Origin of the sequence: Vibrio sp. Hal054 (genome assembly GCF_037162405.1) — a bacterium.
In the GTDB taxonomy this organism is placed as follows: domain Bacteria; phylum Pseudomonadota; class Gammaproteobacteria; order Enterobacterales; family Vibrionaceae; genus Vibrio; species Vibrio diazotrophicus.
On the sequence record NZ_JARLUT010000002.1, the window covers coordinates 57,672 to 115,342 of the forward strand.

Here is a 57,671-nt window from a genome sequence, read left to right on the forward strand (position 1 = left end):
CACATTAACAGACATTGTGTATGACCGAGAAGAACGCACTCGACTCGCCATTGAACAGGGTAAGTTTGCTGAAGAAGTCTTTATCAAACCTTATCAGTCGGTTCTTGAGCAATGGTCTGCTCAATACGCTTAATCCTTAACGAGACAGAAGAACAGCCAACATTATGACAAAATTATTCCCAACATCGACGGCAGGCAGCCTGCCGAAACCTATTTGGCTAGCTCAACCAGAAGTACTTTGGTCTCCTTGGAAACTAGAAGGACAAGAGCTGATTGACGGTAAACACGATGCACTGCGTGTCGCACTCCAAGAACAATTGCTCGCTGGTACAGACATTGTGAGTGACGGCGAGCAGACTCGTCAGCACTTTGTGACTACCTTTATTGAACACTTAAATGGCGTTGATTTCGAAAACCGCCAGACAGTGAAAATTCGCGACCGTTACGAAGCTAGCGTACCAAGCGTTGTTGGTCCTGTTTCACGACAAAAAGCCGTGTTTGTTGAAGATGCAAAATTCCTGCGTTCACAGACAGACAAGCCAATTAAATGGGCACTTCCAGGGCCTATGACCATGGTTGATACGTTGTACGACGCGCATTATAAATCTCGTAAAGAGTTAGCGCTTGAATTCGCTAAAATTCTTAATGAAGAAGCAAAAGAACTGGAAGCGGCTGGTGTGGACATCATCCAGTTTGATGAACCTGCGTTCAACGTTTTCTTCGATGAAGTTAATGACTGGGGTATCGAGGCACTGGAACGCGCAATCGAAGGTCTGAAATGCGAAACCGCAGTACATATTTGCTATGGCTATGGAATCAAAGCCAATACCGATTGGAAAAAGACTTTAGGCAGTGAATGGCGTCAATACGAAGAGGTGTTCCCTAAACTGCAGAAATCGAATATCGACATCATTTCTTTAGAGTGCCATAACTCACATGTACCAATGGAGCTGCTTGAACTGGTGCGCGGTAAAAAAGTGATGGTCGGTGCCATTGATGTGGCAACCAACAACATTGAAACACCTGAATCAGTAGCAGCGACAATTCGTGAAGCACTGAAATATGTTGATGCCGATAAGCTTTACCCATGCACAAACTGCGGTATGGCTCCGCTACCTCGTGAGGTAGCACGTGAAAAACTCAGTGCACTCAGCGCCGGTGCTGAGATTGTGAGAAACGAGCTTTTAGCCAAATAACAACGCTTATTCACATCGAATTAAGTCAACTCGAAAGGTTATCGGTTAATCAATCGGTAACCTTTTTTGTTGCATCTAACTCGTCGCCTTTCTTTTTCCATTGCTTTCGAAGATACTCTGGTACAAATTTTTAGCCGGATAATCTCATGCCTCAAGCCAATTCTGTGGTGGTACTCGATTTTGAAACCACTGGCCTTTCTCCCAATCTCGGTGACCGCGCCATTGAAATAGGTGCGGTTAAATTAGTGGATGGTGAGATAGTTGATAGTTTTCAGCAACTCATGAACCCCGGCTTCAGAGTCAGCTCATTTATTGAAAGTTACACTGGCATCACTAACAACATGTTGCGTACAGCTCCAAGCTGCGATGAAGTAATGGCAGCATTTAGTGAGTTTATTGCTGATGAGAACCTGATAGCGCATAACGCTTCGTTCGATAAACGTTTTCTAGACGCAGAACTTGAGAGAATCAATTGCGGTTATTCGGGTGAGTTTGCTTGCTCTTTACTGGTGGCAAGACGACTGATTCCAGATGCACCGTCACACAAACTTGGCGAACTTGTTCGCTATAAAAACATCGAAAATAACGGCGTTTTTCACCGAGCCTTAGCCGATGCGCAAATGACAGCCCACCTCTGGCTTAGAATGGTTGAAGACTTAGAGCAAGCCGGAATCGTAAAGCCAAGCTTTGAGTTTATGCAAACTGTTAGTAAAACAGCGAAAGGGAAATTGAACCTATTACTTGCTAGAAGCCGTGTTTAATTAAAACCCGCAGAAAGCAAAAAGGCGTTAGCAAATTCGCATCTGCTAACGCCTTTATTACGTCTTTAAGCGTAAAAATTACGCTGACTTTGATTATTCAACGTCGCAATCGGTACAACTTTGTAGTGCGATTTCGTGTTCAAAGACGACTGTATTTTCTTCCGATAGCTCTGCGATTTCATCCGCTACTTCTTGCTCGTCTTCCGCTTCAACTTGATTCTCAAGCTCTTCTTCAGAGTAGCCGTAAAAGTTCAGCAATAAGTAATCACGAGCTTCGTCTTTAGTACATGTCACGTTTACAGAGAGGTCTGGTTCAACGTCACCTTGCTCGATGATTGCAGCCACTTGCGCTAAAACATCTTCTTTCATCGCAGCTGTTAACCAACCAAGATCAGTACTTACTGTGGTTTTTTTACAGTTAAAACAAGGCAGTTGATGAAAGTAATATTGAAAGTCAGTCATAAGTAGTTTCTTCTTTAAGTGTTGTATTGCGAGATTATGCGCGTTTTCTGGCAAATTACTATCTCAATAGACCTTGAGGTGTGAATTGTCTTAGCTAGTTTAGGGCAGGGTACAGAGAGAGGTAATGCGAACCACCTGCTATCAAACCAATTAGCGGTGGGTTAAAAGATGAATGGACAAAAGTAAGTCAGTGACTTTGCTAATTTAGCAAAAAACTGATTAGCTTATGTATGTTGAACCTCCAATCCGAATTACAGACTCACCCATGTGGTGAGCGAGATAAATGAAAACTCTGGAGTAGACATGATGAAATTAGGATTACATGAAGCCAATACGGTTTAATTCTAACTGGAGGCATATATGGCTAAAGAAAAAAGCAAGCCCTGACCCCATTTATTCTCTGTGAACAAATATATCTCCAACTTGAGCGAGGCTATCTATAATATTTCTTTAATTTTAGTCAATATAAACAAACTGCCTAGTTAAAAAAATCGAGTATAAAAAGCATTTAACTCCTATAGGGAAAATAACATAAAATATGCTAAGGTCTTTATACCACCATAAGAAAATGACTATAAACGATAATATCAACACTAATGCAGTTACATATCGAAACGTACTGGAACTAAGTAACAAGTACCTTACTTTTCTATCTAGCGTATAAAAGAAAGTTAACGGAATGGATAACGCGAGTAAATAATAATTAGATTCAATCATAGAAAAGATCAACATTAATATAGAGAAAAACCCTAGGCCGCATGCCTTTCCTCTAAAGTACATTTCATTGGAGAAACTATTTTTCTCTATCATACTGATTTACCTCTTTTGCTCTATCATTTAATAGTTTACTAATTTGCACTGTGGAAACCTGCCGACTATCCAAACGGAACTGCCGGAAACTTATGATCAGTAAACTCACTCAATGTATATGAGCCAACTTTATTAAAGTGGAACACTAACACTTTTGATGGATATCTATGAATCGGTCACAGAATTTTAATGGTGGTGAAACAGTTTCATGCTTAGATATTCTGTTAAAGTGCTATTTTTCTTAATCAGTAACTGTACAGCGCGAATATTTTTAATTTTAGCCTAAATTAATGTGGCTTTGATTCGACGTAACGAGTGCGTACCATCCTTTGAGCTAACTAAATTTACTTGCCTGAATAGACATATATATAGAGCCTTATACGTTTTTTAAATTACTTGCTTTCAAAGGTATCAACTGATGTTCATACTTTAGTATGAAAACTTCATGACTCAGCGCATATTTAACTTCGAATCCAATGGCCTTTAGTGTTACTTATTAATTTTTCTCTGTTTCTCTTGTTCCAATATATGGACAGCTTCTTTAAATGAGACAGGTCTGCTAAATAAATATCCCTGATAAAAATCTATACCACTTTGCCCAATTAATGCTAATTGCTCATCAGTCTCTATACCCTCTGCAATAACATTTGTTCCAATTGTGTGAGCCATTTTAGTGACAGCAGAAACAATGCTTTTGTCTTTGTCACAAGAGCAAATGTTATCAATATAGGACTTATCAATTTTAATATAATCAATCTGCAGATTTCTAAGTACAGCAATGGATGAAAAGCCCGTACCAAAGTCATCGACAGAAATCATTACTCCGGCTTCTTTGGCCTGAATAATACGGTTAGTGAGCTTGGTAATATTTGAAATCATTGCAGTTTCAGTTATTTCTAAATGAACATTCGCTGGATTAACCGAATATTTATTCATAATGAACTGCAAGTAGCTAATAAAATCATCATCTTCCAACTGAATTACAGACACATTAATCGAGATAGAAATCGACGGATGTGTTTTATTCATATCCGCTAATGCCTCAATAGACATTTTCAAGATTAACTGTCCTAGTTCAACAATCAATCCATGCTCTTCTGCTACTGATATAAACTCGGCTGGCGAGATGTTTTTATTCTCAAGCTTCCAACGAACGAGAGCTTCAAATGAATGAACTTCTTGATTGCTACAACGTACTATAGGTTGGAAGTTCATGAAAAAGTTTTCAGCGCCAATGGCTGCTTTTAAGTGATAACGCAAGTATTGATTTCGTTGCTGATCTTCTTGAATTTTTGTGTCGTAACAGCAAACTCTTGTGTTGCTTTTCTTTCCCTGTGTAACGGCTAGATAAGCATTTCTCATGGCTTGATTGATCGAAATGCTGTCATCTCCAATGTAGTAACCAAAATAATAATCAGGTTTAACTCGGATGTTATCTAGTTGAAAGTAAACGCTTAATTGCTTTTTTATTGTGGCAATAAATTTTAAGATCTCTTCTTCGGTATTTACTTTTATGTGGATGGTAAACTCATCATTGCCGTATCGGGCTGAGCAAGTGTCATAAAATTTATCGATGTTTTTTAGAACCTCACCGACCTTGGTGATAATGTGGTCACCGTATTGGTGACCATAGTTCTGATTAACATTATGAAGTTTTTCTATATCTATATGTACAAATCCATTGAGCGAGCGGTGCTGATTGTTTTTGGCTTTTATTAGAGTTATAGCAGATATGAAACTCTTTCGGTTAAGCAACCCCGTCAACATGTCACGCTGCTCAAGCATAGATATTTTTTGATCTTTGTTGTGAGAATCAATTTCTAAATCTGATGCGATTGCTTCTACTTTTGCCTGACTGTCTATAAGAGAGAATATAATCCGAGAACTTTTTACGGCTGTTATACATAGAGCTACACCATAGAGTAGTCCCATAAGTCCAAGGCTTTCTAGGCTTGGGTCTCCGGACATAATTAGCACGACACTGTATGGGAAAATGGTCAGTGAAACATAAGCTATCGCAGAGCGAAGGTCACAGGACAGCAAGGTAACGCTACCGCCAGACATGCCGCAAAAAATAATTAATGACAGCATAGTCTCTTTAGTCGACATACTCTGGTGAAATAGATATGGGTAAAAAGCCCAGGTAAGGCCTGCAATCACGACACCAACAAAGTGCAAATCGAGCTTATGTTTATTGTCATTTGAAAAATAAGAATGAACAAAATATCTAAAAGCGGTAACTGAAATTAATAAGATTAACCAACATAATTTCTCTTGTCCTATAACGGTTCCATACATATCAGTCATTACTAAAGTAAAAGCAATCACTATGTTTATTGCCAGTAAGACAGGAAGATTTGCAGATAAAATCAACAAACGTTGGTACTTGTACATCGAAGTTATTCTCTGAAGCATCGTTATAAGAACTCGTGAAACATCATCCATGAAGTTTGGGCTTCACAAGCAAAGGCTAATATAGTTTATGTATGGGTAAGATTACTCATACATAAACTATATCTAATGTAACACTCTATTAAGTAATAACAATATCTTATGCGTTATATTTGTATTGCGTAAGTTGATAGCTAGATATTTTTTGGTTAATGTTTAACCGTATTTGTTCTGTGAAGACGAATAGGACAGTAATTAATACTAGAGTCAGGCTTTTAATATTTTCGTTTGTGAAATGTTTAAAGCTGATAGTTTGTAGAAGTGTATAGGTGATGAGTGATTGGATTAAGTTGGGCGGCAAATAGAATAGGCGCAAACCACTTATACTAAGCTGGTTACGCCTTGAGGAAGCGATATAAACCAATTTGGCTATGCACTCATTTTAGTAAGCATTAACCCAATTGGTCGATCTTCAATTCGATGGAGTGCTAAGCGTGCAAATATAAAGGGGCGTTAGTCAACCATCTATCTTGCGACAAAAATGCGTAACGTTCGGATACTAAGATAACCAATAAACAGATTCGCACCGATAAACACAGGTATCGCAATTAACTCTGCTGTGCTTACTCCTGCCAGCGCTAGCTTTAACCCACTCACCGTTGCTGAGGCAATGCCAAATGTGTAAGCCCAATAAGATGGAGCGAACGATTCGGCGCCGAGCCATTTGCCTAGCCGAATCCCCAGAAGAAGCTGATAGAGTCCATAGCCCCACAGCATTAATACCCAGTGGTCATGGCTTGATGGTTCGATGGCAAGCCAAGCCATTGCGCATACAACGGGTGGCGCAAACTGAATGCCAAGTAATGGTCGCTGAGCTGAAGGTAGCTCATTTTCTTGCCAAAGACGTTGAATAATCAATGACTCCAATGCCAGCCATGAAAATATACCGGCTCCCAAAAATAGCCATCCCCAATCTGGATAACCAAGTGAACCGAGTGCAGCAGCACTAGTAAAGTTTCCAGCAACGGTGGGTAAATACAGCGTAGGCACAGAGTCTATTTTTTGCCGATATCCCTTCCACAGAGCCCCATTGTGCCAAAGCGAAAAGAACAGGTGCCACATTATTCCTGCAGCGGTTAAAGCCCACGCTAAATGACGTGAATAAGGTTGAACTGCAAGGACTATTAGTAATGTAGATATACCTATGAGTGCAGGAGTGCTTCCCTGTACTGGGTGACGAAACTCTTCGTAGACCGCAGAAGGAGTGCGAATTGCTTGTGCTATATAGGTGAATAAAAGCAGTAGCCATACCAATATGGCTACTGCAAGCAGAGTTTCGCCGATGATTGAGGGCAATTCCCAAAGGGAATGAGCAACACGCCAAGATTGCCCCAGACCGGAAAGCCCAAGCACCATACCAAAATAAGAAGCAGGAATCGTCGTACGAGGGCGGGGTTTATTGGGCATGCTTATACTCTTAGGTAGCAGAAAATAGATAGCAAAAAAACGCCGATCAAATCATAAACAAGGGCTAATTGCAAAAGGCTTTGTTCTATTAAGGTTTTTGCCGAATCTCAAAGACAATCGCATACGGATTCATCAAGAACGGGTGTCTGTAAAAATCAAATGTTGAGGCAAATACAACGAAGCGCAACCTGTCATTTCATATTCAATCTTGAATTAAAAATGGCAAGTTGCGCTTAGAGGAAATGAGATTTGATAGTTAAGCTATCCAATCATTTAAAGCGGTTTGAGTGAGCATTAAACCCGCTCGTAGACCCGGACGAACGCCGCTGTTCGGGAAAATCAGCCACTCTTGATCTTGTTCAACGCGGTACTGTTTATCGCCGTCGGTAGCAAGCAAACTGCCTTTTTCGAATGCGGTGAAGTTCTGCACGCTCTCGGCAAAGTTTAATTCAAAAGCTTCGGTCAGCTTGGTTAGCTCTTGGCTGACTTTATAAACCGGCATTTCTGGTGCACTGTTGTCAGGGCAAGAGGTGCCTGTGGTGAGGGCGATTAAGCCTTCTTTGATACCAACAAACTGAGAAAGATCGTTTTCGCCAAATGGCAGTGCTTTACCCAGCTCTAAAGTGCAGCTTTGGGCACCGCAAGTCTGGCTGCTGAAGTAGCTGAACGTTGCTGCTGGAGCATGGTTGATCACCAGCGCTTCTAAGCCGACATTACGTAGCCATTCGATCATTTCAGGTTGATACTTACCAGACTCTACATAAGGAAGCAGACCAAATCGCACATGGAAAGACGGCTTTCTTGCGGTATGTAGGTCAAAGTGAACGCGCTGAGTATTAGGTTGTTGTTCAAAGAACGAGATCACTTGCTGTTCAATGACTTGTGCGCGACGAGTTTCTTCACACGCTTCATAGTTGGCATGCTTACCGCTGAATAAGCGGTTCATGTCCAATTCTAGGTAGCGGTCACCTGTGCGCATCGCTTCGAGGTTACCAAGTATGACTAGCAAGCGAACATTCAAAGAACGTCTCTCTGCCAGAAAATCCTGAACCAACTCGGAAACGATCTCGATAGGCGCAGTTTCGTTACCGTGAATGCCTGCGGAGATAACCACACTTTTCGATTGTGGGCTATCTGAGAACTCTAGAGGTTCGAAAGCGATAATACCTTGCGCCGGACAACTCCAACGCAAAGTGGCGGTTTCATCTGATGCAGGGGAAAAGGCTTCCCCTGAAAGTGTCTGTTTTAAAAAATCCATTTCCAATAAATCCTTGCTTAGCGTTGGAATGGGTAGATTGAACCAAGGTTCATTATTTGAGTCAGCTCATCCAGTGCAGTGCGGTTTTCAATCAGTAGCTGCGGGTCTGCCAAATCTGCTTCAGTCAGGCGATCACGGTAGTGTTTATTCACCCACTGAGTCAGCGAACCATAAAGCGCATCATTCATTAGTGCATGCGGGTTCGCGGCTTTAAGCTCTTGATCGTTAAGAACAACACGCAAACGCAGACAAGCTGGGCCACCACCATTACACATACTTTCGCGTAGGTCGAATACTTTCACTTCGTTGATTGGACCACCGCTTTGGGTTAGCTCCGTCAGGTATGTCCAAACGCGCTCGTTCTTACGTGATTCTTCTGGAACCACAATCACCATACTGCCGTCAGCTTTGGTTAGAAGCTGGCTGTTGAACAGGTAAGTGCCCACTGCGTCTTGCACTGATACTTTGTTGGTTGGTACTTCGATTGGGGTAAATTCACAGTCAAATTGGCCTAGCTTGCGGCGAATTTCATCAAACACAGGCGCTTGATTGAGGAACGCTTCTTGGTGATGGAACAGAACTGGGCCGTTACTTACTGCAATCACGTCGTTGTGGAATACGCCTTGGTCAATCACATCTGGGTTTTGCTGTAGGAATACGGTTTGTGATTCGTCTAACTGATGCAGACGAGCCACTGCTTCGCTTGCTTCACGCGTTTGGCGAGCAGGGAAGATTTTAGGTTCAACCTGACCACCAAAGGCTTGGCGACCATACACGAACACTTCAACGCCTTTGTCACCATAGCTGCGACATAAGCGGTTGTGGTTCGCTGCACCTTCGTCACCAAATAGCATTTGCTGTGGAAGCGCGGCATGGTGAGCAAAGTGTTGATTATCAGCAAAAATCGCTTTTAGTGCATTGCTGGTGGTTTGATCTTCAATGGAGCGGTGGAACTTGTTGTTGAGGTTCGCCACAGTGAAGTGAACTTTACCATCCGCAGTATCCGCAGAAGGTGAAACGGTTGCCGCGTTGGCTACCCACATTGATGATGCTGAACTGACATTCGCAAGCAGTTGCGGTGCTTTTTTCGCGGCTTGAGCAATCACTTCTGCATCGGTACCTGAAAAACCTAAAGTACGCAGAGTGTGAACACATGGGCGCTCCTGCGGAGGAAGCACACCTTGCTTGAATCCTGAATCCGCAAGGTTTTTCATCTTCGCTAAGCCTTGCAGCGCTGCGAGTTTCGGGTTTGCTACTGCGTTTTTGTTCGATGTAGACGCAACGTTACCAAACGAAAGACCCGCGTAGTTGTGCGTTAAACCGACAAGACCATCAAAGTTAACTTCATAAGCTGACATAATTTTAGACTCCTATCGGCCTACTCAATGGGAAGAGTAGGCGAGGTAAACTGTTTGGGCAGGGTACGTTGTTATTGTTTGTCTACCCCAGCGACTTAACCGATAAATTTCTAATAAGTGTACCGATTAAGGCGCGAGGGCATTTTCTGCCATGAATATTCAATTACTCGGATTGAGCGAGCTCTTCGCGACACTCTTCTTTTGCAAACAGTGGCGCAACTCGAATCAAGTCGCCATTGGCAACATTTAAAATTTCTGCTTGTGCCGGAGACAGGGTAATTTCTGTTTCTGTGCAAGGCTGACAACCAATGATGGCTCGATAATTACGGTAATCAAGGTTGCCAACAAGCAGTGTTGATTCTGTTTCGTGATAAGTATCTGAAATCAATACTTTACGAGTTTCACTCTCACGAACAATACGAAGATCTTTGGTGTACGCTTCAAGCGTAGGGCCTGCATCAAAGATGTCGATGTAGCCTTCATAACGCATACCTTCACTTTCAAGGATCTTACGTGCAGGAAGGGTGCTTTCGTGCACTTCTGCAATTACCGCTTTTGCTTCGTCTGTTAAGAAATCAACATACATAGGGTGCTTAGGCATAAGCTCGGCGATAAACGCTTTTTGACCTATGCCTGTCAGGTAATCTGCTTCGCTAAAGTCGATAGAGAAGAAGTGACGCCCCAAACTTTCCCAGAATGGCGAGTTACCGTTCTCGTCAGACACGCCGCGCATCTCAGCGATCAACTTGTCTGCAAATTTGTCTTCAAAGGTAGACATAAATAGCATGCGACTTTTCGACAGCAAGTGACCGTTCTTATCTTTGCGGTAATCAGGGTCTAAGAACAGTGTACAAAGTTCACTGTAACCTGTGTGGTCGTTGCTGAGGAAAAGCGTTGGCATTTGGGTATACACATTAAGCTCCTTTGACGCATGTACCAAAGTGCCAACACGGAAATCATACCAAGGTTCTGTTAGACCAATTGCGACTTCCACGCCACTGATACCAACCACTTGTTTACTTTCCGTATCTTCCAATACAAATAGATAGCCTTGATCGTGAATAGGTGCTTTCCCTTCCCATGTCTCGATCATACGCTCAATACGTGCTGCCAATCTCGCTTCATTGTTTGGTAGCGACGTAAAACCTACACCGGTTTTGGTCGCCAGTTTTAATAAAGCTTGCTTGTCATCCCTAGTGACTGGGCGAATTACCATCATAGTTTAAATTCCTTGTTATTTTTCCTGAAAAGAGAGAAGAGACTACAGGGCTAAGAACCACACCTTCTGGTGTTGAGTCAGGCCCACTTCTTCCATCAATTCTTTAGTAATGATCAGTCGATCCTCTGTTTGGTTCCCCTCGGCGATAAACGCACAGAAGCCTTTGGCTCCTTGGTAACCAACCAAGTATTGCTTTGTGTCAGCGTGAAGAGGTTCACCGACCAGTGACCCGGTTTTCATATTTAGACAAATAGGCAACGCATTGTGCGGAGCCGTCAAAATAGGGCCAGCATCGAAGATTTCCACATACTTGTCTGGCTCAAAACCTTGGTCATTTAAGAGCTGATATTGAAGTTCAGCATCTTGATGAACTTGTCCCATTACCGCTTGCGCCTCTTCATTAATCAGAGGTACATAAAGCGGATAATGTGGCATCAGTTCTGCAACAAACGCTTTGTCGCGTGTGCCGTTGTAATATTCGACTTGGTTGTAGTCCATGCCGAAAAATTTGCGACCAACGTGTTCCCAAAAAGGAGCGCGGCCTTGGGTGTCTGCAATACCCGGCAGCACCGCCATCCATTCATTCGCGAATCGGTTAGAGTTCGCATTCATGAACATCAAACGTCCTAGCGTGATTAACGCCGGAGAAAGCGAGTGGCGCTGCGATGGATCAATATAAAAAGAGCACAGTTGAGAGTGGTCACTTAAGTCATGATTCAGCGTCAATGCGTGAATACGGCTGTGAACATTTAACTCTCGCGAGGAGTGGATAATGATGTCGTTGCGAAACGAGTAGAACGCCTGACGATATCCCGCTAATGCGTTGATGGCTCCTGTGCCCAACAAATGCCCGGTGTCGGTCTCTTCCAATACAAAGAAGTAAGATTCTTCGCCCGGACAAAAAACGTCTTGTTCGAATGAGTAAATGGACTGCTCAATTTTCTGCAATAGGTGTTCGCGCTTCGCCGGCAGTGTGCACACCATTGGGCCACTATCTACCGCAAGCTTTTCTATGTTGCTTAAATCAGTCAGTTTGACAGGACGTAATACATTCATGGGTTTAACCTTATTTTGTATCTAACAACGCTTCTATTACTTACTCAAATGAGCAAGGCCAGTATCCGATTCTTACTCAGTTCTCTTCGGCTCTGATAAAGGGAAACGTCATTGTGTTTACCTCTGTGAACAGTTCCATCATTTTCAGAATACGCGACGAGTTACGACATTACGTTCGTAAAAACGACCAGTTTTTATAGATTTTCACCTTTTATTAACAAATGTGAGGTCGCTTTTGTACATTAATTCTTGGTTGCATATAAACGTTTTGACCTCTCTTCTCTGGGTGTGATTTCAAAATACGATTTATAAGCAGACGAAAAATGCGGGCCACTTGAGAACCCACAGGTCAGGCCGATTTGTACCACTGACAAATTGGTGGTCTGTAACAGATCCCGCGCTTTCTTTAGTCTCAGTTGCAGGTAGTAACGAGCCGGCATGGTGTCGAGATAACGTTTGAAAAGCCGCTCTAGCTGGCGTCTCGATACATGCACTAAATCGGCGATCATATCTGCTGACAATGGTTCTTCCAGATTGCTTTCCATCAGTGATATGGCTTTTGCGAGCCTTGGAGGCAGCTCGATGTTTTCCAGTCCGCCATTAGCCAGTTCATCTTCTGAAGTGGCATTTCGTTGTTGTGACGACTGTTTGTCTCTGTCTAGGTACAACTCATCAGCGACGGAACGTGCGGCCACTTGGCTTTCATGTTTGGCGAGATACGCCATTAATAAATCGAGGCAGTCGGAATAACTCGCGCAGCTTGCCAACTTGGCGGACTGACGAAAGTGTTCGTATTGAACAGTAAGGTCTGGGTATTTTGTTTTTATTTCATCTTCCCAGCGCCAGTGAATCGCCCATGATTCATCGAGCCCAATACCATTTTCCAACAGCCAAAAACAGCCAGCCTGAACACTGATAATGAATGTGTTTTTTTGTTGATAGTAGTGTTGCAGCGCGAGTTGAGCGGTTTTCGACAAAGGGGCTTTTGGTTGTTGTTCGCTGGCAATGATAAGCGCATCGTATTGGGAAATGTCTGCGAGGCCTGCGTGCGTGACCAAGGTGATAGGGGGCTTGCCATCGAATGTGGAAAACCACTGATTTCGATATTTGCTCCTGCCTTTTCTCCCACATAGAGAAGCTGGAATTTCTCTTCACCCAGAATTTTGTTCACTTGCGCAAAAGGCTCGGTGATCGCTCCCAACGTAAGCAAAGAGCATTCATTTGGGATGAAAATTCCAATTCTGTGCTGTGAAGAAGTTTTAGGCATACTTATGTCAGCGCATCCTGCTAATAGTAAGCACTCCATCAGTCCTTAGACTCGACCGCTTACATTCGAAATTCAGGTCAACAATTGCCAATAATAAAAATGAATATTTGGGTTACTAACGAATAAATAGTCACAAAGAAGTCTCAAAGGTGAAAATATATTCAATAGATATGGAAAATATTAATAAATAATGTTGTTGACCATTCTGTTTGTTGAATGATTTTACCGCATAAAATTATTAAAAGCATAATTAAAAAATAACAAATAAAACAAATTGGAAACAATTTTAAAGTGTCATTCGTGTTTAAGGTGTTGAAATATAAGTAATATCTTGTGGTTCGTTTTTTTCTGGCAAGTGCCGAGTTTGGGGTGTATTAGTCTGATAATGTTTAATTGACTATAAATATAATAAATGTGAATTAATATTTTTAATTGTGTTGGTGCATTTAATAGATGATTCATACAATTATATTTTGAAGTTTGAACTCTAAAAATAAACGCCCACCAGTCGGTGAGCGTTAGGATATTACAGCAGAGTATGCTTCAGGCGCACATAGTTCAGGTGAGTGAAGAACTATCCCCAAACCGCTTCGTTAGGCTCAACTTGGCTTTGATGATAATGGAGAGACGGAGACCGATCTTTCGACAGCAGTAACGGCCCGTCGATATCGACCCAGCGAGCTTGTTGAGCCAAAAGCAGGGCAGGAGCCATCGCCAGTGATGTTCCAATCATACAACCGACCATGATTTCAAAACCCATCTCTTGTGCGTCTTTAATCAAGTCTAACGCTTCTGTCATACCGCCCGTTTTATCCAGCTTGATGTTGACTGCTTGATAACGTCCTTTCAAATTCGCCAGTGACGAGCGGTCGATACACGACTCATCTGCAGTAATTGGCAGCTCTGGTGTAATGGTCTCCAATAAATGTTCTTCCTGAGCATTTAACGGTTGTTCCACCATTTCTACGCCAAGTTTGGCGAGCTCCGGCAAGTAAGTTTTTAGCTGTTCAAAGCTCCAGCCTGTGTTGGCATCAATAACCAAACGTACATTTGGCGCGGCTTCACGAACGGCTTTGACGCGTTCTAAATCACCTTCGCGGCCAAGTTTCAGTTTCAAAATTGGTCGGTCTTTTTGCGCCGCCGCCGCTTTAGCCATTTTCTCCGGTGTATCTAAAGAAAGCGTAAATACAGTCGTGACTTGCTTGGGTGCCTCTTTAAAGCCCGCCATTTGCCATGCCGACTGTTTGTTCAGTTTGGCTTCTAGTTCAAACAGTGCGCAGTCAATAGCGTTGCGAGCTGCGCCTGCGGGCATAATGTCGCGAAGTTTATCGCGGCTAATACCCGATTCCACTTCAGATTTGGACGCTTCAACCATAGCAAGAACGTCTGGATATTCAGGCTCGAATACATCCATACGTTCACATTCACCGCGACCGACACAACCAGACTCTTCGACTTCCACAACAACAACTTCACCTTGCAGCATCGGAGCCATGCGAGAGATGACAAAAGGTTCGTGCAGTGGCCACTGTTCAACCTTGATCGACATCTTACGCATAACAAACCTCTTCAAGCTGATCGACAATTGATGCGACACCTGTGCGAACTGGATCGACAACAGGCACTCCGAACTGTTTTTCTACTCGTGCAATCTCTGCCAGCGCTTGTTCTTGGCTGAGATTTACAGTGTTAAGAGCAATGCCGCCTAAACGGATATTTGGATTGGTGACGCGACCCATAGTGAGGTTGATGTCGATAACGGTTTGCAGATCTGGAACAGTAAAGCCAGGCATTTCGTCCATTTGAACGCGGCCAGCTTCGTGACACACGATGATGACATCAGCCTGAGCGCCATGAAGCAGCCCCAAACTTACGCCAGCATAAGCAGGGTGTAGCAGCGAACCTTGACCTTCGATGATGTCCCAATGTTCTGGCGCGTTGTCTGGCGCTAGTATCTCTACCATGCCAGAGATAAAATCAGACACAACCGCATCAACGGGTACACCATTTCCTTCAATCAGAATACCAGTTTGACCTGTTGCACGGAAAGTTGCTGGAATGCCGCGTTTTTCCATTTCACGATGGATAGCGAGCGTAGTAAACATTTTACCTACGCAGCAGTCTGTACCTACGCTGAGTAATCTTTTGCCCGAACGAGGAAGGCCAGTACCACACACCATTTTGCCCTGAGGTACTCGCACATCAAGCAGCTTTTGACCTGTACGTTCTGCCGCTTCAACTAAACGTGGAATATCGTTCAGTCTCATGTGCAAACCGCTTGCGATATCTAAACCAGCTTCCATTGCTTCAATCAGCAGATCCAGCCACTCTTCTGGCAGTGTTCCACCCACAGGTGCTAAGCCAAGAATAAAGGTTTTTGCGCCGCAAGCCGCCGCTTCGCGAGGATTCATCTCAGGCAGACCTAGGTCGGCTTTTGCTCCAGCAAGACGATATTGAGCAAGGCACTTTTCAGGACGCCAGTGTGCGACGCCTTTCGCGACTTTCGCCATAAGAAGATCATTAGCGTCACCAAGAAATACTAAATAAGGTGTTTTTAGTTCAATTGTATTCATCGTATAAATCCTTGTTCAGATAATGCGAATCCCCAAGAGCGGTGCCCCTGTAGACGGTTGTTTGTTGATATCAAAGTTAATTTGTTGCTGTTTGAAGTACGGGTTTATTCGGTGATCGTTGGATCTGATGTCGATACAGATAACGTTCAGCGTAGCGCCAAGCGATGACAAAGCTGGTGGTGATCACCAGATACATCACAGCCGCGAGAAAATAGGTTGATATATCGAATGTCTGGGAGAACGCTCGACGCGTCTGACCCATTAAGTCCATTACCGTAATGACACTCGCGACAGCGCCACCTTTGAGCATCAAAATGCATTCATTACCTAATGCCGGAAAGGCAATTCGGTAGGCGAGGGGTAACACTATGTGTCGATACAGCAGGCTGTTGTTCATTCCCATCGATTTGGCGGCTTCAATTTCACCCGCATCTACTGATTGAATGGCGCCGCGCATAATTTCAGTTTGATACGCCAGAGAGTTGAGCGTGAATGTGAGTAACGCACAGTTCATCGGATCTCTAAAGAATTGCCACAATCCCATTTCCATTAGAAATGGTCGGAACTGACCGGAGCCGTAGTAAACCAAAAACAGCTGAGCAATCAGCGGCGTGCCGCGAAAGAAGGAAATAAACACCTGCGCAGGAACACGGCAAACAGCGGCCTTTTGAATTCGCAAAATAGACATAGGTAAGGCAAGGATTGCAGCGATAACCACAGACACAACGGTAATCTTAATGGTCATCCATGCGCCACTAAGGAGCATAGGGGAGATTTTTTCAATAAACTCTAGCATCGTCCTTTCCTCAACGGCTTACGCGGATACCACGTTTAGAGTGGGTTTCCATGGTTGATAACAAACGCTCGCAACAAGCGCATATGGCCCAATAAACCAAACAGATAGTCAGGTAAAACAAAAACGGTTTCTTGGTCGCACCAACGGCTATGTTGGCGGCTCGCATTAAGTCGTTCAAAGCAATCACTGAAACGAGTGCAGTGTCTTTGAGTAAGTTAATCCACAGATTGCCTAATCCCGGTAAAGCAAGGCGTAATAACTGTGGTCGTTCAATGTGCCAGAAAATCTGCCACGGACTCATCGACAATGAATAGCCCGCTTCTCGTTGTCCTTTGTCCATGGCTTTCCAGGCTCCGCGCAATACCTCGGCTGCATAACTGCTGAAAACCAGCCCCAGAGCAATCACACCAGCACCAAAAGGGTTTAACTCAAAAAAGCCGTTACTTGGGTCTATCCATTTCAGTGTTTTGTTAATCAGCAGCCCAACACCGTGGTAGATAATGAACAGCGTAAGCAGCTCAGGAAGACCTCTCAACACAGTGGTATAGGTGGTTGCAAACCAACGATGAGCAGGTCTAATGCTGACGGACAAAGCCGCAACGCCAGTTCCAATCACCATACCAACGGGCAGAGCACAGAGTGCAAGTCCCAGCGTTATGGCTAAGCCTTTCAGTAATTCATCTCCCCAACCTTGGTCACCAAAACTGAGATACATCAGATATTCCATTACACGTGTCTCTTTGAGTTATTGTTTCGCAATGGTTTGGGTGGCGTACTACCACCCATGACGTTGTTACTAAATAGCGATTTTGCCTATTGATATTTTGGGTCTTACTGAAGCGTTAAAAGGTTGATTGAGAAGAACTCATCGTTAATTTTCTTATACGTGCCGTCTGCGATGATGTTTTCCAGAGCCTGATTCAAGCGTTTTAGTAACTCTTCATCTTCTTTGCGCAGCGCCATTCCCACGCCGTCACCCACATAAGTGCGGTCAGTAATTAAGTTGCCCGCTTTTTGACAGCAAGAGCCGTCTTCAGAGTTTATCCAGTCCGTCATTGGCATGATGTCACCAGCTTGTGCATCAATACGGCCGCTTGCCAAATCAAGGTTTACTGCATCTTGCGTTGGGTAAAGGCGGATTTCAGAATCTGGGTATTGAGCAAGAAGGTATTCCGCCTGAGTAGTAGAGCTTTGTGCTCCGATGATCATGCCTTTCATTGCAGCAGGAGAGACATCTTTGATTCCGGAGTTCTTATCAACAACGAAAGTCATTGCGGAAGCTTGGTATGGCGCGCTGAAAGAGACCTGTTTTTTACGCTCATCAGTAATAAACATTGAAGCCAGAATTACATCGTATTTCCCCGCAAGTAGCGCTGGAATAATGCCGTCCCAATCTTGTGCGACAAACTCACACTCAATCTTCATGTTGGCGCACAACGCTTTACCTATCTCGATATCAAAACCCGCAAGCTGACCGTCTGCGGTGTAATAGTTAAATGGAGGGTAAGCGCCTTCTGTACCAATTTTTAACGTTTCGGCTGCCGCACCAGTAGAAGCAAGCAGGGCGATACCTGAAGCCAGTAAAGTGCTAAGTAATTTTGCTTTTGCCATTGTGATGTCCTTTTCGTAATGGTTGCAGATTGGAATTGTTGTTTATTGAGTATGTGCAAAGTTAGCTAATGTCCATAATGATAAATAAATATGATATACATAGCCTCTCGCTATGGATAAGACACGAAAAGGACAATGAGATGCTGAATGCTAAAGACCGACTACTTCGTAATCTGGATTGGAATTTGCTCTATACCTTTTTAACGATTGTGAATGAAGGGGGAATTAGCGCCGCTGCTCGCAGGTTATCGTTAAGCCAGCCAAGTGTGAGTAACGCTCTTAAGCGATTAGAGGATCATTTGGATAAGCGTCTTATCTTGCGTAAGAAAGGCGTTTTCACCCTCACTTTGCATGGAATGCGCGTGTATGAATACGCCTCTTCCGTTGGCCGTATTGTCGGAACCATGGCCGATCAGTTTGTTGACCAGACCGATAACATTCAAGGTGAGTTAACTATCGAAATCGCAAGCCATCTTCAATGTCCGGCTTATGATGTGACGTTGGCTCAGTACCACGGATTGTTTCCTAACGTGATTTTCAACGTTAATACGTTCCCCAGCGCAGATATTGTCAACCATGTGGCGGAAGGTGTTCTGCATATTGGCCTTAGCAACAAGAAAATAGCTAAGACAGGTGTTAGGTGTGATTTTCTCGGCTATGAGCAGATGGGCTTCTACTGTGGGCGAGCACACCCGTGTTTCGGCAGAGAAGATCTTACATTGGAAGACATTCGTGGTTTGCCATACATTTCTTTTGAAAGTGACCAACCCGGTGAGGGCTTAGATGCGATTGCACAGTTCCGTGACCAGCAACAGTTCTGGGGTAAGCTGGTGGCGGTGTCTTCAAACCTTGAAGAAGTCAGACGCATGATTATGGCGGGAATTGGCTTCGGTGCATTAACGGTTGAAAGCGCGAAGCCGTTTGTTGCTCAGGAGCTTTTATGGTCTCTGCCGCCGTATGAGTCACTGCCAGTGACCGATATGTATTTGGTTACCCCAGATACAGTGAGTTTGAATGAAATTGAGTCCAAATTTATTCAGATGTTAAAGCAGAACACACAGTCGCTTGTGAGACGAAATTTAAGCTAGTTCTTTAAAGACTTCTACTCGGTTACGCCCGTGATGTTTGGCGCTGTAAAGCGCTTTATCGGCACGTTCGAGTATCTTATCAATGTCTGTATCCAGAGCATTAATGGTAGTAATGCCCATACTGGCGGTACAGTGAATGACGCTGTGATCTAATACCACCGGAGACTCTTCTATCCGCTTGCGTATGCGGTTAGTAAAGTGTACCGACATTTCGGCGGTGGTTCCGGTTAGTATCAGGCCAAACTCTTCACCGCCTAAACGACCCACCGAGTCAACTTTACGGATTTCGTCACTGAGAATATTAGCAACCGAGATCAGAACCTTATCGCCTGCACCGTGACCGTAAGTGTCATTAATCGCCTTAAAGTTGTCTAAATCGATGAAAATAACCGTGACAGCGTCACATTGTTTGCGGTGGTATCTTTCCATCTCAGTCGCGAGCCGTTCCATAAATACTCTGCGTGTTGGCAATTGGGTTAGCGCGTCTGTAGTGGCGAGTTTGTGGAGTTCCTTTTCCAAACGTATGCGGTCAGTAATATCTCGTGAAGATGCATAGAAATAGCGACCGTCAGCGGTCCTAATCCACTTGGCATTAATTTCTACATCAATAATGCTTCCATCTTTTCTACGATGTTGGGTTTCGAATTTTTTGGCTTCAGTTCCAAAGGTTGCCATAGTCTCGGCAATTTCGTCTGGTTTTAATCTTGCTTCCCAGTCGCGCATATTCAGCTTTGACATCTCTTCTTCGCTGTAGCCAAGCAATTCTGCAAAAGAATGACTAAAAGCAACGATGTTGCCGCTTTTATCGAGGACGTGTATGCCATCGCTCGCCATTTCCATATAGAGTTTGTTTTTCTGATTGAGGTTATTGATTCGTAAATTCAGATCCATCAACTTCTCAATATAGTTGCCACGATTGGTGTAATCAGTGAAAAACTTATTTAATACACTGGCGAAAATGAAACCAAAGACAACGGTAATAAACAAGGTGATTCCCGAGCTATATAGAAAACTCTTGTGAGACATTGATGTCTGCAAATGTGAGTAAGTGCTATTGAGAGAAAGAATTAAAATTAATTCCTGAGCGATTGGCAGGTTGAGTTTTCTCGAGTAAAAAATCGAATTTTGATAAGTACCGTTGTTCACTAACTCCTTAAAATCAGGGATATCTTTATAAATATTATCGTTGCCAGTGTATCGGCTCCATTCTCTGCTGTTGTCATAGTGAAGCAGGATTTCACCGTCGCTATCCACCAGTATTGAATTATATAAAGGCGTATTGGCGAAGGTTACAAATAGTGGCTGGAGAAAATAATTCACGATTAAAATGCCGGAGAAGGTGTCCGTATAAGAAAGGGGCATTACTGCGCGCAGTGTGGGCTTGTAAGGTATTTCAACTCGGCCATTGTCTTCATTCAAATCAAGGTTTGAAAACCAAATTTTATCGGGCTGTTTATCGATAGAGTCATAGAAAAAGTAACGATGAGACTTATTTTGTAGCTTATTGGCTTCAACAATTTTTGCTTGGTCGCCAAGCTGGTCTCTGTCGATTCTGACCACTTCCATTCCGCGGTTGTCGATATAACGGATTTTCATAATATCTTGCTGACTTTCCGCGATGGAGAGTGCCAATTGTTCAAAATCCTGTTTGCCCGTTTTCGGGTTGAGTTGAAACTGATTGAATGACGGACTCATTCTTATCGCTTTAATGGTGTTTTCAGAGTCGATAAAGAAGTTGGCGAGTAAATTCTCTCTTTCTTTGGTTTTTTGATTGGCGTTGGTTAAAGCTATGGTCTCTGTTTGACCGGAGAATAGCAGTTCTCTTGTTAAAAATTCGGTTACGACAATGATCGCCCCAAAAGATATTAGGATAAAAATGAGTTTTGGAAGGCTTTTATGTAAGCGCATTTATCATTTCCGTTTCCCCTAGTTCTTTAAAGATAGACAGAAATGAAGTGGTTGTTTGTTTGAAATGCGTTTTTTATCTCATACCAAATATTCAATCTCTGTCGAATAACACATCTTTACCGAGAAAATAGGTTAGTTGAGACATATAACTATGTCGTAGATTCCACTTTTGTTCAGTGCGATTCCGATATTAGCTGTAATGGGCAATTAACGGATGATTTTCTTCTCTTATATCTGATATTGTTTTATTAGAGTTGGCTAAAGTTATAGATATGACGATTCAAACTTCACTGGAGAAGGAAATGAAGTTAAAGCCTCAGTTTATGCTAGTTACTGCTTTGGTGTTTATCGTCACGGCTGGCGCAGTATCTTGGTTAGTTCGAACGCTTGCTGAAGGAATCATAGAGCAGTGGGCTCCGCGTTATATTACGAAGCAAACCCTTTACGATAAAAGCCGAACGCTGCAGCCAATCTTGCGTGAGCTGGCGCTTTCTCGTCAGCTTGCTACTTCTAATACCATTAAACAGTGGGCACATTCTCCTCAAAATGAATCTCTGCAAGCTATTGCGCTCGACGAGTTGGAAAATTATCGCCAGAATTTTCAGGACAAAAGCTATTTTGTCGCTTTGCTGAGTAATGGACACTATTACCACAACAACGCGTTAGACGAGTTTCGCGGTAAAGAATTTCGCTACATATTGAACCCGAGCAAGCAAGAAGACAGCTGGTTTTACAACCTAATCGAACAGAAACGCGACATTCATATCAACGTAAACCCTGACGTTGAGCTCGGCATTACTAAGTTGTGGATTGATGTACTAATTAAAGATGGTGAAGATATCTTCGGTATGGTTGGGACGGGGTTGGATCTCACCACCTTTTTAAACAGTGTGGTGGATGAGGTGGAACCGGGTATACACAGCTTCTTTATTGACCACTCAGGAGCGATTCAGCTTCATCGTGATAAAGCGATGATTGATTATGGGTCAGTGATGAAGGCGCATACAGATCACAAGACGATTGATCTGATTTTTGATAATAAAAATGACTTGGATACCATTTACCAGTTGATGCACCAGTTAGAGTCTGGTGACACGCAAGTCGTTACCACTTTTGTTGATATGCAAGGTTCTCGTCAATTGGTGGGCTTGGTTTATCTGCCTGAAATCGACTGGTACAAAATAACCTTGATAGATCTGAGCATTTTCCTTCCTGTCTCTCACTTCACCAAGATCGTTGTCGTGTTTATAGGCACGCTATTGATTGCTCTGATGCTAATGAACTTGGTGCTAAATCGTTTGGTGTTAAACCCAATCAGCGAACTGGATAAAGCGTTGGTATTGTTTGAGAAAGGGCAGAATCCGAAGTCTGAAATTACCAACCGCAGAAGAGGTGAGTTGGGGCGAGTGATTAACCACTTTATTCAGATGGCTGAAACCGTTTTGCAATCGAAGCGAGATCTTGAACTTAAAGTACAAGAAAGAACCGTAGAGCTAGAACGGCTCACACAAATAGACCCGTTAACAGAACTCTATAATCGACGCGGTATGGCTGAGCAGATTGAAGCGAGTCTGAATCGCGCTGAACGTGAAAGCCTTCCATTGGGTTTGTTGTGGATTGATATTGATTGGTTTAAAGATATCAATGATACCTACGGCCATGCGGCTGGAGATGAATCATTAAAAGCGATAGCGGAAGTCATTCGGGAAACCATACGGTCTTATGATATGGCTGCTCGCTGGGGAGGCGATGAGTTTCTCGTGCTGTTGGTCAATGTTGATGAGAATGAGCTGGCTCAGTTGGCGGAACGTTTATGTTTGCAAATCTCTCGTCATGAGTTCTCAGACAGCTTCTCAATCAGTGTGAGTATTGGCGGTTCTATGCACGTGCAAGGGCAAGATATCGACACTCTATTACAAAATGCCGACCAAGCGTTGTATAAAGCCAAAGATAACGGGAGAAACTGCTTTTATATCAATCAAATAAAAGCACTGAGTGTTAATGAAAGTAACGTTTAAAGCGAATTCGCAATATAGGGAACTCGTATAGTCTTCATGTCATCAGGTTTGAAGACTAAGGCCATGCCCGTTTTTTCGCACCACCATTGGCTTTAATCATATCCATGGTTTTCTTCGATTGCTCTTCAATCGATTTCAAGCTTTTCGTTACAGAGTTTTGGAACTCTGCTTTGCCAGAATCGAACTGCTCAGCAGGCGGTGCTGAAGGGGATTTCAACTGATGTACAAGTTGTACTAATTGCTTATTTTGTCCTTCGAGCGCTTTGACCTGAGCGGTGAGTTCTTTGAGCATTCCGCTTTGCTCTCGGATTTTGGATTCAATGCTGTTAAAAGCTTGAAGGATTTGCCCTATGTTTTGTTCTGCCATCAAGATATCCATATTCGATGTACCAACATAGCTAAAGTATAGGCAAAGCTTTTGGTTTTATGAGCGGATTATTGGTCGATGTTAACAAATTTGTTAATTAGCCTTGGCAACAGACGTTAGGCATTCTACCGACTTTCTATAGGCCTCTTGTTGAAACAAGAGGCGTTCACAGGTCGGTAGAGTAGGTGGAAAAAAACTTGTTTCGATGAATTAGGGGCGTGCTAGTAGTGTTCGCTTTTACTCTTTGATAAGAGATACTCTTCGACAGCTTTGACGATATCGGGGCGATTAATGTACTTGCCAATGAAGTAGGGAGGTACAAAGAAAAACAAGAGGTAAAAAGATTCATCGATGAACTGATTTGCAATTACCACTTCATGATTAAAATAAGCGAATATCGCTAGTGCATCTAGCAAGAAGTAGAGTCCACATAACACCACGGACATAATAAGTAACAACCCGAGCAGGTTTCTTAAAATTACTTTAGACGTCGTCATTTTTAATCCCTCAAAAATTGAACAAGATCTAACGTACTCCTATTTGCTTGGTTGGTTTCTTGATATGAATCAAGTTTCTTTTTCTGTTCCCGAAAATTAAGTTTTCCTATCTGGTAGTACAATTTAAATGAGCGTGATTGGGGAGTTTACTTGGTATCTGCAGAGCCTGTAATCATCACCATTATTGCCGAAACTCGCCTATTGAGCAGACCAAGTTAGCGTATTAAAACTAACTTGGTTAAAGGTAAGAAAAGCATTTAGACGCTTAGAACATTTGTTAAGCTCTGTACACATTGCAATTGAAGCAACCAGGGTTTGCATTATGAATTTGCAGGTATGTGACTTCATTATTTAAAAACTGGCCATGGATAACATTTCCCAGTTCTGCGCCTTGTACGGTTTCTGCGCAAATCATCAAGTTTTTACTATTATATGCCCTCACTGATAACAGCCTTTCTAATAATATTTCTGGTATCTCGTTAATTTCCAATTCGGCGGTTTCAGCATTTTCACGAATGAAAATAGGGCCTGAAGCTTGATATGGTGATTGGACATCATGATGTTTAAAAGCGATGAGCAGAACTCTCTCTCCAACTTCAGCCTCTTTTAAAGATACCCGACAAGGGTAGCCTGGTTTTGAATCTGCAATCAGCCTCCTAGCATTAACTTCTGCGAGTTGTTCCTCACTCCAATTTAGTAGTTCAACAAAAATGTTTTTCTCAATTGGTTTAATTATAAAGTTCGTAGTCTTCATGGTTATTGCCTATCTAAAAATTTTAGGATAGCTATGGCATCAATAAGTTTCTCGCCACAAACGGAACTGTAACTTAAGACAATGGGCAATACGTTCGACTAAAACTAAATGATACAGGGTCGTTCTTATCCGATTGTTTCCTGACATGAATGGCTGACTGCCTGACATCAGTGCATGTATATCAAACTCTTTATCACGAAGTGCTAGGTACAAGTACGTTGACTTGCACTTGGGTATTTTTGGGGTACAGACTTCACTAGCTCTGTTCAATTTCTTTACTAGGACACAATAGCAATTCACGAACTCTTTTCTATAGTTACTTTGTACAAGTTGAAATTGCACAAGATAATTTAGAGGGAGGATAGAAATGATTTTTGATAGAATTTTGATCCCTATAGCCCCAGAACAAGAACTAAACGGATCCCTCCATCAGGCACTTCATTTGTCTAACAAATGTTCGTCGCAGGTAACTTTATTATCCGTCATTAAAGCATTAGATGAGTTTAAAGAGATACATCATATCTCGGGATCCGCATTAGACATACTGGACGAAGCGACTCAGCATTACCACAACGTTTTAAAAGCACACATTCATGAACTGGGAAAGCAATACCCCAACATAAAGTTTGCTACGCAAATTCGCATAGGCATCCCTTTTATTGAAATTATTAAAGAAGCAAAAGAGACTAACTCCTCGCTGATCATGATTGATTCTTATCGCAATACTAAGAAGCAAGCGTGTCAAAGAGGCAGTAATACATTGAATTTAATGCGTAAATCTGAAATTCCTATTTGGTCTGTGAGCAAAAAGCCAAAGGTAATAAGCAACGTAGTGGCGGCGGTTGATTTGACGAACCAAGACTATCAAGATTTCAATTCAAAGCTTATATCTCTAGCCGTAGAGTTTTGTAAAGCCGTTGGTGCTAGTCTTACCTGTTGTCATGTTTGGAAGCTTGAATGTGAAGATTTTCTTAAAAACTGGAGCGGCTATTCCGATATTGATATCGCTCTACTTTCGCAGAAATTGCGTAATGAAAGAATGGAAAGACTAAATTCGTTGTTACTTCCGTATGTTAACAACGCCGTACCAATACAGGTTAAATTACTTGAAGGGGAGCCGAGGGATGTATTGCCGAAGTATGTAAGTAGTAATGAGATAGATTTAGTTATTCTAGGTTCAATGTCTAGAGCTGGGATATCTGGCTTTGTTATGGGAAACACGGCTGAGTCTATGATTAACCAACTTGGATGCTCGGTTATAACTCTAAAACCAGATTCATTTAAATCACCTGTATCACAATGAATGAATAGAAATATAGCTAGATTATTACCAACTCAAGGTTGGGGATAACACATACAATGGTAGGGCTTTCTACTCAAAAACGTTATTCGGTTCTTCTCCGAAGACATTATCCCCAATATTTTTAAGAATCCTTTAGGGTCTGGTTGAGTAAGTGCCAGTGCCCCAAGTTCTTCTATGCTGTAAATACCACCATTAGCGTTCTTAAATTCAGATTTAAGCCTGTTTTCCAACCTGTGGTATCAGGAAAACCAAACCACTCTCGTTCTCGGCTAAAGTCATTTTCCCGCTTTGGTCCTCATCCTGTAGAATTTCGATTTAGTTCAGTATGAATAACATAACATCACCATCTTCGGCGTATAATCGATAACAAGTGAATGAACTAATACTGGCGAAGAAGATTTAACGGATGTGTTGAGAGATATTTTTTACTCACATTTCCGAATCTGGCTTCATCACGAATTCGCACTACAGAAAAACAACTCATATCAAGTTCACAAGAACAATGTTTATCGAAGAATTTTAAGAAAGCCAAAAGGTCCAAGACCTCTGCCAGTTCATAACCTTTTCCATCGTTTATCGAGGTTAAAGGAAGGTGGTCTTTGGAACAAGTTACGCCATAGTTTGGTTTAGATGGCAAGCGAGAGAGGGTTTATTATGTTAGTAACATTTAGCTGTAAAAATCATGCAAATGTCACCATGTTTGGTGAAATTGCACAGGAAATGATAAAAATGATGGGGCATAGTGGGACTGTACCTGGTGCAATTTTGGCACCAAATGTTCCAGAGGCGTTAGCTCATCTAAAGAGCGCGCTTGAACAAGAAAAGCTACGAGATCTTAATATCGCTGAAACGGATGACGAAGATGAAAATGAAAACTCAGAGTACACCGTTTCGATTATTCACAGAGCTTATCCATTGCTTGAGTTACTAAATACAGCCATTGAGGGAAAATGTAACGTTATGTGGGAATCGCAATAACTTACAGGTGCGAGAGACAACTCACACAGCGAGCGGTATGTTGACCAAATTTTAGAAATAACACAATACCGAGTATTTCTCGGTAGTTGAGCGGTTGCCAAACTTGCAATCGTTTCCTGAGATGAGAAAAGCTCAGTTGTTGCAAAATCTGTCCCTTTTTAAGCCGTAATGGTGCCCAGATTATGGTAAGTGATGTAGGGGCAGAATACTAACCAAGCGCATGTCGGAGTACCTCTCTAGCTGTACCCAGATGATACCAATTGGAATGTTCTTCGCCCTAACATTAATCTAGTTAAGTTAGGACGATGGTCGAGATTGACTATTCCCAGAATGCTTTATCTGTTTCTTTTTTTGCAAGCTGCTTGTCTATTCCTAGGTCATCTAAAAGGTAATCGGGTAAATCTTTTAGGTGTCTTCTTGTTACTGAGTTTTGGTGCCAGCGCTTAATGGTAAGTAAGATATTCTTACCTAAGGATAGTGGTGGTTGATCTTGAACTTCAATCCAGTATTTACTGTGCTTTTCTAAGTTATTCATGCGATCACCTATAATTATTGAGTTCGTTATGCTAAATAATCATTGAGGAATAGATGTTTTACAAACGATAGATATTGATGTTTGGATAAGGAAATCTTAAGTGAAAGAGAAGTTACCGCCATTACGCTGGTTATATTATTTTTATGTAGCAGCTGAGAATGGAAGCTTTAAGGTGGCATCAGAGCAGCTATTTGTTACGGCTGCAGCGATAAGTCAACAAATCCGATTGCTTGAAGAATGGCTAGAATGTGAACTTTTTGTCCGTCAGCACCGAAATGTGGAGTTGACTTCGGAAGGGCATATTTTGTTTGAATCTGTCAAACAAGGCTTTTCTCATATGTATGAGGGTATCCGAAAAATTAATCAGGATCCTACTCCGAATCAGCTTTCCATTTCTGTTCAGCCGACCTTTGCTCAGTACTGGTTAATTCCCAAAATTAAGCAGTTTCGCGCGCAATATCCTCAATTATCTTTAATGATTGACCCAACCAATAGGTTAGTGAATTTTCAGAATGATTTAGTGGATATCAGTATTCGTCATGGAACTGGAAATTATGCTGATTGTGAGTCAGTTTGGCTGATGGATGAGGTTATTTATCCGGTATGTCATAAAAATTATCAGAAAGAAAAACAACTATATGACCTTAGTGATCTCATAAAGGCAGATTTAATTGAAGAGATTTCACCAGATAAGGATTGGCCTAGCTGGTTAGAAACCATGAACTTACCCGTTGTTAATGCCTCTCTCCAATATGAGGGATCTCAATTCGTTATGGATGCAGCTCTAGCTGCTCAGGGAGTGGCATTGGTAAAACATAGTTTTGCTCAACGATACATTCAGGATGGACAATTAGTTCGAATTGGCAATAAAGCAGTAAAATCCAGATACAGCTACTATCTGTGCTCACTTCGTAATCATGCCAATCGTGAGAAAAATAAGATATTTATGCAATGGATAAAGTCTGAGGTAGATGCGGTACATAAAAACGACACATCTGGGATAGATTTACGTGAGTTAAAACCAAATGCCAATGGTGTGATTGAGTTCTAAACCGCTGAAGTAATATTGAACCCCGAAGAAATGGATTAAACAAAAGAATCATAAGCTGCATCTCGCGAAGTCACTTTGATGGTTTGGAGTATTTGCTTGAGAACGCTACGAAGTACTGCTGCATTCGCCACTCCTGACCGTGTTAACTCTACAGCAATAATTTCATGAGTATCAGCTTCAACGTCTACAAGGTGAGTCGCTCCTCTCGAATCCTACAACAAAGCCTGAACCGATATAACACATCTTTGCCTAAATTGACCTAATGTTTTTGGTATGAATAAAAGAGGATATCAAGTTGGTATCTATTCCGTTTCCTAAAAGTTGTTTTTTCTTATAAAAGGAATAGTATTACGATTATTATTCAACTTGTTGATTATGAAGAGGGTGTTGTGTATACATGTCGTTATTTAGTACTTTTATTTTTAAGCGTTTATTTTTCTTTTAGTTCAAGCGTGAGTGCAAGTCAGGACACATCCACATTAGCAGAGAAAATATATGTAAAAAATGATCGGTTGTTTTTTCGAGGAGAGATTACCCATGACTCAATAAATTATGCCTTTTCAGAAATAGAAAAATATAAAGGTAACATTCGATATATGACAGTTAAGAGTCAAGGCGGAGATATTATTCCTGCAATGCAGTTGGGACGATGGATTTATGATCACGATATCGCATTAACTGTGGATCAATGTTTTTCCTCCTGTGCTAATTATTTTTTTACTGCAGCAGCCTCTGTTCACATTAACAAGGGAGCAGTTGTAGGATGGCATGGGGGAGCGTTACAAAAGAATTTCAAGCCTGATGCTGATGCAGATTCATATGATTGGAAACATTGGCACACTATAACCACATTAGAACGCAATTTTTTTGAGCATATAGGAGTAAATGAAGATATTACTATCTACGGTCAGTTAAATGATTTTGCTCTAATGAAAGCAGAACCATCTTGTATCGAGGCTGATAAGAAAGGACATCTAGATGGTTGGACTTTTTCAATTGAGGATCTAAAACATTTTGGAGTTAACCATGTAAGCAGTGACAATAAGGTTCCATCCACCGATTACCCTAATGGTTGGACAGCAGTGTGTATCATTCCTGTTTCATGATTCCTTCCGTAGCCCGACATTCGAAAGTTGCATAGGCACAAAGCCAGCTAGTCCTTCTACTCGTTTGAGCCAAGTTTCCAGAACAGGGTAGTCAGCTAAACTTATTCCGCCTTCTGGTGCTAACTTGATATAACTATAGAGGGCTAAATCCGCAATAGTAGGGTTTGTTCCAACCAACCATTGGCGGCCGTTTTGGTAGTTTTGAAGTTGTTTGAGTAGCTTATGTGCTTCTTGAGTGAGTGGTTCACGGTCTATGCTGCGATTGAACAGGTTCGCTGCGCGTAGTTTGGCTATTGAGCCTGCTAGTCGATGAGCCGCTAGAGAAAGAAACTGTTCGATATTTGCACGTGCTAGAGGCGTATTCGGAAGCCATTGCTGTTCTCTATCATAGACGGTAGCGAGATAAACCAAGATTGCGTTTGAGTCAGAAATAACGATTTCACCATCTACTAATACGGGTATTTGACCAAACGGATTAAGTGCCAAAAACTCTGGTCGTTGATGTTCCCCTGCTGGTAAATCGACGGGAATGAGCTCAAAATTCAATTCGAGGATACTTAAAAGCATGTGTACGCGGTGTGCGTGCCCTGAAAAGGGGTGCCAGTATAGTTTTATCATTGTTTTCTCCTAACTCGTTGTCTGTTAGATATTTAAGAACAACTTGCGAAGAAGAAAAACCCCGCTAACATGGAATGATAATTTCCAGCATGTTGACAATTTATGGACACTATAGATGGAATGAGAACAGTTGTGGCAGTAATAGAAACTGGCTCATTTACCGCTGCTTCAGAGCGTTTAGGTATTTCTAAATCTTTGACTTCCAAATACGTTAATCGCGTAGAAGAGCAGCTCGGAGTCACACTGTTTCATCGCACCACCCGCAAGCTTTCCGTTAATCAGTCGGGCCAAGAATACTACCTTCAAGCACAACAGGTTTTAGCTAAGGTTGACCAGCTTTATCACCAACTCCACTCAAATAATAACGAGGCTTCAGGTCCTTTACGTATAACGGCATCACAGGGTTTTGCAGAAGAGTTATTAAGTCCACTTATTCCTGAGTTCCTGGCTCGTTATCCAGATATACAGATTGATATCATCGTGACCAACCAAAAACTTGATTTAGTGGAACAAGCCATAGACATCGCTTTTCGTGCCAGTGAATTAGATGACTCCAGCTTAAGATACCGTAAGGTCATGTCACTTCAAAGTTCAGTTTACGCCGCGCCTGATTTAGCAAGACAGTACTGCCATGATCGGGAAATAACACAATTGCCTTGCCTTATCGATAACAATCTTCACTCCACAGCTCGTTGGCCTGTAGCTAACGCTTTGAACCAGAGCAATAGCTGTAATAGTCTCGCCGTACGTGCCGTTTTCAAAAGCAATAGCCCAAGGCTTATTCGTCAGTTGACGCTCTCAGCAGTCGGAGCAAGTTATCAACCCGATATTATCGTTGCACCTTATGTGGAAAAAGGACTACTGCAAAAGCTTGATATTGGTTTTAAACCACTTAAGTATCCATTGAACGCTCTCTACCGTGGAGGTGCTTATCAACCTGAACGAGTGAAAGTCTTTTTAGATTTTGTTATTGGTAAGCTTGGTACAATTGATTGAACACAGCAGATATGTGCTTGCACGTCTATGTCGAGTAGACGACACCTGTTACCAAGTGTCGTCCCTCTAAGAACCCAGCGTGCAACTTTCACCGCACTAGGCTCAAGCCTTCACGAAGGCACCGATTGGCACCCAGCAACTTACAAAGCAGCGAGAGCAGGCTCATACCAAGAGTTACGGCATTGCCTCTTTGACTTTCTCTTTGCCAAGTATTCTTGGTATTGAGGGTCAAAAGGCGTTGCGGCACTCCTAATTTTTACATGTCTCTCTATTGGCACCTTGGCGATTTGAAACAGATTGAACTGACAATCCATATTCATGAGCTTCTGCCAACCGTGAAATTGCCATTGACCTTGACGGTTGATGAAGTATTTAAGGGCGATCCAAGTTCTAGACTTAGTCGGATGACGCCTTTTAGCCCAGTGCCATAACGCGTGAAATAGCTTGTGACCTACATATCCGAATATCTGTTTAGCAACACAGTGTCGATAGTAATTCGACCAGCCCCTGAGTTTCGGATTTATCAACTTGATTAAATCGTTAACGGGGATGGTTGCGTGCTTTTTGATTAGTTCACGCAAGTTACTCAAGAGCATCAGAGTGTTGGATTTGCTCGGTTTAATGAGCAGTTTTCCTTTGAACTTCCTATGATTGAAACCTAGGAAGTCAAAACCACGGCTGATGTGGGTAATGTGCGTTTTCTCTTCGGAGAGTGTTAAGCCTCTTTCCGCTAAGAACTCAGCAATCAACGGTTTGATATCGTTCTCCAGCACCTCCTTTGAAGCACAGGTGACGACGAAATCATCGGCGTATCCAATAAAGTTGGCTCTCACCCCCTTTTTGAGGGCGGTAGATTTTATGCGTTGTTCCAGACCAGCAAGAGTCATCAACATCAGAGTTGGAGATATAATTCCGCCCTGCGGTGTGCCCTCGACGGTATGGTAGAACAATCCTTTATCTATATAGCCAGATTTCAGCCATTGTCCCAGCATCCGTTTGTCTGCTGGTATGTTTTCGATTAGCCATTGATGTCCAATTTTATCGAAACAGGCTTTAATATCTCCCTCGAGTATCCATTGCGCGGATTTCTTTTGACTTAAACAGATGAAACACTGTTGAATCGCATCAGCAGTGCTTCGATTAGGTCGGAAGCCATAGCTATTGGGATCGGCAACGGTCTCCGATATTGGCTCTAGTGCAAGAAGATGAAGCGCTTGCTGCGCTCTGTCTATCATACAGGGGATACCAAGTGGTCTGAGCTTGCCGTTTTTCTTGGGGATGTAGATACGCTTGAGCGGTTTGGCTTGATAAGCTTTTCTGCTCAATTGATTGACAGCTTTCATGCGGCGCGTATCTGTATTCCAGATAACGCCGTCAATTCCTGGCGTTTTACTGCCTTTGTTTTGTGATACCCGCTTAACAGCAAGAAGCTTTGCTGAACGCGAGTGAGTCAGTATCCATTGCAATGCTTTAGCTTTGCCTTGTTTACCTTCTCGTGTTGCCTTTGCAATACGCATCTGAAGCTTTAATACATGGGATTCTACGACTTTCCAATTTATGGATTGCCATTGAGCACTGTCAGGAGATGCACTAATCTCTTTTGAAATCATCATTTGCTTATCTCCTTGAATAAAGTTCTTCAAATTCTCTTGCAACGGAAGACCAGTCGGAAGTCAGCTCACTTTCGTGATCAGATAGGAATCTGTATCTGCATCGTTACAATGCAGCTTTCGCTTTTTCCAACATCCTCTACCTGCATCACTATCGGCCACAGAGGCTTTCCCAAAGGGAGCGATACAGGCTTACCGTGTTCCGTATGTCGCGCAATGTCAGGGTAGATGCCTGCTATGGAGCGGAGAGCTTAACGATCACGAAAGAGCATGGGGCAATCTCTTTCCAACTCTCGCGCCTTTTGGCTACAGCGTGTTAACCACTTCCGCTGCTTGCAAGGATAACGCCCCTTACGCAGATTCACATATGTTCATCATACTGACTACCTAGCACTCACCCGATTCGTGGTTATCAGGAGAGCCGTCCCCTCACGGTTTCGACCCCGAACGGGATCACCCCATTCTTCGTTACATTGTCAGAGCCGCTACTTTATTCAGGCTCCTAGGTTCATCTGGTGATACAGATGGTTCACTCGTTAAGCGGTGAACAGCGCTTCATACGACTTCACGTCGCACGCCCCTTTTCTTGTTAGAGCTATCACTTCCCATAAACGCGCAAGTCATATTTTGGCTTAATCAATCTAATACCACTAGTATGAAATGAAGTGTCTATCTATCTGGTAGCTCTTCATTTGTCTAACTATATGGAGTCAATATGGGTGATTGGGATTTTCTACATGATATGCATAATGAAGGTTATAGTGCGGATCAAATTGCAGATGCTGCTGCTTGTGGCTATAACCCGTATGAAGTTGATCTGTCAGATTTTGGCTTTTCTCCTGACGAGTGGGAAGCGATTGAAAACAATTATTCAAATGCTGAACATATCGAGGCCAATCCCGAACTTGAAGTGATTTTTGAGAGTTTGGTTACTAGTGCACAATCTTTCTATAAATTGACAAATCGCTACTTACAGATTTGGGGGGAGTTGGGTGAGCTATTTGCCGAAATAGAATACGGAATAAAGCGGCATAAACCACATACTCAAGGCTCTGACGGCAGGCTTGGCAATGATTTTATCGAGATAAAAACTATCTCTCCTGAGAAGAGTAAAGAACAAGTAAAAGTGAAACGTGCTGGGAATTTTAACAAGCTTTTAATTGTAAAAATATCCGATGACTTTACTTTTGAGGGGAAATTGATTGCCCGAAAAGATCTACCGAAAGGCGAAGGAAAGCATGCAAAAGCATCATGGTAAAGTGACGGTAATTATCAAGGGTTAAATTATTTAACAAACGTACATAATTCCGCAGCTTGCATGGTTTTGTCTCGAACTTGTACAGTAGACGCTTCTAACTCAGAAGTGCTCCATTATGTTATTATACCCACTGGCCAACTGTAGTATTTAGTCGTGACTAACCAGCAGATGTCTAAGATCGAGTATGAGTCACTACATCTAAAGTGATAAGTAAATTGCAGCTAATCTTTGATACCGAGAAATACTGACTCGATAAATTTTTTAAAGAAAGATGCTACCCTTGATAACGCTCCAATATTTATAGAGTGACTATCCTTCTCGTAAATATATCGATAATCCAAAAACGCATCCTTAATCTGTTCAAGATCATCGAGCAGTTCAATATTGCTCCCAAGTAAATACTGGCGTTTTAAGCCATCTTGGGTTTTTTCTGGAAGATTATTAAATAAGTTAATTAATGAGTGGCGGCGATCTTTTGTGTGGACAATCATTTCATATGACTCTGCCCAAGGGTTGTCTTCTTTAAATGATGCTTTATGAGTCACATTGAGACTTTTTATAAAAAGTTCTATAGCAAACGACATATTTACGATATATGCATAAGGGTATGGAGCGTTGCCTATTTTTTCTGCCGTTTCATAAAATTGCTCTCCAACCTTATAGACTGACATACCAAAGCCATTGCTTTCAAATTCACGAGTATCCAAATCAACCACCATTATCAATTAAGGTATATGTGCATAATTATCACACTAGCACATAAAAATTAGCATATTGCTCTAACACATTATGTCCAATTCCTTACTAGTTCGAGCAGAGATGACATCGAGCAGAGATAGCACGTTTGTGCCCCAAAGTCAGCCAGCCTCAGATTTAGGACGCACTTCTTTTGTCATTATTTGCCCCATTTTTACTAATAACTTAATATGTAGTCAGTTGTGTATAGTATATTATACCGACACTGTCTTCATTTTAAATTTTGTATTTATTTTAAATCTAATAAAACAATGAGATAAGTGATTTTATTCGGGATTTTTCTCTACACTTATATGGAAGGTGTTTAGTTAAAAGATACTATTAGCTGTGTGAAAGAGCGCAGTTTCGCTGCCACTCTAGAATAAATCAAATAGGAATAACGTTGTTATGTATCTACTTGTCGCGTGGTTAGCCATTTTTTTGATATCGATAAAATCATTGGTAAAGATGTCTCGTCGATCTTATAGAACTAGAACACAAGATAATTCCAGAATATTCTCGACTATAGTATTTTCAATCTTAGCTCACATGAGTTTTATTCACTTTTTGTATATTGAAGCAGAGGGTTGGATATCATGGTTATTTCCATTGATGAACATAATGTTTGTAGTTCAAGTACTTCTAATATCTGATTTGGTCCTAGACAACTATCAGGTGTTTGCCAAGGCGCAGGTTATAAATGACAAGGTTTTACCAATTCTGTTCTCCTTCTCTGGTGTGTTAGCACTTCTCTATTTGTCTGTATATGTCGATGATGCAGTGTTTACCGGGTTATGTGTAATCACCGCGTCTATAGGTATGACGGGGCAGTTAATTACCTATAAAAATGTAAAATGATCACACAGCTAACAAACGACTAAGGTTTCAAGATACTTTCTATTATCTGAACGGATGCCACTAAGTCATTTTAGCTAAGAAGCTTTGTCTAGGGGGCTCTCAGCACGATCCTAGCTAACAAACTCCAGCCCCAATTAAACAATTCTCCGCAAATGCTTTTGCCTACCCTCGTTACTAGTACTTTCACCCATCAAAAGTTATCCAATGGAGTTGTGAGTTCGCGTTTTGGAAAAGGTAAGGCATTATGGAATCTAATATCCGTCAACATTCTTTAACCTATTGATTATATAGCCAATCAATATTATAAATGTTGCATAGTTAAAGATAAGGTGCGGCTTTTAGCCGACTAATAAGCGTTATGTGCAGGAGGCAAATTTGATAAGGTTATTGGCGGTTTTTATTGTAGCTTTTTGCCTTGGAGGATATGCAAGTTTATATATCCTTTCCGAATACGTTATAGATATAAAGGAAAATAATGAGGCCGCTATCAATAGAAAAGTTAGCGTTTCTACGTTTATCAATACACAGAACGCAGAGCCGTTGATCAAGGTTTCGAACATGCTTGCTCGCTATAGCGTTTGTGAACTAGGAACTGAGGAAGGTGATGCTATTGCATTAGCGCTTTCGATGAACTCATTTTATATGGGCTTATCAACTTCACAATCATCAGAAGTTAACTTAGACACTGTTTTTACAGGCTCATTGCTAACTCGAGAGCTAAATGTGAGTTCTCAAAAAATAGAAAAGCTTAATGAACTTATCGGTAAGTATTGTGAGGAGAAGTTTATTAAGTGCGATAAATTTGAAAATTTAAACGAAGAGAAGCTCATAGAGCTGCGTCTGAAATGCACATAACAAGAGATCAAGGAAACGACATACTTTTTCTAATATAACAAGACCGATTTAGCACAATATGTGTAACTCACTTTTGTCCAGAACCTTCACAGTTGTCACCTCGTACCTCAGAACTGCCCCATAGTTTGTTGGCGGGAGGGTGAAGGGTCGGACGCTATCCATTCCCTTGCCACACTTATACTCATGTTGCTCTTAACTCTTGTTTTTCAGGATTCAAGACATAAAGTGCTGATGAAACAATGAGTAGCACTCCAGTAATCGTCCGACTCATTGATATACCGTAATACTCTGCTAAATATCCAAACATCAGAGAAGCGAAAACTCCGCCACAAGTGATCATCACTGAGCTTATTGAGAGCATCGTTGAACGAATTTTTTCCTCTGTATTTTCGTGTAACAGTACAACTTTCAGAGTTGTTGCCCACGGTAAAGAGAAAGAAAAATGCGAGATAACACAGAGTAAAACTCCATAGGTGTGTTGTATATGCTAAGCCAATACACAAGATGTCTGCTAAAGCTCGAGTAGTGAACATAAGAGCTTTATGTGAAGAGTTAAATAAGACTAGAAGTGGAACGGATAGTCACGAAGATACCGCAGACATCAAAAAGTAAAGAGCAGAAATAACCCCGAAGATGACTACACCAAAATGGGTTCCGTGAATAACGTCTGCTAAATAAGGCTGCCAGTAATTTTCGATACTGCTTAAAACTATCCCAAACGCCAAAGTAGCCTGCATCAACCGACTTAAGACACTATGTTTTAATGACTTCTTAAGTGCTTCTAGGCTAGATTTAACAAAATTTGCTTTGGCATCGGTAGGTGTAGCCTTTGCCCGTTTAGGGTTTTCATTCACTAACACACAAGTAACAAAAAGCAGCACGATATTCGCTATACAGGCGGCCAGAACATTAAGGTCATAAATACTGGTCAGGTGAAAGGTGAGTTTTTGGCAATGTTTGGTAGACACCCTCCAATCAGTGAGCCGGTTGCTAAACCTAGGGTGACAATCATATTGATTTTAGCCAGAGCGGAATGATAAGAGTGTTTTCCCTTTGTGCATTGAAAGCGTTCGTAAAACCACGCATCAAGAGTGCCGGAATATACGGCTCTGGACACACCAAACAGCATTATTGCGGCCGAAATGATGAGTGTGAGGTGATGAGCCAAATAAAGCACGATACAACCTAAGCTACTGAAGAAAAGAGATAACAAGTAAGTGTTTCTGCGTCCATAATTATCCGCTACACCTCCCAGAGGTATTTCAAATACAGCGGTACTCCCTAATCCACACCGCCATTACAAGCCCAATATCGCGTAGATTTAGCCCTTTGGACTGAAATATAAGTGTAATGACTGGAATCAATATTCCTGTAATCAGCCAATGTAAGCTTTGCTGAACTCCGAAGCGTCTAATGAGCTCTTTTGGGTTCATGGTCGCAATCTCGACTATTGTTAATGTAAAAAGAATATCTATGCCATTCCGGTGTTTACGAAAGAGCAAGACCAAGCATTTTTTGTGCACCCGCCACTGTTTACCTTTTGGACAGAACTGACTGAGCATCGGACGGCAAATGAAATCGCAGAGTGGTATGAGCTTAATGCCACCTCACTGCATTTATACCTTAGACAACTTGAAAAACTTAAGCTCATTGAGTTACTGGGGCACAACGCTTGTAAATTGTTGGTGCCGACACATACGTCATTTGAAAAAGGTTCTAAGTTTCCACAATTCTTTACCAGCCAAGTGTTGAACCAGCTTCAAGATAGAGTTATTGATTTACAGAGGATAACCAAGCATTCCTTATTTCTTTAAAAGCAGAACTCACACATGAGGAGTTTATCGAGATGACTCACAAGTTAGATGAGTGGATGTTTAATAAACTGCGCGAAAGCCAAGATCTTAGGGCCCGTGAGGGGTTAACTGTAGCACCTTATACATTTGGTTTTATGGCAGGTGATTAAAGAGAATACGGATTAAATTCCCCTTTTCCTCTAACTAAATTATTGATTATAAATGGAACTTCAATTGAAAAGACGGTATAACAAGGTCGTAAGCGCGGACAAAAAACTTGTTGGCTGTTACGCCTCGCTACACATTTTAGCCAACAATTTTTTGCCGGTTACAGCGGCGTTAGGTATGTGTCAGAGATGTTCCCACTAAAATGGAGAGTAATGCAATGCGGTTTATCTATGTCATGGATCCTATGTGTGCTTGGTGCTTTGCTTTTCAACCTGAGTTGGAACAATTCTTGGAAAAGCACCCTACTGCAAAGGTTGACTGGATAATGGGGGGCCTAGCTCCTGATAATGATGTGCCTATGGATGATAATCTGAAGGAAACCATTTCTTCTTATTGGTATCAAATAGAGAAGGTGTCTCACGTAACTTTTAATCATAGTTACTGGGAGTTGAACATACCTTATCGTTCAACATATCAAGCTTGTAGGGCCGTAATATCCGCTGAAAACATGGTAGAAAGTAGCTCTGAGAAAATGGTAAAGGCTATTCAATCAGCTTATTACTTTGAAGCTAAAAATCCGTCGTTGAATCAAACATTGATTGACTGCGCTAAGTCGCTCAATTTGAGTGAAAGCCAGTTTGCACTCAAGTTGAAATCGAAAGAAATAGAGCAGCAGTTTCAGGAGCATTTATATATAGCAGCTCGTTTAAAAGTAAGTGGTTTCCCGGCTCTTTTCTATGTCTCAGAAAGTAATCAGGCTTATCCTTTAGCACTTGGATATTGCAAGTCAAAGGAGCTTTCAAAGCGATTTACCCAAGTAAACACATAACAAAGGTTCAAGAGAAGGTGCAACGCGTGGTTTTTACTTTGCCGTGGTCTATGTGATGACGGTGTTATGTTCTCTGTTCAAATTTGAAGCTTATTTATTTTCTGAAATCTTGCTTTGAAGGTCCATATTCTTAATAGGTTTTGTTGGTGTCGAAAGGACATTTTATTTGTTGTGATAAATACAGCGTTTCTTTACCTAACTTGGTGGACAAATTCGCTCTGAATTAAACTTTTCCGATCTTTAAACTCGTTTTTTGTGTATTGGGTTTTCTTTTTGGTGTGAATTTATATATACAATCAAATGCATATTTTTGAAATGTTAAGACGGACTGTGAACGCTTGGCGTTTTTAGTATGAGTTGAGTTTACGTAATAGCGTTTCCAGTCTCTTGGCTTAGCATTATGTCTGCATTTTGAGTCATGCTTTTGCTCGTTCGAAGTGATGATACTTGAAAGGTTTTGAGGCTATCTTGTTACTATCGTAAGGAATTAGGTGTGAAGGCTTTTAAAGAAACTTGTTTTGTGATTGGTTTTTTATTCTTGTTAGGCTGTACGAGTAACGACAATGGTGATTTGGTTAGAAGCTTTAGTGATTTGAACGAGACAACGCCAGGATGTGCAGTTGGGATCATAAAAAATAACCGTTTTCTCTACGAGGGATATTTTGGCCAATCTAACTTGAAGTACAATATTCCGATAGATAAAAAGACAGTCTTCAACATTGGCTCTAACAGCAAGCATATCACTGCTTCATTGGTGTTATTACTAGAAAGTGAAGGTAAGCTTTCCCGATCCGATAGTCTTGAAAAATATTACCAAGATGGCCCTGATTGGTTCAAGGATATAACGCTCTATCACTTGCTCCACCATCAAAGTGGTTTACCTGACTATATTAATGATATCGAAACAAGGAATGGAGTCATTCGTCAACTTGTCAATGAATCAGAATTGGCTAGTGGGTTAACTATAGGGCAACCAATTCCCAAAGGTACAGTGACAACAGCGGTTGTAAATTGGATGAAAGGTTTGGACTCTCCAATTTTTAAATCAGGCTCTTTAGCGATATATAGTAATACAGGTTATCTGTTATTGGCCGATATTGTTGAGAAGGCAAGTGGTGTTGAATTTAATAAACTTGCCGAAGATAGGTTATTTAAACCACTTGGCATGGAATCGACAACAATACATGGAAAGTTAAATGGTGAGATTAAATGGAGTGCGACAGGATATATTGATTTTGGCGATGGTGTGTATCGTCCAACTGAAAACAATATCGTGACGCAAGGTACTAGTGGGGTAAAAACCACATTATCTGATTATGCTAAGTGGATAAGTCACCTGATGACTCCAAAAACCGATAAAGAGCTTTGGGTTTCATTTCTCAACCCTGATGATCCTGTTTACGGCAAAGCACCGACTTGGAAGTCAGGGCTTCAACATTATTCTAATGGTCTTGTAATTTTTCGCACCAATAAGGGTAGTTCATATACCCATGGTGGATTATCTATCGATGGTATGGCAAGTGATTTTTGGTTTTCACCAAAATTGAAGCTAGGTTACATTCAGCTTTGCAATTTTAATACTACAAGGCGAGTAGATATTTTGGAGTTAGCCCAGCAATATGGTGGTTGACTGTAAGGCTAATTGGCAGCAACTATAGGCGCTCTCTTGGGATTGAACTGCCATCAAATCTTAAAAATTAATCATTTACGTAAATATTGCTTAATTATTGTCATATCCGTAATTTCATCGTCACTCTATAATTAATCAGACATTTAATTAAAGGGACTTTACGTGTGACCACCCATAACAGAAAAGCAGGTCGTCCCAGGGACAATAATATAGACGTTAGGCAAAAGCTTATCGAGCATGCTCGTGAACTGTTCACGTCTATGCCTTACGATAAAGTTTCAAATCGTCAAATTGCCAATCAAGCTGGCGTGAACATCGCGATGATTCACTATTATTTTGGCAACAAAGAAGGGCTATTTGAAACGGTGATACGAGAAACGATCAATCCTATGAAAGAGCGCATACACATGATGGTCAAAGACAGTTCACAAAAGAACTTTCTCGACATTATGCGAACCTACTATCATGAAATGTACAAAATTCCACAGTTTCCCCGTTTAGTGTTTCAAATCATGCACATGGATTCCTCGGAGACTCAGCGCAAACTGCTCGAAAAAGTGTTTGCCGATATCAGTCAACCCATGCAAACGGTGATGTTTGACAAGCTCGTTAACAGCAATATTTTAAAGCCTGATGTTGAGCCTGAATTATGTAAAGTCTCCTATTTTAGCTTGATGGCCTTTCCATTTATTGCCCCGCCAGGGCTCCTTTCTCTCCATGGAATTGAGCTTTCAGAAGATTTCCTTAACCGACTGCTTGAACACAACATAAAACTGATGACTGATGGCATGCTACAACCCAAAAACTTGCAGGATTAACACTTATGAAAATCAATAAAAAATTACTGTTTTTTCCGGCACTTGCCATAGGGATAATCACGTTAATACTTGCCATAAAACTCAAGCCTGATTTACCCGTTAAGCCTGCTGCCGATCGCGCACGTTTGGTGGAAACTGTCCCGTTGCAACGCCAAGCTATAGCGCCACAAGCCATTGGCTATGGCAAGATTGCGCCCAAGGTTGAATGGAAAGCCATTGCAGAAGTAACGGGCAAAATCGTCTACCGACACCCTAAATTAGAAAAAGGCCAAATTCTTCAGGCCGGAACAGAAATACTGCGTATCGATCCACTCGACTACGAACTTAAATTGGCCCAAGCACAGGCGGACCTCAGCTCTGCTCAAACTTCTCTCGCTAGGCTAAGCCAAGAAGAGCGAAATCTAGAGCAGACGCTTAAAATTGAGCGAAATCGTTTAGTGATCGCCAACAAAGAGCTCGAACGTAAACAAAACTTACGGACGAAAGGGCTCACTTCACAATCAGATGTCGATCAGCAAGAGCAAAGCGCACTTTCACAACGCAAGTTAGTGCTCGACATTGAAAATCAAATCGGTTTGATGCCCGACGAAAAACGGGTTGCCGAAGCTTTGGTCAAAGTTAACTCATCTAAAGTGGAAGAAGCGCATCGTTCACTGGAAAAAACCATCATTACTTTGCCCGATGACCTACGTATTGCTCAAGTTGACATTGAGCAATATCAGGTTGTTAATCAGCAGCAAACCATGGTAACCGCACACGGTATGGACATAATGGAAGTTGAGGCTCAACTTTCTATTCATGACATGCGCACGCTCGCCTCAAGTATTGGTAAAGTTAACCGCAATGAATCGGGCATTCCTCAACCCGATATGACCTTTATTGACGCGAGTATTGAATTTAGCAGCGGCAATATGAAGGCAAGTTGGCCTGCGAAAGTGAGCCGAGTTAGCGAAACCGTAGACCCAAATCAGGCCACTGTCGGTGTGATTCTGGAGATCCAACAAGATTATCGTCAGCTAAATCCAAGCTCGCGACCTCCACTTGTCAACGGCATGTTCGTCAGAGCGTTTATCGAAGGGCAGCCGAATCCAAGCTGGGTGATTCCTGAACGAGCATTGCATGGCGATAAAATTTATTTGATGGATGAGGATAATAAGCTGGTGATTGAACCCGTGTCGGTTCTCTACCGTCGTGACAACCAAGTCGTGGTAGAAGGTGACCTAGAAGAAGGGCAAAAGCTGATTCTCAACGATCTGCTACCAGCGATTAACGGCATGCTGCTTAAAGAGGCTGACAAAGGCCACGAGGAGTCAGCGCTATGATTCGATTCTTTGCCAAACATCCAACCGCAGCCAACTTGCTGATGTTGTGTTTGCTTGTATTGGGGGTGACATCGTTATCCAACATTAAGCGCGAGACTTTCCCTGCATTCGATCCTGCTTACATAATGGCAGGCGTGGTCTACCCCGGCGCGTCTCCACAAGAAGTAGAAGAGAGCATTTGTGTTCGAATGGAAGATGCAGTTGACGGTCTTGCGAATATCGAAGAAACGCAATGTGAAGCGGTTGAGGGCTCGGCAAGACTAATCCTAAAGCTTAACGATAAAGCTGACATCGGACGAATGTTGGTCGATGTGCAAACCCAGATCAACTCGATCAATGATTTTCCACAAGAGATTGAATCTCCAGTGGTACAGGAATTGGACTGGAATGAACCTGTGGTGGACGTGGCTATCACCGCAGATACTACATGGCCGGAATTGAAAGCTTACGCAGAACAGCTTAAGCGTACATTAAAGCTCGATTACGACGTTTCTCTGGTTAATATAGCGGGGTTTTCTGATCACCAGTTTCGTGTCGAATTGGACTCGAAAGCCATGCGTCAACTTGGCTTGAGTGTCGGCGACATTGCCACTCAAATTGGTCGTCAGAACATTAAGTTACCAAGTGGTTATATTGAAACACCAGACAAGAACTTTCTTATCCGTTTTGATGACAGGCGCATATCACCGGAGCAACTTGAACTGATCGTCATTGGCTCTGGAGCAAACGGCTCACAGATTCGACTTAAAGACATTGCTACGATTACCGACCGCTTCGAATTAGATGAACAAAAAGTTCTTTTCGATGGTCACCCTTCAGCCCTGCTCAAAGTGAGTAAGAACAAAGAAGATGATGCGCTTAGAATCAAAGAGCGCGTCGCTCAGTTCGTTGAGCAGCAACAAGCAATCGCTCCTGATGGTGTCAGACTAGAAATGACTAATGATATCTCGTCTGTACTGTGGGACCGCTTAAGCATGATGTTTAATAATGGTTGGCAAGGTATCATACTGGTGTTCGCAACCATGTGGCTGTTCTTTAGTTTTCGTTATTCCTTCTGGGTTGCAGCTGGCTTACCCGTTGCTTTCCTTGGTGGTTTATTCCTGATGGCGCAACTCGGGCTGTCAATTAACGTCATGTCTCTTGTCGGCCTGCTGATGGCGGTCGGTATTATGATGGACGATGCGATTGTGATTGCCGAATCCATTGCCTCTCACCTTGATAGGGGGGAAGATGTCGATAATGCCGTCATTAAAGGAGTGAAGAAAGTCCTTCCTGGGGTTGTTTCTTCTTTCCTTACCACTGTGTGTATTTTCGGTAGCTTGTTGTTTTTGCAAGGCGAAATGGGGGCTGTGCTCAAAGCTGTTCCACAAGTGCTGATTCTCGTTCTGATGCTGAGTTTAGTTGAAGCTTTTCTAATTCTTCCTAACCATTTATCGCATTCACTGCATAAAGAGAAGAATGAAAAACCACCTGCAAAATTTAAAAAGAAACTCCTTGATGGTTTTGAGAACTTTCGCAATACAACTCTAGTCAACGCCGTGGAGAAAGTGGTTGAGTTTCGTTACGCCTTTATCGGTGGGATTCTTACACTACTTCTGATTTCCGTAGCTACTATAGCTGGAGGTTTACTCAAGTTTCAGCCTTTCCCGGAGTTAGACGGTGATATCGCCGAAGCACGCATCATTCTGCCCCCTGGGTCATCACTGTCTCAAACTGAGGCCGTGGTTGGCAAGCTCGTTGCGTCTGCTCAGAAGCTAAACAAAGAATGGACACGAGATGTTGAAAACGGTGTTCCACTAATTGAGCATATAACCAGTCAGTTTAATGCCAATGCTGACGCTGACGAGTCGGGACCACATATCGCCACCGTTCGACTTGATCTACTCGGTGCAGAAAGCCGCAATACCGTGATTGATGAGTTCATCACCGCTTGGCGTCAAGATATTGGTGAACTGGCTGATCCCATTTCGCTGGTCTTTAAACAACCAACCATGGGGCCGGGTGGGCGTGCGATTGAAATTCGCGCCAAACATGATGATCTCGATGAACTCAAAGCGGCTTCAATAGATATTCAGCAGTATCTCAACGAATTCGATGGGGTACATGGCGTGCTTGACGATATGCGTATGGGTAAAGAAGAGGTGCTAGTCAAACTTCGCCCAGGCGCTGAAACTTACGGTATCAATGGTCAGTTGGTTGCTAATCAGTTACGTGCGGCCTTTTTTGGTCAGACCGCTGATGAAATTCAGGTTGGTGTCGAAAACATCTCAATTGAAGTGCGTCTCGATAAAATTCAAGCGGGCGACTTACAACAGTTGGCAAATTTCCCAATCATCATGTCAGATGGTAGTCAGATACCACTGGCAACCATCGCAACGTTAGATTTTCAACGTAATTATGTCCGAATCCAACGTATTGATGGCCTTAGAACCATTAGTGTATTTGGTGATGTCGACAGTACCAAAGCCAGCTCAACTGCGATCATCGCTCAATTCCAACGTGAAGAAGCATCTAAACTGATGGCGAAATACCCAGGGTTACGTTTCGATTTTGAAGGCCAAACCAAAGATACCGCTGAAACTGGCGCATCAATGGGCAAAGGTTTCTTACTCGGTCTGTTCGGTGTGTTTGTCATACTTAGTTATCAGTTCCGTAGTTATCTCGAGCCCGTAGTCGTTATGCTTGCGATCCCATTAGCTTTCATTGGCGTGGTTTGGGGACACATATTGCTCGGTCACTCACTGAGCATGCCTAGTTTGTTAGGTTTTGTTTCACTAGCGGGCATCGTGGTTAACGATTCGATCTTGCTAGTGCAGTATATACGTCATCACGTCGATGAAGGTGATAGCGTTCACGACTCTGTGGTGAAAGCAAGCCGAGAGCGTTTCAGAGCGGTGTTCTTGACTTCGATGACCACGGCTGCGGGTTTACTCCCTATATTGACTGAAACCAGCTTGCAAGCTCAGGTCATTCAACCTTTAGTCATCTCTATTGTGTTCGGAATTTTTGCTTCAACCTTGTTGGTGTTATTTATGATCCCGGCGGCCTATTCGGTTCTTGAAGACTTCGGCTTGGTACATAAACACGAGGAAATCTAATTAAGGCAAAGCGGGTTAATTGACCCGCTTTGCCTTAAGTTAAAATGTTTCTGCTGAGTTTGCTTCTCATCATTAAACCGCTATTGTCTGAGTTTTAAGTCTGGAGGAGGCTGAGCGGTTTACTCGGGGAACTCACATTCGTTTTAAAGGTTTTACCACACTGTCCAACCCTTCGATTTTTAGTGCCAGACAGAGTTGAAGCAATTGACCTAGCTCGCCTGCGGGCCAGCCTTTCTTATCAAACCACAACAGGTATTCTTCGGGTAGATCAATCAGTACTCGGCCTGCGTATTTGCCAAAGGGCATTTGAATGCGTGCAAGTTTGATGAGGTTTTCTTTTTCTAACATGAATGGAGCGCCGATCTGTTGCGTTATTTCTGAGTATTGTGCCATCTTTCAATGGCACATTGATCTTTTTCTTTTTATGGTCAGTCACCTTTAAGTCAAGATGACCGAAGCTCCTAGATTAGAGTTTAGCAAGGGTTACGGGTTTAACTTTACTGCGCTTTGCCTGATGTTTTTGAATACGTTCAACTAACTTTTCAAGTTCGTCCGTTTTGATCTCTTGAGGTGTCGAAGAATAGAGTGCCTGATTGATATCATTCAGCGCTTGATTGATCGCTACCTGTTCTTGCTCTTCTAGTACTACAGTGTTTAGCCAAGCTTTTATCGCAGCACTCATAGCAATGCCATCAACCTTGCCAGACAAGGCATTTTTGACAGCCTGATGTTCGCTTGAGCTTGTTGTTTCTGTGGAGGTTGATTGGTCTGACGCTGATGATTTAAAACGCCATGCAAGCACACCAGTGATCACCCAAAGTACCGCGAACAACGCAGTTAAATAAGGCCAGAAGCCCGCATCTTTAACAGTGATGGTTTCCACTTTTGTTGTGGGTTGGACAGGAGTAGGAGCCGCAACCAGTGGGGTATCATTTTGTTTAACGTTTAAGGTAAGCCCTGAAACTTTACTCGCTTGTTGTTGTTTTGCTGTGGTGTTCCACCAATCCACAGTTATTTCAGGCAAAGCAATATCGCCACTTTGACGTGGGATAAGTACCTGTTTCACTGTCATCACAACGTCTCCGTTATCCAGCGTTGTGAATTGAGGTTTCTCATCGTAAATACTTAGCGAAGTAGGGTAGCTGAGCTTAATGTTTGGCAACTGTTCTTGGGTTAGTCCCGCCACTTGCAGGTTCACTTCGCGGGTGATGGATTCGCCAACCTGAGTTTTGTAGCTGTCGCCAGAAAATGCATTTCCCTGACTGTCCGTCCATTTTTGAGTCAGGCTCAACTTACTCGTAGGGAGCCAAATACCCTGATAGTTTGACGGTTTAGGATTGACGGTAATCGAATATGTCTTCGCTTTAGTTTCAATAGGAACCAATCGGGTGCCACCGCTGTAGTTGCTACCGTAGACAATGGTGCCTTTGAAAACTGGCTCATTGAGTTGATAAGTCCCAGCTTCTTTTGCTGTGATACGAAAATCCTGATCGACGACAGTCACTTCTACGCCGTCTAACACCGTTTGATACTGATTGGCTTCACTGGCAGCGTTAAGTTCAAGCCCTTCAACGGCTGGTGGAGCGACGGTTGGATTTTGCAAACGACGTGGGTCTGCTTTGATGATTAAGCGAGCTTTCAGCAATGCGCTTTCATTCGGATAGAGTTCGGTTGTTGATAGTTGAGTTTGCACTTCAACCAAGTCATTAACCTCTGGCGCTTGTTCGTCTTGTGCTACCTGAATCGCGATTGGCTGAGTTTTTTGTCCGTTGAGTTCAAAGCTCGGAATCGTAACAATACCTATATGCGTGGCTGCGAGTGAAATTGTCCATTCGCTTTTGTTACTGCGCGTACCGTTAATGATATTGATTGATGAACCAAAACTCGGGCGTCCCAACAGGAAATCACTGCTTAATACGGTGAAATCAATATCGTCTGATGAGGCTTTTTGATCACTTACTACTCGTAGCTGAAAAACTTCGTTTTTTACGACTTTGTTCTTACTGACGCTTGCATAAAAGGATGCCGCTTGAACTGAAAAGCTATTCAAACTAAGAGCTGCAATAGCTAAGAATAGAGCAAGTCGTCCTAAGCGAGAGATGTATGCAAATCGCGGGGAACTAGCGAATGGAGAATGTAATACGTTCATCATTACCACTTTTTACCATCAGTTTGTGGAGGCTGTTTACTGTTAGCCTGAATAATCAATTGAGCACGCAATAGCTGACTTGGGTCGCGAGCGCTTTCAACTTTTTCCAGCTTCCTTAATTCAGGATCGATATTTTCAGTTGTCGTTGAGGTTGCCGTTGTCGGTTTTTCATCAGGCTGCGAATCCTGCTCTGATTGTTCGTCTTGTTTGTTGCTTTGGGCTTTGGCTTGAGCATCGGTTTGTTGAGTGGATTCTTTTCCACTGTTTGCATTTTTGTCTGCATCTTGGTTGTCTTGTGCAGAATCCTTACTCTGTTGGCCTTGTGACTTATCGTCTTGAGAGTTTGCTTGTTTCTGATCTTGCGACTGTTGCGCAACGTTTTGTTGTGGCGACTGTGAATCCTGCTGCTGTGATTCGTTGTTTTGCGATTGACCAGAATCCGAACCCGATTGAGACTGCTGTTGCTGTTGCTGTTGCTGTTGCTGTTGCTGTTGCTGTTGCTGTTGCTGTTGCTGTTGCTGTTGCAGGGCTTTTTCAACAACATCGAGATTGCTTTTAGCATCTTGGTTGTTTGGATCTTGCTGCAACACCTGTTGATATAGCGCTTTGGCTTTTTCCAAATCACCATTTTGAGCATACGCATTGGCAAGATTGTATTGTGTTCTCGAAGAGGGGTTTTCTACTTTAGAAAAGCTCTCAATTGCGCCTTTATAATCTTTGTTCTGATAACGAGCGACACCTTGCCATTCCGGATCGGTAAATTGCTCGCTGGCAGTTTGATAATCTTTGTTATTAAAGGCTTCCATCGCTTGTTGATTGCTGTTCTTCCAAGGTGAACCACTATTTAGCCAAGATGCGGCGCTTGCATCTGGCGACATGACACTGAATCCTGTGGAGAGAACTGCAACAAAGATCAGCCCACAGCGGAAAAGTAGTAATGCGGGCACGATCAACAGAGGAAGTAGCCAATAGCCATTGTTGACGTTTTCAGTCAGCGTCTTTTTATCGTCTTTCTTGCTCACATCTTGCTTCAAACCTTGTTCAGACAAGATACGTGCAACATCTTGACCATTCGCTTGGTATGGCGTGAAAACACCGCTGACGTTTTTCGCCAGAGACTGCATGGTTTCAAAGTTGGTTTTGGCAACGACGGTTTGTCCATTGTCGGTTTTCAGAAGTGAACCATCACTGAGTGTAATTGGCGCACCAGAAGCCGTACCAATGCCCAATATCACTAGCTTAAACTGTGTACCAGATAGTTCATTTTCGATGCCTGATTGTTCTTGCTCATCAAGATCATCGGTAAGCAGGATGAGTTCACCGCGTGCCATCCCTGCGTTTCTAAGCATCTCAATAGCCAGTTTCACACCTGATGCGGCATTGGCTCCCTGATAAGGCATGATGTCAGGGGATAAATTAGGCAGCAAGTTAGCGATGGTTGCACTATCGCTAGTCAGCGGGCTAACTGTGTACGCATCACCAGCATAAGCGACTAAGCCTGTGCTGCCTTCTGTCCAACCTTTAAGTAAGTCGAGCGCTTTGTAACGAGCTTGAGTTAAGCGATTGGGTTTAATATCCGTCGCGTACAGTGACAAAGACATATCCATGACCAGAATACGTGCGTTGCTATTGGTGTAGCTTGGGCGTGTTTGTTTCTCGAAACTTGGCCCCGCTAAAGCAATTACAGCAATTAACCAACTAAGCGCTATCAATAAGAGAACAGACTTGGTTTTGTTGCGATTTTCGATTCCCAGCGCACTGGCTATATGGTTGGCGATAAGCCCTTGGCTTTGTTTATGGGTTGCAAGCCAAAATAGAATTGCGGCTAGGGGAACAAGTGCTAAAAGCCATAAAGGAGTAAGGAACTCGAAATCAGACATGGTCTCTCCTTACGATAAACAAAATGACAGACAAAAGCAGCGCAACTGCTAGTGGATAGCCAAACCACTCAGTTTGTGGACGCCAAGTCTGAGTTGCCTGACTAATTGGCTCCAGTGCGTTGATGGTGTCATAAATGGTCGCGAGTTCTTTTTCATCACGAGCACGGAAATATTGACCGCCAGTGATTTTGGCAATCTCCATCAAGCTCTTTTCATCCAGATCTTGAGCAGTGTTAACTTTGCGGGTGAGGAAGAACTCTTTCACCATCATTTCGCCTGCGCCAACACCCACAGTGTAGATGGTCGCGTTGTACTTCTTAGCAATTTTGGCGGCTTCAATCGGGTCAAGAACACCAGAGGTGTTACTACCATCACTGAGTAAAATCATTACACGCTGGGGTGCGTCGCTATCTATAAAGGTTTTGGTTGCGAGGCCAATACCTTCGCCAATTGCGGTCTTTGTACCGATCAATCTTAGTATGGCTTGATTTAATTGCTGGCTGATTGTCTGGCGGTCTAAAGTCAGCGGTGTCTGCAAATAAGCGTGATCAGCAAAAAAGATCAAGCCCAGCCTGTCGCCCTCGCGCTTGCTGATGAAATCACTCAAAACCTTTTTAACCGCTGTGAGCCTGTCAATGTAATCGCCGTCGGATTTCATATCCTCTTGGCTCATTGAGTAAGAGAGATCGACAACCAACATCATGTCGCGATGTTTTGGCGAAGTGGTGACAGGGTCGCCATACCAAACCGGGCGACAAACAGCGGCAATCAGGCATAGCCAGATCAATACGGCTAACAGTTTGCCCAACCATTGTTTAGGCGGTGCGACGGTATTTTGTTGAGGTAAGTAGGGCAACTGTATGGCTGCCCTTTCCTTTACCGGAGGTAAAATACGATGAATAACTAGCGGCAGTGGCAATAGAACAACTAGCCACCACCATACGAACTCAATATTTGCCAACGCTCAAGTTTCTCCTTTTTGCGGCGGCAACGCTGTGTTCACCCATTGATAGCAATCCGCCACCAAATCTTGTGCATTTTCGACTTTTTGTTTTTGATACAAAGCCTTCTGCCAAGTTTCCTCATTTTTAGTAAAAATTGGGGAATCAACTTGGGAATCCAAAAATGCATACCAATCTGGGCCAGTTAAATGAGCAACCTGCTCACGCGGGTAATAACATAACGCTGCTTGACGAACCAACTCAATCGCTGATGATGGAGTTTGATGTCCTAGTGCTGGGTTAAGCAAACGCAAAGCGGTTTTCTTCGGCGCCATACGTTTCTTTTTAGCACGGACAATTAAAGCGATACTTACCAGTACCAAGACAATGGCGAATAGACTTGCCCACCATCCCCAAGAAAGTGGCAGCCATGAAGGTACTTCAGGTAAATGCAAATCGCTAAGATTGAGTAAATTTGATGATTCTTGCATATCTTTTAAATTATCCAGAAAGTTGTTGTAGCAAAGATATATCGCTAGAAAGAGAGCGGTAGTCCATTTCCATAGATTGGCTCAATGATTCTAATTCTAATTTTCGAGAATCAAAGGCATTTTTGATGCTTAGACGGTCAGATTTGGACGAAAAGTTAAGCCAGCGCGCATTTTTGCCATCGCTCACTCTCTCAATTCCTCTAAATTGGGTCTCACCTTGTTCAAGGGGATCAAAAATATGGACTAACTTTACGCGATTGTGCTTACGTAACTGGTTGAATAATGGTCGGAAAGAATCCTCATAATTAACAAAATCGCTGATCATTATTACCTCGCTGCCTTTCGGGCAGAGACGGTTTAATGTCATTAAAACGGTTTGCATGGAACTGGGTGCCGAAGTTCCTGAAAGTGCTTGTTGTTGACACTCAACCAACTGGGCGATGATTTGCAATGGCCCTTTGTTTCTGCTGGTTGGTTTGATTTCAACGAGGTTTGAACCTGTGTCAATTACTGCACCAATGCGATCTTTCTCTGCAACGGATAACCAACTGATCAAACTGGCTATATGTGCAGCCTGTACCGATTTGAGTAACAGAGAAGAACCAAACTGCATGGTCGAGCTTAAATCCACATAGAGAATCACGGGCTTTTCCCGTTCTTCAGAAAACAATTTGGTGTGCGGTTTACCTGTGCGGGCTGTTACACGCCAATCAATGGCACGAATATCATCACCCGGTTGATATTGGCGAACTTCGGCGAAGTCCATACCTCTTCCAAGTTGTTTGCTTTGGTGTTGACCTAAAAGCTGTGACCATAAACTTTTGGCAGGCGGCAACCATTTCACCGTATGTTGCTTGTAGGGTAGTAGCTCTTCGAGACAAAGATGAACGCCATCAGCATGTGCGGGTAAAAGTTGTTTTACAGACTGAGCCATAATGCTTGCCTTACGCGCTGCCAACCAGAGTCAGTAAGTGGGTAATGACTTGGTTTGGATGTACGCCTTCCGCTTGTGCCTGATAGGTCAGCAATAAGCGGTGTCGCAAAACAGGAAACGCCATTGCTTGTACGTCTTCAGGACTTACGTAGTCGCGACCCTGAAGCCATGCGCGTGCGCGTGCGCAACGGTCGAGAGCGATAGTCGCTCGTGGGCTGACACCCATTTCTAACCACTGTGCGAGTTTTGAATCGTATTGTTCAGGTTTGCGAGTCGCCATCACCAAACGCACCAAGTATTTCTCGATGGTTTCCGCCATATGAATGTTCAGCACTTCTTGGCGCGCAGCAAATATTTGCTCTTGGGTTAACTTCGGCAGATTCGGTGAAGCTTGACCTTTCGCTTCACCGCGGTTTAGGCGAAGGATCTCTAGTTCATGTTCTGCGTCAGGATAATCCACATTTAAATGCAGCAGAAAGCGGTCTAGTTGTGCTTCCGGCAATGGGTAGGTACCTTCTTGCTCGATCGGGTTTTGCGTTGCCATTACCAGAAACAGTTCAGGTAATCGATAGGTTTTTCTGCCAGCAGTAATTTGCTTTTCTGCCATGGCTTCCAGCATCGCAGCCTGAACTTTCGCCGGTGCGCGGTTAATTTCATCAGCAAGGACGAGCGAGTTAAAAATAGGCCCAGGTTGGAAGTTAAACTCACCTGTTTCAGGGCGAAAGATGTCCGTACCCGTTAAGTCTGCGGGTAGTAAGTCTGGCGTGAACTGAATGCGGTGGAAATCCCCTTCAATGCAGTCTGCCAACGACTTCACCGCGCGAGTTTTTGCCAAACCCGGAGGCCCTTCAACCAGAATATGACCGTCTGCTAGTAACGCGACCAGTAATTGCTCAACAAGAGCTGATTGACCAATAACCTGTTGGTTTAAGTGCTGCTGTAGCGAATGAAAGGTTTCTGACTGCATGAAATCCTAATCTCCTTGATAATCTTGTTCTTAGTGAGCCTGAAACTCAAAAAGTTCCTTGTGAGACAAGATATTCGTTTGTTTGGATAAATATTGAACAAACGGATGAATTATAAGATGTTGCTTGATATTCAATACATGGAGTCTGTTTCCACTTTTCTAAACCTTTTCAAAGAAATAAAAGTACATAGCAGCTTTCGGCTTATTTGATTGATAAATTTGGTGAATTAATTGCCGTTTCACCATAAAGAATTATGCTTTAAAGTCGATATAACGTTCGTTAAAAATAAATCGCCAAAATAGGTAAAGAATAGATGCTCAAATTTAGTAACGTCAGCATTAAGACAAAGGTAGTCGCAGGTATTACCTTTGCGGTATTGGCCTCAACAATTATTGTCGGGGTAATGGCACAACGTCAGGCAAGAGACGTATTGGAGCACCGATTGGTGGACATAGAGCTTCCGTCTATGCTTCAACAGATCAGCAGCTCAGTGAATAGCGAAGTGACACAACTTCTATTGGCTGCTGAACAGATCACTCACAGTGAATTTATTAAGAAAGCGATTGCCACTAAGAATATTGATTCTGGTGATGAAGCTATGCTGGTTAAGCAGCTAAACAACATCCGTACTCAGTTCAAATTGAACGATGCGTCTGTGGCGAACCGCAAAACAGCATACTACTGGAACCAAAATGGTTTCCTGCGTGAACTGAACAAGCAACAAGATGGCTGGTTCTACGGTTTTGTGAGCTCTGGTAATCCAACCATGGTGAGCATGTTCCAAGAAGCAACGGGCGAAGTGAAGATGTTCGCTAACTTCCAGGATGTGAACGGCGATACTATGTCAGGTTTATCTAAATCGATGGATGACATGGTGAAGTTGCTTAACAGCTACAAGATTGAGCAAACGGGCTATGTGTTTCTTACCGACGCGAAAGGCGAAGTGCAGATTCACCGTGAAAAATCGAAAGCTAAGTCTAGCCTGAGCCAGTTGTTTGGCGCTGAGACGAAAAATTTGCTTAACAAATCTGGTTTCAACTTGATTACGGCACAACATGATGGCGTTGATGTGTTCGTTGCGAGTTATTACGTGAAGTCTATGGACTGGTTCGTAGTGGGTACTGTGCCAGTGAACGAAGTGTTCGCAGACTTAAACGATGTTGCTCACCGTATGTTGATCACGACCATTATTGTTGCAGCCATCTTTATTGCGATGGGCTTGATTCTGGCGAGCAGTATTGCAAACCCAATTCGTCAAATTGCGATTCGCTTTACTGATTTAGGCAAAGGCGATGGTGACCTTTCTCAACGAATCGAAGTTCAGGGCAACGACGAAATTGCACAACTTTCTTCTGGCTTTAACGGATTTATCGAGAAGATTCATCAGTCGATGAAAGAAGTGGCGTCAACCAGTCATGCATTGCAAGAAGCGGCAGAAACGGTGTCTACTAAAGCGCATACCACGCATGACAACAGTCAGCAGCAACGTGACCAAACGATTCAGGTCGTAACGGCCATTAACCAAATGGGCGCAACCATTAGTGAAATCGCTTCAAACGCAGCAACCGCAGCTGAAACAGCGAACCAAGCGACGTCGAACACCGAAGTGGGTCGTACTGTGGTGAATCAAGCGAAAGATGCGATTGCTCGCCTAGCAGATGATATTGAAAACATTGGTCAGGTGGTTAGCCAGCTTGCGTCAACCACTCAAAATATCGGCTCAATATTGGATGTTATCCGCGACATTTCGGATCAAACTAACTTACTAGCGCTAAACGCGGCCATTGAGGCAGCGCGTGCCGGTGAGCAAGGCAGAGGCTTTGCAGTTGTTGCTGATGAAGTTCGTAATCTCGCAAGCCGTACCGCAGCATCTACCGAAGAAATTCAGAAGATGATTAACCAGCTTCAAAGCGACGCTAAAGACGCGGTTTCTGCGATGGAAGCAGGCAAGTCAGTAACTCTGGAAGGTGTTTCTTCTTCTGATGAAGCGGTTCAAGTACTGATCGGTATTTCTGAGCGTATCCACGATATTTCAGACCGAAATACACAGGTGGCAACAGCAACGGAAGAACAGTCGACAGTGGTTCATACCATCAACATGAACATTGAAGAAATTAACTCTATCAACGAGATCACAACGGGCACGGCCGAAGAGCTTGCAGGCGCAAGCCAAGAGCTTCGTGAACTCTCAGCACGTCTAGATAAGATGGTTGGTAGCTTTAAGCTCTAGTATCCTGCAGGGGAGTTGGGTTAAACTTCTCCCCAGTATTTGATATTTAGAACTTTGAAGTTTAGGTAAGAATAATGAGCGATTTTGAAAAAGAACTAGAGCAGATGACTCAAGAAGCAGGTAACGAGGCAGAAGTTTCATTACCAAGTATTGAAGAACAGAAAGCGATAGTCGCAGAACTTAAGCGTTTGGAAGCGGAAGGTAAGCTAACTCCAGAAATTCTGGAACAGCACTTTGGGAAATTTAACGCGAAAAACGAAGCACCTATTCACTAAACTTGCTTCCTCACTATGCGATATTGATAGTGACAACATTCCAATAAAAAGGTCTAGTTTAGCTAGACCTTTTTTAATGACTAGGCCTTACAGTTGCTGATTGAACTGACGAACCGCTTCAACGACGCGAATGGCGCCTTGCTCTACTTGCTCTATTACTTGTCCTGCTTGGGTTGATAGATCCAGAGCTTCGCCTGCTTGAGATTGACACACTGTAACGAGTTCAACTGCTTTTGCGGTAAGTTTCATATTTTCAGCCACGACGCTCACAATTTCTTCGGTTGTGTTATTGGTTCTTGAAGCAAGTTGACGAACTTCATCTGCTACCACAGCGAAGCCGCGACCTTGTTCACCAGCACGCGCCGCTTCAATTGCTGCATTAAGCGCCAACAGGTTAGTTTGATCAGCGATACCGCTTATGCTGCCAACCAAATCGCTAATGCTTTTAGAATGCTCATTCAGTGCTTCGATATCTTTGCTTGCCTGCTTCATTTGTCGCACTAAGTTATCCATCTTAGCGATGATGGCGGTAATAACCTCTTGTCCTTGTATTGTTTGGTGTCCGGTTTCTTCCGATACGTTGAACGCTATTTGTGCAGCTTCCTGAGCAGCCATCTCCTGATGAACTTGCTCTGTGATAACAGTTGCAAACTTAACTACTTTATAAAGTTCACCAGCGTCATCATGAATAGGGTTGTAGGAAGCTTCTAGCCAGACCACGTGCCCATAGTTATCGACACGTTTGAAACGATCCGATACAAACTGGCCTCGCCCCAGTTTTTTCCAAAACTCTGCGTATTCTTTTGAGTTAGCTTCCGTCGTTTCACAGAAAATTCGGTGATGTTTACCTACGATCTGCTCGCTTTTGTATCCCATCGTTTTCAAGAAATTCTCATTAGCACGAAGTATGGTGCCATCTAGAGAAAACTCGATAACCGCCATTGAACGGTTTATCGCTTTGAGCATATCTTCATGCTCTCTGGAGGCTGATATGGTTCGAGTTAACTCTGTGGCATAAACAGAAAAACGAAGCAGTTTTTTCTGCATGTCAAAGATCGGCTGCAAAATGATGCGCAACCATGCTTCCTGACGGTTTGCCTTAGTAATTTGTAATGCGCCGTTCCAGTGATGTTTCTGCTCTAATGCGCTTTTTAGTTTCTGAAAATGCTTAGTTTTCTTCGCTTTCTCTGGGACTAAGGAAGTGAGGTGAGAGCCTGATATTGTCTCAAGTCTAATTCCAAGCTCTTGTTCAAAATTAGCGTTAGTGGAAATAATTTTACCTTGAGGATCTAACGTTAACCTCAACATGTCCTCATCGAGGCTCTCTCGAACTTGTTCCAGTGGATAAAGTTTCTCTTTTAATTCTTGGTTTTCTTTTTGAAGTG

52 protein-coding genes (2 of these 52 cut by a window edge) are annotated in these 57,671 nt (G+C 42.7%); 21 read left to right on the forward strand and 31 right to left on the reverse strand.

The window, feature by feature from the left end:
- From P4S58_RS16255 to P4S58_RS16265, 3 genes are all read left to right on the forward strand, one after another.
- On the forward strand, nt 1-133 hold the end of the coding sequence (locus tag P4S58_RS16255; protein ID WP_042481337.1) for a DUF1852 domain-containing protein. Its footprint begins 842 nt before the window's first position; the window shows 133 of its 975 coding nt (coding positions 843-975); its start codon lies off the left edge, out of view; it ends in the stop codon at nt 131-133.
- A 31-nt stretch (nt 134-164) separates the two neighbouring features.
- Nucleotides 165-1,196, forward strand: coding sequence for a methionine synthase (locus tag P4S58_RS16260; protein ID WP_337164699.1), 1,032 nt, complete (start codon nt 165-167; stop codon nt 1,194-1,196).
- A gap of 146 nt (nt 1,197-1,342) precedes the next feature.
- On the forward strand, nt 1,343-1,957 hold the full coding sequence (locus P4S58_RS16265; protein WP_337164701.1) for a 3'-5' exonuclease: 615 nt from the start codon (nt 1,343-1,345) through the stop codon (nt 1,955-1,957).
- 93 nt (nt 1,958-2,050) lie between these two features.
- Here the strand turns inward: P4S58_RS16265 and P4S58_RS16270 are convergent, their stop codons facing one another.
- From P4S58_RS16270 to P4S58_RS16330, 13 genes are all read right to left on the reverse strand, one after another.
- Nucleotides 2,051-2,419: a hypothetical protein gene (locus P4S58_RS16270; protein WP_102941843.1), complete on the reverse strand. Its 369-nt coding sequence runs from the start codon at nt 2,417-2,419 to the stop codon at nt 2,051-2,053.
- Between the two features lie 1,299 nt (nt 2,420-3,718).
- A complete protein-coding gene (locus P4S58_RS16275; RefSeq protein WP_042481309.1) occupies nt 3,719-5,623 on the reverse strand; it encodes a putative bifunctional diguanylate cyclase/phosphodiesterase in 1,905 nt (634 codons plus the stop codon).
- Between the two features lie 522 nt (nt 5,624-6,145).
- Nucleotides 6,146-7,087 (reverse strand): dicarboxylate transporter/tellurite-resistance protein TehA, encoded by a 942-nt coding sequence (gene tehA, locus P4S58_RS16280; RefSeq protein WP_337164708.1) that lies wholly within the window; start codon nt 7,085-7,087, stop codon nt 6,146-6,148.
- Between the two features lie 256 nt (nt 7,088-7,343).
- Nucleotides 7,344-8,345, reverse strand: coding sequence for a succinylglutamate desuccinylase (gene astE, locus P4S58_RS16285; RefSeq protein WP_337164711.1), 1,002 nt, complete (start codon nt 8,343-8,345; stop codon nt 7,344-7,346).
- A gap of 17 nt (nt 8,346-8,362) precedes the next feature.
- Nucleotides 8,363-9,703, reverse strand: a complete 1,341-nt coding sequence (gene astB / locus P4S58_RS16290; protein WP_337164712.1) for an N-succinylarginine dihydrolase — start codon at nt 9,701-9,703, stop codon at nt 8,363-8,365.
- A 163-nt stretch (nt 9,704-9,866) separates the two neighbouring features.
- Entirely contained in the window at nt 9,867-10,922 is a 1,056-nt protein-coding gene (gene astA, locus P4S58_RS16295) for an arginine N-succinyltransferase (protein WP_042481302.1), read from the reverse strand.
- Nucleotides 10,923-10,964: 42 nt separating this feature from the next.
- A complete protein-coding gene (locus P4S58_RS16300) occupies nt 10,965-11,978 on the reverse strand; it encodes an arginine N-succinyltransferase (RefSeq protein WP_337164713.1) in 1,014 nt (337 codons plus the stop codon).
- Between the two features lie 242 nt (nt 11,979-12,220).
- Complete coding sequence (locus tag P4S58_RS16305) at nt 12,221-13,036, reverse strand: GlxA family transcriptional regulator (RefSeq protein ID WP_337164714.1); 816 nt, start codon at nt 13,034-13,036, stop codon at nt 12,221-12,223.
- Nucleotides 13,037-13,819: 783 nt separating this feature from the next.
- A complete protein-coding gene (dgcA, locus tag P4S58_RS16310; RefSeq protein WP_337164715.1) occupies nt 13,820-14,803 on the reverse strand; it encodes an N-acetyl-D-Glu racemase DgcA in 984 nt (327 codons plus the stop codon).
- A complete protein-coding gene (dgcN, locus tag P4S58_RS16315) occupies nt 14,796-15,818 on the reverse strand; it encodes an N-acetyltransferase DgcN (protein WP_337164716.1) in 1,023 nt (340 codons plus the stop codon). Before dgcN ends, dgcA begins: the two co-directional genes overlap by 8 nt.
- A gap of 76 nt (nt 15,819-15,894) precedes the next feature.
- Nucleotides 15,895-16,614: an ABC transporter permease gene (locus tag P4S58_RS16320; protein WP_337164717.1), complete on the reverse strand. Its 720-nt coding sequence runs from the start codon at nt 16,612-16,614 to the stop codon at nt 15,895-15,897.
- A 10-nt stretch (nt 16,615-16,624) separates the two neighbouring features.
- On the reverse strand, nt 16,625-17,341 hold the full coding sequence (locus P4S58_RS16325) for an ABC transporter permease (RefSeq protein ID WP_102941853.1): 717 nt from the start codon (nt 17,339-17,341) through the stop codon (nt 16,625-16,627).
- Between the two features lie 104 nt (nt 17,342-17,445).
- Entirely contained in the window at nt 17,446-18,225 is a 780-nt protein-coding gene (locus P4S58_RS16330; protein ID WP_102941854.1) for a transporter substrate-binding domain-containing protein, read from the reverse strand.
- A gap of 140 nt (nt 18,226-18,365) precedes the next feature.
- On the opposite strand from P4S58_RS16330, the gene P4S58_RS16335 reads away from it, so the two are divergent.
- Nucleotides 18,366-19,313, forward strand: coding sequence for a LysR family transcriptional regulator (locus P4S58_RS16335; protein WP_337164720.1), 948 nt, complete (start codon nt 18,366-18,368; stop codon nt 19,311-19,313).
- Here P4S58_RS16335 and P4S58_RS16340 read toward each other — a convergent pair.
- Nucleotides 19,305-21,221 (reverse strand): diguanylate cyclase, encoded by a 1,917-nt coding sequence (locus P4S58_RS16340; protein ID WP_337164722.1) that lies wholly within the window; start codon nt 21,219-21,221, stop codon nt 19,305-19,307. The two genes, P4S58_RS16335 and P4S58_RS16340, sit on opposite strands and share 9 nt — an antisense overlap.
- 272 nt (nt 21,222-21,493) lie before the next feature.
- Here P4S58_RS16340 and P4S58_RS16345 point away from each other — a divergent pair, with 272 nt between their 5' ends.
- Nucleotides 21,494-23,239, forward strand: a complete 1,746-nt coding sequence (locus P4S58_RS16345) for a GGDEF domain-containing protein (RefSeq protein ID WP_337164723.1) — start codon at nt 21,494-21,496, stop codon at nt 23,237-23,239.
- Between the two features lie 55 nt (nt 23,240-23,294).
- Here the strand turns inward: P4S58_RS16345 and P4S58_RS16350 are convergent, their stop codons facing one another.
- From P4S58_RS16350 to P4S58_RS16360, 3 genes are all read right to left on the reverse strand, one after another.
- The gene (locus P4S58_RS16350) at nt 23,295-23,606 is read right to left on the reverse strand and encodes a hypothetical protein (RefSeq protein ID WP_102953612.1); all 312 of its coding nucleotides are present in this window, start codon (nt 23,604-23,606) and stop codon (nt 23,295-23,297) included.
- Nucleotides 23,607-23,827: 221 nt separating this feature from the next.
- Nucleotides 23,828-24,103 carry a D-fructose-6-phosphate amidotransferase gene (locus P4S58_RS16355; protein WP_102953611.1) on the reverse strand — a complete coding sequence of 92 codons (276 nt, stop codon included), beginning with the start codon at nt 24,101-24,103 and terminating at the stop codon, nt 23,828-23,830.
- 277 nt (nt 24,104-24,380) lie between these two features.
- On the reverse strand, nt 24,381-24,857 hold the full coding sequence (locus P4S58_RS16360; protein WP_337164727.1) for a DUF1203 domain-containing protein: 477 nt from the start codon (nt 24,855-24,857) through the stop codon (nt 24,381-24,383).
- A gap of 367 nt (nt 24,858-25,224) precedes the next feature.
- Here P4S58_RS16360 and P4S58_RS16365 point away from each other — a divergent pair, with 367 nt between their 5' ends.
- Nucleotides 25,225-26,160: a universal stress protein gene (locus tag P4S58_RS16365; RefSeq protein ID WP_337164728.1), complete on the forward strand. Its 936-nt coding sequence runs from the start codon at nt 25,225-25,227 to the stop codon at nt 26,158-26,160.
- A 654-nt stretch (nt 26,161-26,814) separates the two neighbouring features.
- Nucleotides 26,815-27,138 (forward strand): DUF1840 domain-containing protein, encoded by a 324-nt coding sequence (locus P4S58_RS16370; RefSeq protein ID WP_042481601.1) that lies wholly within the window; start codon nt 26,815-26,817, stop codon nt 27,136-27,138.
- 319 nt (nt 27,139-27,457) lie between these two features.
- On the opposite strand, the gene P4S58_RS16375 is transcribed toward P4S58_RS16370, so the two are convergent.
- Nucleotides 27,458-27,673 (reverse strand): DUF1127 domain-containing protein, encoded by a 216-nt coding sequence (locus tag P4S58_RS16375; protein WP_081878649.1) that lies wholly within the window; start codon nt 27,671-27,673, stop codon nt 27,458-27,460.
- Between the two features lie 100 nt (nt 27,674-27,773).
- Here P4S58_RS16375 and P4S58_RS16380 point away from each other — a divergent pair, with 100 nt between their 5' ends.
- Together P4S58_RS16380 and P4S58_RS16385 are read left to right on the forward strand one after the other, a co-directional pair.
- The gene (locus P4S58_RS16380; protein WP_102965786.1) at nt 27,774-28,724 is read left to right on the forward strand and encodes a LysR substrate-binding domain-containing protein; all 951 of its coding nucleotides are present in this window, start codon (nt 27,774-27,776) and stop codon (nt 28,722-28,724) included.
- 389 nt (nt 28,725-29,113) lie between these two features.
- Nucleotides 29,114-29,830, forward strand: a complete 717-nt coding sequence (locus P4S58_RS16385; protein WP_146029417.1) for a hypothetical protein — start codon at nt 29,114-29,116, stop codon at nt 29,828-29,830.
- Here the strand turns inward: P4S58_RS16385 and P4S58_RS16390 are convergent.
- Nucleotides 29,825-30,448 (reverse strand): glutathione S-transferase family protein, encoded by a 624-nt coding sequence (locus tag P4S58_RS16390; RefSeq protein WP_102965787.1) that lies wholly within the window; start codon nt 30,446-30,448, stop codon nt 29,825-29,827. The two genes, P4S58_RS16385 and P4S58_RS16390, sit on opposite strands and share 6 nt — an antisense overlap.
- Before the next feature lie 120 nt (nt 30,449-30,568).
- On the opposite strand from P4S58_RS16390, the gene P4S58_RS16395 reads away from it, so the two are divergent.
- The gene (locus tag P4S58_RS16395; protein ID WP_102968802.1) at nt 30,569-31,444 is read left to right on the forward strand and encodes a LysR family transcriptional regulator; all 876 of its coding nucleotides are present in this window, start codon (nt 30,569-30,571) and stop codon (nt 31,442-31,444) included.
- A gap of 140 nt (nt 31,445-31,584) precedes the next feature.
- Here P4S58_RS16395 and ltrA read toward each other — a convergent pair whose 3' ends face one another.
- On the reverse strand, nt 31,585-33,057 hold the full coding sequence (ltrA, locus tag P4S58_RS16400) for a group II intron reverse transcriptase/maturase (RefSeq protein ID WP_337163954.1): 1,473 nt from the start codon (nt 33,055-33,057) through the stop codon (nt 31,585-31,587).
- Between the two features lie 712 nt (nt 33,058-33,769).
- Between ltrA and P4S58_RS16405 the strand changes: the two genes are divergently transcribed.
- Nucleotides 33,770-34,312 carry a hypothetical protein gene (locus P4S58_RS16405; RefSeq protein WP_337164733.1) on the forward strand — a complete coding sequence of 181 codons (543 nt, stop codon included), beginning with the start codon at nt 33,770-33,772 and terminating at the stop codon, nt 34,310-34,312.
- Between the two features lie 221 nt (nt 34,313-34,533).
- On the opposite strand, the gene P4S58_RS16410 is transcribed toward P4S58_RS16405, so the two are convergent.
- Entirely contained in the window at nt 34,534-35,019 is a 486-nt protein-coding gene (locus tag P4S58_RS16410; protein ID WP_337164734.1) for a hypothetical protein, read from the reverse strand.
- Between the two features lie 649 nt (nt 35,020-35,668).
- On the opposite strand from P4S58_RS16410, the gene P4S58_RS16415 reads away from it, so the two are divergent.
- A complete protein-coding gene (locus P4S58_RS16415; protein ID WP_337164735.1) occupies nt 35,669-35,905 on the forward strand; it encodes a hypothetical protein in 237 nt (78 codons plus the stop codon).
- A 375-nt stretch (nt 35,906-36,280) separates the two neighbouring features.
- Nucleotides 36,281-36,760: a hypothetical protein gene (locus P4S58_RS16420; RefSeq protein WP_337164736.1), complete on the forward strand. Its 480-nt coding sequence runs from the start codon at nt 36,281-36,283 to the stop codon at nt 36,758-36,760.
- A 581-nt stretch (nt 36,761-37,341) separates the two neighbouring features.
- Here the strand turns inward: P4S58_RS16420 and P4S58_RS16425 are convergent.
- Together P4S58_RS16425 and P4S58_RS16430 are read right to left on the reverse strand one after the other, a co-directional pair.
- Nucleotides 37,342-37,728 carry a hypothetical protein gene (locus tag P4S58_RS16425; protein ID WP_337164738.1) on the reverse strand — a complete coding sequence of 129 codons (387 nt, stop codon included), beginning with the start codon at nt 37,726-37,728 and terminating at the stop codon, nt 37,342-37,344.
- Entirely contained in the window at nt 37,689-38,021 is a 333-nt protein-coding gene (locus tag P4S58_RS16430; RefSeq protein ID WP_337165806.1) for an MFS transporter, read from the reverse strand. The genes P4S58_RS16425 and P4S58_RS16430 overlap by 40 nt, the downstream gene beginning before the upstream one ends.
- A 223-nt stretch (nt 38,022-38,244) precedes the next feature.
- Between P4S58_RS16430 and P4S58_RS16435 the strand changes: the two genes are divergently transcribed.
- From P4S58_RS16435 to P4S58_RS16460, 6 genes are all read left to right on the forward strand, one after another.
- A complete protein-coding gene (locus tag P4S58_RS16435) occupies nt 38,245-38,574 on the forward strand; it encodes a hypothetical protein (RefSeq protein ID WP_337164740.1) in 330 nt (109 codons plus the stop codon).
- A gap of 364 nt (nt 38,575-38,938) precedes the next feature.
- A complete protein-coding gene (locus P4S58_RS16440; RefSeq protein WP_180980296.1) occupies nt 38,939-39,550 on the forward strand; it encodes a DsbA family protein in 612 nt (203 codons plus the stop codon).
- Nucleotides 39,551-40,043: 493 nt separating this feature from the next.
- A complete protein-coding gene (locus P4S58_RS16445; protein ID WP_337164742.1) occupies nt 40,044-41,180 on the forward strand; it encodes a serine hydrolase domain-containing protein in 1,137 nt (378 codons plus the stop codon).
- 164 nt (nt 41,181-41,344) lie between these two features.
- On the forward strand, nt 41,345-41,998 hold the full coding sequence (locus P4S58_RS16450; protein WP_337164743.1) for a TetR/AcrR family transcriptional regulator: 654 nt from the start codon (nt 41,345-41,347) through the stop codon (nt 41,996-41,998).
- 5 nt (nt 41,999-42,003) lie between these two features.
- Nucleotides 42,004-43,320: an efflux RND transporter periplasmic adaptor subunit gene (locus P4S58_RS16455; RefSeq protein WP_337164745.1), complete on the forward strand. Its 1,317-nt coding sequence runs from the start codon at nt 42,004-42,006 to the stop codon at nt 43,318-43,320.
- Entirely contained in the window at nt 43,317-46,418 is a 3,102-nt protein-coding gene (locus P4S58_RS16460; protein WP_337164747.1) for an efflux RND transporter permease subunit, read from the forward strand. The genes P4S58_RS16455 and P4S58_RS16460 overlap by 4 nt, the downstream gene beginning before the upstream one ends.
- Before the next feature lie 132 nt (nt 46,419-46,550).
- Here the strand turns inward: P4S58_RS16460 and P4S58_RS16465 are convergent, their stop codons facing one another.
- The 7 genes from P4S58_RS16465 to P4S58_RS16495 all read right to left on the reverse strand — a co-directional run bounded on the left by P4S58_RS16465 (nt 46,551) and on the right by P4S58_RS16495 (nt 53,780).
- Complete coding sequence (locus P4S58_RS16465) at nt 46,551-46,766, reverse strand: DUF3820 family protein (protein WP_042481593.1); 216 nt, start codon at nt 46,764-46,766, stop codon at nt 46,551-46,553.
- 118 nt (nt 46,767-46,884) lie between these two features.
- The gene (locus P4S58_RS16470) at nt 46,885-48,567 is read right to left on the reverse strand and encodes a BatD family protein (protein ID WP_337164748.1); all 1,683 of its coding nucleotides are present in this window, start codon (nt 48,565-48,567) and stop codon (nt 46,885-46,887) included.
- A 2-nt stretch (nt 48,568-48,569) separates the two neighbouring features.
- Complete coding sequence (locus P4S58_RS16475) at nt 48,570-50,447, reverse strand: vWA domain-containing protein (protein ID WP_337164750.1); 1,878 nt, start codon at nt 50,445-50,447, stop codon at nt 48,570-48,572.
- The gene (locus P4S58_RS16480) at nt 50,440-51,408 is read right to left on the reverse strand and encodes a vWA domain-containing protein (RefSeq protein ID WP_042481244.1); all 969 of its coding nucleotides are present in this window, start codon (nt 51,406-51,408) and stop codon (nt 50,440-50,442) included. Before P4S58_RS16480 ends, P4S58_RS16475 begins: the two co-directional genes overlap by 8 nt.
- Before the next feature lie 3 nt (nt 51,409-51,411).
- A complete protein-coding gene (locus tag P4S58_RS16485; protein ID WP_337164753.1) occupies nt 51,412-51,879 on the reverse strand; it encodes a DUF4381 domain-containing protein in 468 nt (155 codons plus the stop codon).
- Between the two features lie 10 nt (nt 51,880-51,889).
- Entirely contained in the window at nt 51,890-52,813 is a 924-nt protein-coding gene (locus P4S58_RS16490) for a DUF58 domain-containing protein (RefSeq protein ID WP_337164754.1), read from the reverse strand.
- Nucleotides 52,814-52,823: 10 nt separating this feature from the next.
- Nucleotides 52,824-53,780: an AAA family ATPase gene (locus P4S58_RS16495; protein ID WP_042481236.1), complete on the reverse strand. Its 957-nt coding sequence runs from the start codon at nt 53,778-53,780 to the stop codon at nt 52,824-52,826.
- Nucleotides 53,781-54,094: 314 nt separating this feature from the next.
- Between P4S58_RS16495 and P4S58_RS16500 the strand changes: the two genes are divergently transcribed.
- Both P4S58_RS16500 and P4S58_RS16505 read left to right on the forward strand, forming a co-directional pair.
- Entirely contained in the window at nt 54,095-56,011 is a 1,917-nt protein-coding gene (locus P4S58_RS16500) for a methyl-accepting chemotaxis protein (RefSeq protein ID WP_042481234.1), read from the forward strand.
- A 74-nt stretch (nt 56,012-56,085) separates the two neighbouring features.
- Complete coding sequence (locus tag P4S58_RS16505) at nt 56,086-56,286, forward strand: chromosome partitioning protein ParA (protein ID WP_042481231.1); 201 nt, start codon at nt 56,086-56,088, stop codon at nt 56,284-56,286.
- An 87-nt stretch (nt 56,287-56,373) separates the two neighbouring features.
- On the opposite strand, the gene P4S58_RS16510 is transcribed toward P4S58_RS16505, so the two are convergent.
- On the reverse strand, nt 56,374-57,671 hold the 3' portion of the coding sequence (locus P4S58_RS16510) for a methyl-accepting chemotaxis protein (RefSeq protein ID WP_042481229.1). The gene runs 16 nt beyond the window's last position; 1,298 of the gene's 1,314 nt are visible here — the last part of the coding sequence; its start codon lies off the right edge, out of view; the stop codon is at nt 56,374-56,376.

What these genes read in the sequence shown, in the direction of transcription:
- P4S58_RS16440 (WP_180980296.1), top strand. Translation starts at nt 38,939, where the DNA reads ATGCGGTTTATCTATGTCATGGATCCTATGTGTGCTTGGTGCTTTGCT.
- dgcA (WP_337164715.1), bottom strand. Translation starts at nt 14,803, where the DNA reads ATGCGTAAGATGTCGATCAAGGTTGAACAGTGGCCACTGCACGAACCT.
- P4S58_RS16390 (WP_102965787.1), bottom strand. Translation starts at nt 30,448, where the DNA reads ATGATAAAACTATACTGGCACCCCTTTTCAGGGCACGCACACCGCGTA.
- P4S58_RS16270 (WP_102941843.1), bottom strand. Translation starts at nt 2,419, where the DNA reads ATGACTGACTTTCAATATTACTTTCATCAACTGCCTTGTTTTAACTGT.
- P4S58_RS16325 (WP_102941853.1), bottom strand. Translation starts at nt 17,341, where the DNA reads ATGGAATATCTGATGTATCTCAGTTTTGGTGACCAAGGTTGGGGAGAT.
- P4S58_RS16275 (WP_042481309.1), bottom strand. Translation starts at nt 5,623, where the DNA reads ATGTACAAGTACCAACGTTTGTTGATTTTATCTGCAAATCTTCCTGTC.
- P4S58_RS16505 (WP_042481231.1), top strand. Translation starts at nt 56,086, where the DNA reads ATGAGCGATTTTGAAAAAGAACTAGAGCAGATGACTCAAGAAGCAGGT.
- P4S58_RS16395 (WP_102968802.1), top strand. Translation starts at nt 30,569, where the DNA reads ATGAGAACAGTTGTGGCAGTAATAGAAACTGGCTCATTTACCGCTGCT.
- P4S58_RS16370 (WP_042481601.1), top strand. Translation starts at nt 26,815, where the DNA reads ATGTTAGTAACATTTAGCTGTAAAAATCATGCAAATGTCACCATGTTT.
- astE (WP_337164711.1), bottom strand. Translation starts at nt 8,345, where the DNA reads ATGGATTTTTTAAAACAGACACTTTCAGGGGAAGCCTTTTCCCCTGCA.
- P4S58_RS16470 (WP_337164748.1), bottom strand. Translation starts at nt 48,567, where the DNA reads ATGAACGTATTACATTCTCCATTCGCTAGTTCCCCGCGATTTGCATAC.
- P4S58_RS16360 (WP_337164727.1), bottom strand. Translation starts at nt 24,857, where the DNA reads ATGAAGACTACGAACTTTATAATTAAACCAATTGAGAAAAACATTTTT.
- P4S58_RS16265 (WP_337164701.1), top strand. Translation starts at nt 1,343, where the DNA reads ATGCCTCAAGCCAATTCTGTGGTGGTACTCGATTTTGAAACCACTGGC.
- P4S58_RS16260 (WP_337164699.1), top strand. Translation starts at nt 165, where the DNA reads ATGACAAAATTATTCCCAACATCGACGGCAGGCAGCCTGCCGAAACCT.
- P4S58_RS16415 (WP_337164735.1), top strand. Translation starts at nt 35,669, where the DNA reads ATGTTTGTAGTTCAAGTACTTCTAATATCTGATTTGGTCCTAGACAAC.
- dgcN (WP_337164716.1), bottom strand. Translation starts at nt 15,818, where the DNA reads ATGAATACAATTGAACTAAAAACACCTTATTTAGTATTTCTTGGTGAC.
- P4S58_RS16490 (WP_337164754.1), bottom strand. Translation starts at nt 52,813, where the DNA reads ATGGCTCAGTCTGTAAAACAACTTTTACCCGCACATGCTGATGGCGTT.
- P4S58_RS16475 (WP_337164750.1), bottom strand. Translation starts at nt 50,447, where the DNA reads ATGTCTGATTTCGAGTTCCTTACTCCTTTATGGCTTTTAGCACTTGTT.
- P4S58_RS16355 (WP_102953611.1), bottom strand. Translation starts at nt 24,103, where the DNA reads ATGACGACGTCTAAAGTAATTTTAAGAAACCTGCTCGGGTTGTTACTT.
- P4S58_RS16320 (WP_337164717.1), bottom strand. Translation starts at nt 16,614, where the DNA reads ATGCTAGAGTTTATTGAAAAAATCTCCCCTATGCTCCTTAGTGGCGCA.
- P4S58_RS16330 (WP_102941854.1), bottom strand. Translation starts at nt 18,225, where the DNA reads ATGGCAAAAGCAAAATTACTTAGCACTTTACTGGCTTCAGGTATCGCC.
- P4S58_RS16455 (WP_337164745.1), top strand. Translation starts at nt 42,004, where the DNA reads ATGAAAATCAATAAAAAATTACTGTTTTTTCCGGCACTTGCCATAGGG.
- P4S58_RS16495 (WP_042481236.1), bottom strand. Translation starts at nt 53,780, where the DNA reads ATGCAGTCAGAAACCTTTCATTCGCTACAGCAGCACTTAAACCAACAG.
- ltrA (WP_337163954.1), bottom strand. Translation starts at nt 33,057, where the DNA reads ATGATGATTTCAAAAGAGATTAGTGCATCTCCTGACAGTGCTCAATGG.
- P4S58_RS16375 (WP_081878649.1), bottom strand. Translation starts at nt 27,673, where the DNA reads ATGAATAACTTAGAAAAGCACAGTAAATACTGGATTGAAGTTCAAGAT.
- astA (WP_042481302.1), bottom strand. Translation starts at nt 10,922, where the DNA reads ATGATGGTAATTCGCCCAGTCACTAGGGATGACAAGCAAGCTTTATTA.
- P4S58_RS16335 (WP_337164720.1), top strand. Translation starts at nt 18,366, where the DNA reads ATGCTGAATGCTAAAGACCGACTACTTCGTAATCTGGATTGGAATTTG.
- P4S58_RS16350 (WP_102953612.1), bottom strand. Translation starts at nt 23,606, where the DNA reads ATGGCAGAACAAAACATAGGGCAAATCCTTCAAGCTTTTAACAGCATT.
- P4S58_RS16340 (WP_337164722.1), bottom strand. Translation starts at nt 21,221, where the DNA reads ATGCGCTTACATAAAAGCCTTCCAAAACTCATTTTTATCCTAATATCT.
- P4S58_RS16460 (WP_337164747.1), top strand. Translation starts at nt 43,317, where the DNA reads ATGATTCGATTCTTTGCCAAACATCCAACCGCAGCCAACTTGCTGATG.
- astB (WP_337164712.1), bottom strand. Translation starts at nt 9,703, where the DNA reads ATGTCAGCTTATGAAGTTAACTTTGATGGTCTTGTCGGTTTAACGCAC.
- P4S58_RS16500 (WP_042481234.1), top strand. Translation starts at nt 54,095, where the DNA reads ATGCTCAAATTTAGTAACGTCAGCATTAAGACAAAGGTAGTCGCAGGT.
- P4S58_RS16485 (WP_337164753.1), bottom strand. Translation starts at nt 51,879, where the DNA reads ATGCAAGAATCATCAAATTTACTCAATCTTAGCGATTTGCATTTACCT.
- tehA (WP_337164708.1), bottom strand. Translation starts at nt 7,087, where the DNA reads ATGCCCAATAAACCCCGCCCTCGTACGACGATTCCTGCTTCTTATTTT.
- P4S58_RS16365 (WP_337164728.1), top strand. Translation starts at nt 25,225, where the DNA reads ATGATTTTTGATAGAATTTTGATCCCTATAGCCCCAGAACAAGAACTA.
- P4S58_RS16405 (WP_337164733.1), top strand. Translation starts at nt 33,770, where the DNA reads ATGGGTGATTGGGATTTTCTACATGATATGCATAATGAAGGTTATAGT.
- P4S58_RS16300 (WP_337164713.1), bottom strand. Translation starts at nt 11,978, where the DNA reads ATGAATGTATTACGTCCTGTCAAACTGACTGATTTAAGCAACATAGAA.
- P4S58_RS16345 (WP_337164723.1), top strand. Translation starts at nt 21,494, where the DNA reads ATGACGATTCAAACTTCACTGGAGAAGGAAATGAAGTTAAAGCCTCAG.
- P4S58_RS16465 (WP_042481593.1), bottom strand. Translation starts at nt 46,766, where the DNA reads ATGTTAGAAAAAGAAAACCTCATCAAACTTGCACGCATTCAAATGCCC.